The sequence below is a fragment of the Cellvibrio sp. PSBB023 genome, from assembly GCF_002007605.1.
In the GTDB taxonomy this organism is placed as follows: domain Bacteria; phylum Pseudomonadota; class Gammaproteobacteria; order Pseudomonadales; family Cellvibrionaceae; genus Cellvibrio.
In genome coordinates, this window is record NZ_CP019799.1 from 4,147,501 (window position 1) to 4,205,171 (window position 57,671).

General features: G+C 48.6%; 55 protein-coding genes, 5 tRNA genes and 2 rRNA genes (1 of these 62 running past the window's edge). 59 read left to right on the forward strand and 3 right to left on the reverse strand.

Annotated elements, in window-relative coordinates; all coding sequences use genetic code 11:
- The first annotated feature begins 223 nt into the window (after window positions 1-223).
- The 52 genes from B0D95_RS17850 (at window position 224) to rplQ (ending at window position 39,948) form a co-directional block, all read left to right on the forward strand.
- Window positions 224-3,111, forward strand: a 23S ribosomal RNA gene (locus B0D95_RS17850).
- Between the two features lie 164 nt (window positions 3,112-3,275).
- A 5S ribosomal RNA gene (gene rrf / locus B0D95_RS17855) occupies window positions 3,276-3,391 on the forward strand.
- A gap of 157 nt (window positions 3,392-3,548) precedes the next feature.
- Window positions 3,549-4,643 carry an alanine racemase gene (gene alr, locus B0D95_RS17860; RefSeq protein ID WP_168172478.1) on the forward strand — a complete coding sequence of 365 codons (1,095 nt, stop codon included), beginning with the start codon at window positions 3,549-3,551 and terminating at the stop codon, window positions 4,641-4,643.
- Window positions 4,640-5,632 carry a bifunctional biotin--[acetyl-CoA-carboxylase] ligase/biotin operon repressor BirA gene (birA, locus tag B0D95_RS17865; protein WP_078045151.1) on the forward strand — a complete coding sequence of 331 codons (993 nt, stop codon included), beginning with the start codon at window positions 4,640-4,642 and terminating at the stop codon, window positions 5,630-5,632. Before alr ends, birA begins: the two co-directional genes overlap by 4 nt.
- Window positions 5,622-6,383, forward strand: a complete 762-nt coding sequence (locus B0D95_RS17870; RefSeq protein ID WP_078045152.1) for a type III pantothenate kinase — start codon at window positions 5,622-5,624, stop codon at window positions 6,381-6,383. Before birA ends, B0D95_RS17870 begins: the two co-directional genes overlap by 11 nt.
- The gene (locus B0D95_RS17875; RefSeq protein WP_078045153.1) at window positions 6,380-7,102 is read left to right on the forward strand and encodes a hypothetical protein; all 723 of its coding nucleotides are present in this window, start codon (window positions 6,380-6,382) and stop codon (window positions 7,100-7,102) included. Before B0D95_RS17870 ends, B0D95_RS17875 begins: the two co-directional genes overlap by 4 nt.
- 46 nt (window positions 7,103-7,148) lie before the next feature.
- Window positions 7,149-7,224: transfer RNA gene (locus B0D95_RS17880), tRNA-Thr, on the forward strand.
- A gap of 94 nt (window positions 7,225-7,318) precedes the next feature.
- Window positions 7,319-7,402: transfer RNA gene (locus B0D95_RS17885), tRNA-Tyr, on the forward strand.
- Window positions 7,403-7,463: 61 nt separating this feature from the next.
- Window positions 7,464-7,537 (forward strand) — tRNA-Gly (locus tag B0D95_RS17890).
- Window positions 7,538-7,553: 16 nt separating this feature from the next.
- Window positions 7,554-7,629, forward strand: a tRNA-Thr gene (locus B0D95_RS17895).
- A 79-nt stretch (window positions 7,630-7,708) separates the two neighbouring features.
- On the forward strand, window positions 7,709-8,932 hold the full coding sequence (gene tuf / locus B0D95_RS17900; protein ID WP_007644455.1) for an elongation factor Tu: 1,224 nt from the start codon (window positions 7,709-7,711) through the stop codon (window positions 8,930-8,932).
- 46 nt (window positions 8,933-8,978) lie between these two features.
- Window positions 8,979-9,054: transfer RNA gene (locus tag B0D95_RS17905), tRNA-Trp, on the forward strand.
- Between the two features lie 25 nt (window positions 9,055-9,079).
- Window positions 9,080-9,448, forward strand: coding sequence for a preprotein translocase subunit SecE (gene secE, locus B0D95_RS17910; protein WP_078045154.1), 369 nt, complete (start codon window positions 9,080-9,082; stop codon window positions 9,446-9,448).
- Between the two features lie 6 nt (window positions 9,449-9,454).
- Complete coding sequence (nusG, locus tag B0D95_RS17915; RefSeq protein ID WP_040393155.1) at window positions 9,455-9,988, forward strand: transcription termination/antitermination protein NusG; 534 nt, start codon at window positions 9,455-9,457, stop codon at window positions 9,986-9,988.
- Window positions 9,989-10,130: 142 nt separating this feature from the next.
- Window positions 10,131-10,562, forward strand: coding sequence for a 50S ribosomal protein L11 (rplK, locus tag B0D95_RS17920; RefSeq protein WP_078045155.1), 432 nt, complete (start codon window positions 10,131-10,133; stop codon window positions 10,560-10,562).
- A 1-nt stretch (window position 10,563) separates the two neighbouring features.
- Entirely contained in the window at window positions 10,564-11,259 is a 696-nt protein-coding gene (gene rplA / locus B0D95_RS17925) for a 50S ribosomal protein L1 (protein WP_078045156.1), read from the forward strand.
- Between the two features lie 243 nt (window positions 11,260-11,502).
- Window positions 11,503-11,997, forward strand: a complete 495-nt coding sequence (gene rplJ / locus B0D95_RS17930) for a 50S ribosomal protein L10 (RefSeq protein ID WP_007644448.1) — start codon at window positions 11,503-11,505, stop codon at window positions 11,995-11,997.
- A 65-nt stretch (window positions 11,998-12,062) separates the two neighbouring features.
- Entirely contained in the window at window positions 12,063-12,431 is a 369-nt protein-coding gene (rplL, locus tag B0D95_RS17935) for a 50S ribosomal protein L7/L12 (protein ID WP_007644449.1), read from the forward strand.
- Window positions 12,432-12,692: 261 nt separating this feature from the next.
- Window positions 12,693-16,778, forward strand: coding sequence for a DNA-directed RNA polymerase subunit beta (gene rpoB, locus B0D95_RS17940; RefSeq protein ID WP_078045157.1), 4,086 nt, complete (start codon window positions 12,693-12,695; stop codon window positions 16,776-16,778).
- A 128-nt stretch (window positions 16,779-16,906) separates the two neighbouring features.
- Entirely contained in the window at window positions 16,907-21,130 is a 4,224-nt protein-coding gene (rpoC, locus tag B0D95_RS17945) for a DNA-directed RNA polymerase subunit beta' (protein ID WP_078045826.1), read from the forward strand.
- Window positions 21,131-21,397: 267 nt separating this feature from the next.
- Entirely contained in the window at window positions 21,398-21,769 is a 372-nt protein-coding gene (gene rpsL, locus B0D95_RS17950) for a 30S ribosomal protein S12 (protein WP_040393161.1), read from the forward strand.
- A gap of 137 nt (window positions 21,770-21,906) precedes the next feature.
- Window positions 21,907-22,377 carry a 30S ribosomal protein S7 gene (gene rpsG / locus B0D95_RS17955; RefSeq protein WP_007644453.1) on the forward strand — a complete coding sequence of 157 codons (471 nt, stop codon included), beginning with the start codon at window positions 21,907-21,909 and terminating at the stop codon, window positions 22,375-22,377.
- 90 nt (window positions 22,378-22,467) lie between these two features.
- Window positions 22,468-24,588 carry an elongation factor G gene (gene fusA, locus B0D95_RS17960; protein ID WP_078045158.1) on the forward strand — a complete coding sequence of 707 codons (2,121 nt, stop codon included), beginning with the start codon at window positions 22,468-22,470 and terminating at the stop codon, window positions 24,586-24,588.
- Window positions 24,589-24,622: 34 nt separating this feature from the next.
- Entirely contained in the window at window positions 24,623-25,846 is a 1,224-nt protein-coding gene (gene tuf, locus B0D95_RS17965) for an elongation factor Tu (protein WP_007644455.1), read from the forward strand.
- 209 nt (window positions 25,847-26,055) lie between these two features.
- On the forward strand, window positions 26,056-26,367 hold the full coding sequence (rpsJ, locus tag B0D95_RS17970) for a 30S ribosomal protein S10 (protein WP_007644456.1): 312 nt from the start codon (window positions 26,056-26,058) through the stop codon (window positions 26,365-26,367).
- A gap of 103 nt (window positions 26,368-26,470) precedes the next feature.
- Window positions 26,471-27,115, forward strand: a complete 645-nt coding sequence (gene rplC / locus B0D95_RS17975) for a 50S ribosomal protein L3 (protein WP_078045159.1) — start codon at window positions 26,471-26,473, stop codon at window positions 27,113-27,115.
- A gap of 20 nt (window positions 27,116-27,135) precedes the next feature.
- Complete coding sequence (gene rplD / locus B0D95_RS17980; protein ID WP_078045160.1) at window positions 27,136-27,750, forward strand: 50S ribosomal protein L4; 615 nt, start codon at window positions 27,136-27,138, stop codon at window positions 27,748-27,750.
- Window positions 27,747-28,043, forward strand: coding sequence for a 50S ribosomal protein L23 (gene rplW, locus B0D95_RS17985; protein WP_040393166.1), 297 nt, complete (start codon window positions 27,747-27,749; stop codon window positions 28,041-28,043). Before rplD ends, rplW begins: the two co-directional genes overlap by 4 nt.
- A 13-nt stretch (window positions 28,044-28,056) precedes the next feature.
- Window positions 28,057-28,884 carry a 50S ribosomal protein L2 gene (gene rplB, locus B0D95_RS17990; protein ID WP_007644461.1) on the forward strand — a complete coding sequence of 276 codons (828 nt, stop codon included), beginning with the start codon at window positions 28,057-28,059 and terminating at the stop codon, window positions 28,882-28,884.
- Between the two features lie 34 nt (window positions 28,885-28,918).
- Complete coding sequence (gene rpsS / locus B0D95_RS17995; protein WP_039912567.1) at window positions 28,919-29,197, forward strand: 30S ribosomal protein S19; 279 nt, start codon at window positions 28,919-28,921, stop codon at window positions 29,195-29,197.
- A gap of 12 nt (window positions 29,198-29,209) precedes the next feature.
- Window positions 29,210-29,542, forward strand: a complete 333-nt coding sequence (gene rplV / locus B0D95_RS18000) for a 50S ribosomal protein L22 (RefSeq protein ID WP_039912569.1) — start codon at window positions 29,210-29,212, stop codon at window positions 29,540-29,542.
- Between the two features lie 11 nt (window positions 29,543-29,553).
- On the forward strand, window positions 29,554-30,234 hold the full coding sequence (gene rpsC, locus B0D95_RS18005; RefSeq protein WP_078045161.1) for a 30S ribosomal protein S3: 681 nt from the start codon (window positions 29,554-29,556) through the stop codon (window positions 30,232-30,234).
- A 12-nt stretch (window positions 30,235-30,246) separates the two neighbouring features.
- Window positions 30,247-30,660, forward strand: coding sequence for a 50S ribosomal protein L16 (gene rplP / locus B0D95_RS18010; RefSeq protein ID WP_049630916.1), 414 nt, complete (start codon window positions 30,247-30,249; stop codon window positions 30,658-30,660).
- Complete coding sequence (gene rpmC / locus B0D95_RS18015) at window positions 30,660-30,851, forward strand: 50S ribosomal protein L29 (protein WP_039912572.1); 192 nt, start codon at window positions 30,660-30,662, stop codon at window positions 30,849-30,851. Before rplP ends, rpmC begins: the two co-directional genes overlap by 1 nt.
- A 2-nt stretch (window positions 30,852-30,853) precedes the next feature.
- Window positions 30,854-31,120, forward strand: a complete 267-nt coding sequence (rpsQ, locus tag B0D95_RS18020) for a 30S ribosomal protein S17 (RefSeq protein WP_078045162.1) — start codon at window positions 30,854-30,856, stop codon at window positions 31,118-31,120.
- Between the two features lie 39 nt (window positions 31,121-31,159).
- Window positions 31,160-31,528, forward strand: coding sequence for a 50S ribosomal protein L14 (gene rplN / locus B0D95_RS18025; protein ID WP_007644480.1), 369 nt, complete (start codon window positions 31,160-31,162; stop codon window positions 31,526-31,528).
- Window positions 31,529-31,562: 34 nt separating this feature from the next.
- On the forward strand, window positions 31,563-31,880 hold the full coding sequence (gene rplX / locus B0D95_RS18030; RefSeq protein WP_007644482.1) for a 50S ribosomal protein L24: 318 nt from the start codon (window positions 31,563-31,565) through the stop codon (window positions 31,878-31,880).
- A gap of 6 nt (window positions 31,881-31,886) precedes the next feature.
- On the forward strand, window positions 31,887-32,426 hold the full coding sequence (gene rplE, locus B0D95_RS18035) for a 50S ribosomal protein L5 (protein WP_078045163.1): 540 nt from the start codon (window positions 31,887-31,889) through the stop codon (window positions 32,424-32,426).
- Between the two features lie 9 nt (window positions 32,427-32,435).
- Window positions 32,436-32,741 carry a 30S ribosomal protein S14 gene (rpsN, locus tag B0D95_RS18040; RefSeq protein WP_049630912.1) on the forward strand — a complete coding sequence of 102 codons (306 nt, stop codon included), beginning with the start codon at window positions 32,436-32,438 and terminating at the stop codon, window positions 32,739-32,741.
- Window positions 32,742-32,771: 30 nt separating this feature from the next.
- Complete coding sequence (gene rpsH, locus B0D95_RS18045) at window positions 32,772-33,164, forward strand: 30S ribosomal protein S8 (protein ID WP_078045164.1); 393 nt, start codon at window positions 32,772-32,774, stop codon at window positions 33,162-33,164.
- 13 nt (window positions 33,165-33,177) lie between these two features.
- Window positions 33,178-33,711, forward strand: coding sequence for a 50S ribosomal protein L6 (gene rplF / locus B0D95_RS18050; RefSeq protein ID WP_078045165.1), 534 nt, complete (start codon window positions 33,178-33,180; stop codon window positions 33,709-33,711).
- Between the two features lie 9 nt (window positions 33,712-33,720).
- Window positions 33,721-34,071, forward strand: a complete 351-nt coding sequence (gene rplR / locus B0D95_RS18055; RefSeq protein ID WP_078045166.1) for a 50S ribosomal protein L18 — start codon at window positions 33,721-33,723, stop codon at window positions 34,069-34,071.
- Window positions 34,072-34,080: 9 nt separating this feature from the next.
- Window positions 34,081-34,590, forward strand: coding sequence for a 30S ribosomal protein S5 (gene rpsE / locus B0D95_RS18060; RefSeq protein ID WP_007644490.1), 510 nt, complete (start codon window positions 34,081-34,083; stop codon window positions 34,588-34,590).
- 34 nt (window positions 34,591-34,624) lie between these two features.
- Window positions 34,625-34,810, forward strand: coding sequence for a 50S ribosomal protein L30 (gene rpmD / locus B0D95_RS18065; protein ID WP_040393171.1), 186 nt, complete (start codon window positions 34,625-34,627; stop codon window positions 34,808-34,810).
- Window position 34,811: 1 nt separating this feature from the next.
- Complete coding sequence (gene rplO / locus B0D95_RS18070; RefSeq protein WP_078045167.1) at window positions 34,812-35,246, forward strand: 50S ribosomal protein L15; 435 nt, start codon at window positions 34,812-34,814, stop codon at window positions 35,244-35,246.
- A gap of 10 nt (window positions 35,247-35,256) precedes the next feature.
- Window positions 35,257-36,594, forward strand: a complete 1,338-nt coding sequence (gene secY, locus B0D95_RS18075) for a preprotein translocase subunit SecY (RefSeq protein WP_078045168.1) — start codon at window positions 35,257-35,259, stop codon at window positions 36,592-36,594.
- Between the two features lie 22 nt (window positions 36,595-36,616).
- The gene (gene rpmJ / locus B0D95_RS18080) at window positions 36,617-36,733 is read left to right on the forward strand and encodes a 50S ribosomal protein L36 (protein WP_012486383.1); all 117 of its coding nucleotides are present in this window, start codon (window positions 36,617-36,619) and stop codon (window positions 36,731-36,733) included.
- Window positions 36,734-36,963: 230 nt separating this feature from the next.
- Window positions 36,964-37,320, forward strand: a complete 357-nt coding sequence (rpsM, locus tag B0D95_RS18085) for a 30S ribosomal protein S13 (RefSeq protein ID WP_040393175.1) — start codon at window positions 36,964-36,966, stop codon at window positions 37,318-37,320.
- Window positions 37,321-37,376: 56 nt separating this feature from the next.
- Complete coding sequence (gene rpsK / locus B0D95_RS18090; protein WP_007644497.1) at window positions 37,377-37,772, forward strand: 30S ribosomal protein S11; 396 nt, start codon at window positions 37,377-37,379, stop codon at window positions 37,770-37,772.
- A gap of 12 nt (window positions 37,773-37,784) precedes the next feature.
- A complete protein-coding gene (gene rpsD / locus B0D95_RS18095) occupies window positions 37,785-38,405 on the forward strand; it encodes a 30S ribosomal protein S4 (RefSeq protein WP_007644498.1) in 621 nt (206 codons plus the stop codon).
- 26 nt (window positions 38,406-38,431) lie between these two features.
- A complete protein-coding gene (gene rpoA / locus B0D95_RS18100; protein ID WP_007644499.1) occupies window positions 38,432-39,418 on the forward strand; it encodes a DNA-directed RNA polymerase subunit alpha in 987 nt (328 codons plus the stop codon).
- 137 nt (window positions 39,419-39,555) lie between these two features.
- Entirely contained in the window at window positions 39,556-39,948 is a 393-nt protein-coding gene (gene rplQ, locus B0D95_RS18105; RefSeq protein WP_078045169.1) for a 50S ribosomal protein L17, read from the forward strand.
- A 145-nt stretch (window positions 39,949-40,093) separates the two neighbouring features.
- Here rplQ and uvrA read toward each other — a convergent pair whose 3' ends face one another.
- Window positions 40,094-42,943, reverse strand: a complete 2,850-nt coding sequence (uvrA, locus tag B0D95_RS18110) for an excinuclease ABC subunit UvrA (protein WP_078045170.1) — start codon at window positions 42,941-42,943, stop codon at window positions 40,094-40,096.
- Window positions 42,944-43,169: 226 nt separating this feature from the next.
- Here uvrA and B0D95_RS18115 point away from each other — a divergent pair, with 226 nt between their 5' ends.
- The 4 genes from B0D95_RS18115 to B0D95_RS18130 all read left to right on the forward strand — a co-directional run bounded on the left by B0D95_RS18115 (window position 43,170) and on the right by B0D95_RS18130 (window position 47,462).
- The gene (locus B0D95_RS18115) at window positions 43,170-44,564 is read left to right on the forward strand and encodes an MFS transporter (RefSeq protein ID WP_078045171.1); all 1,395 of its coding nucleotides are present in this window, start codon (window positions 43,170-43,172) and stop codon (window positions 44,562-44,564) included.
- A gap of 103 nt (window positions 44,565-44,667) precedes the next feature.
- Window positions 44,668-45,255 (forward strand): single-stranded DNA-binding protein, encoded by a 588-nt coding sequence (gene ssb / locus B0D95_RS18120; protein ID WP_078045172.1) that lies wholly within the window; start codon window positions 44,668-44,670, stop codon window positions 45,253-45,255.
- Window positions 45,256-45,382: 127 nt separating this feature from the next.
- Entirely contained in the window at window positions 45,383-46,309 is a 927-nt protein-coding gene (locus tag B0D95_RS18125; protein ID WP_210403646.1) for a transporter substrate-binding domain-containing protein, read from the forward strand.
- A gap of 112 nt (window positions 46,310-46,421) precedes the next feature.
- Window positions 46,422-47,462 (forward strand): LacI family DNA-binding transcriptional regulator, encoded by a 1,041-nt coding sequence (locus B0D95_RS18130; RefSeq protein ID WP_078045173.1) that lies wholly within the window; start codon window positions 46,422-46,424, stop codon window positions 47,460-47,462.
- A gap of 72 nt (window positions 47,463-47,534) precedes the next feature.
- Here the strand turns inward: B0D95_RS18130 and B0D95_RS18135 are convergent, their stop codons facing one another.
- Both B0D95_RS18135 and B0D95_RS18140 read right to left on the reverse strand, forming a co-directional pair.
- Window positions 47,535-49,007, reverse strand: coding sequence for an MFS transporter (locus tag B0D95_RS18135; protein ID WP_078045174.1), 1,473 nt, complete (start codon window positions 49,005-49,007; stop codon window positions 47,535-47,537).
- Between the two features lie 108 nt (window positions 49,008-49,115).
- On the reverse strand, window positions 49,116-51,521 hold the full coding sequence (locus B0D95_RS18140) for a glucan 1,4-alpha-glucosidase (RefSeq protein ID WP_078045175.1): 2,406 nt from the start codon (window positions 51,519-51,521) through the stop codon (window positions 49,116-49,118).
- A 384-nt stretch (window positions 51,522-51,905) separates the two neighbouring features.
- Here B0D95_RS18140 and B0D95_RS18145 point away from each other — a divergent pair, with 384 nt between their 5' ends.
- The 3 genes from B0D95_RS18145 to B0D95_RS18155 form a co-directional block, all read left to right on the forward strand.
- The gene (locus B0D95_RS18145) at window positions 51,906-53,528 is read left to right on the forward strand and encodes an alpha-glucosidase family protein (protein WP_078045176.1); all 1,623 of its coding nucleotides are present in this window, start codon (window positions 51,906-51,908) and stop codon (window positions 53,526-53,528) included.
- Window positions 53,529-53,852: 324 nt separating this feature from the next.
- The gene (locus B0D95_RS18150; protein ID WP_078045177.1) at window positions 53,853-56,639 is read left to right on the forward strand and encodes a TonB-dependent receptor; all 2,787 of its coding nucleotides are present in this window, start codon (window positions 53,853-53,855) and stop codon (window positions 56,637-56,639) included.
- A gap of 100 nt (window positions 56,640-56,739) precedes the next feature.
- On the forward strand, window positions 56,740-57,671 hold the 5' portion of the coding sequence (locus B0D95_RS18155; RefSeq protein ID WP_078045178.1) for a glycoside hydrolase family 13 protein. It continues 916 nt past the right edge of the window; only the first 932 of its 1,848 coding nucleotides appear in the window; its start codon is at window positions 56,740-56,742; its stop codon lies off the right edge, out of view.

A 57,671-nucleotide genomic window follows, 5' to 3' on the forward strand; every position in this document is an offset into this window, starting at 1 on the left:
CCGGCTTAAGGAATCGATAAGTGTCTAAAAGAAAAGAAGTTAACTGACTGGTTTTTACGCCAGAAGCTCTTTAACAAGGTGGAATGTAAAGTAATAAATTGCTGATTTATGGATGTCTTGTGTATCTCTACACAAAAGTCCGGCGAATCATACTCATGCGATGCGCTTATTATCGTGAGCGTATCAATGTTGTAAATCGTTAAAGCAGTCGCTTGTGTTATATGGTCAAGCGACTAAGCGCACACGGTGGATGCCTAGGCAGTTGGAGGCGATGAAAGACGTAGGAGCCTGCGATAAGCTCGGGGGAGCTGGCAAACAAGCTGTGATCCCGAGATCTCTGAATGGGGGAACCCACCTACTTTTAGTAGGTATCGTACAGTGAATACATAGCTGTACGAAGCGAACCCGGGGAACTGAAACATCTAAGTACCCGGAGGAAAAGAAATCAACCGAGATTCCCTCAGTAGCGGCGAGCGAAAGGGGACCAGCCCTTAAGTGGCTTTGGTATTAGTGGAAGGCTCTGGAAAGTGCCGCGATACAGGGTGATAGCCCCGTACACGAAAATGCCTTAGTCATGAAAACGAGTAGGACGGGACACGTGATATCCTGTTTGAATATGGGGGGACCATCCTCCAAGGCTAAATACTCCCAACTGACCGATAGTGAACCAGTACCGTGAGGGAAAGGCGAAAAGAACCCCTGTGAGGGGAGTGAAATAGATCCTGAAACCGTGTGCGTACAAGCAGTAGGAGCAGACTTGTTCTGTGACTGCGTACCTTTTGTATAATGGGTCAGCGACTTATTGTCAGTGGCAAGGTTAACCGTATAGGGGAGCCGTAGCGAAAGCGAGTCTTAATAGGGCGTCTAGTCGCTGGCAATAGACCCGAAACCCGGCGATCTATCCATGTGCAGGTTGAAGGTTGGGTAACACTAACTGGAGGACCGAACCCACAAATGTTGAAAAATTTGGGGATGACGTGTGGATAGGGGTGAAAGGCTAATCAAGCCGGGAGATATCTGGTTCTCCCCGAAAGCTATTTAGGTAGCGCGTCATGTCTCACCCAGGGGGGTAGAGCACTGTTTGGGCTAGGGGGTCATCCCGACTTACCAAACCCATGCAAACTACGAATACCCTGGAGTGCAATCATGGCAGACAGACAGCGGGTGCTAACGTCCGTTGTCAAGAGGGCAACAACCCAGACCGCCAGCTAAGGTCCCCAATGTTAGTTAAGTGGGAAACGATGTGGGAAGGCTTAGACAGCTAGGAGGTTGGCTTAGAAGCAGCCACCCTTTAAAGAAAGCGTAATAGCTCACTAGTCGAGTCGGCCTGCGCGGAAGATGTAACGGGGCTAAAACTAGCAACCGAAGCTGCGGCTGCATACTTTGTATGTGGGGTAGGGGAGCGTTCTGTAAGCCGTCGAAGGTGTGTTGAGAAGCATGCTGGAGGTATCAGAAGTGCGAATGCTGACATGAGTAACGATAAGGGGAGTGAAAAACTCCCCCGCCGGAAGATCAAGGGTTCCTGTCCAACGCTAATCGGGACAGGGTTAGTCGGCCCCTAAGGCGAGGCGGAAACGCGTAGTCGATGGGAAACAGGTTAATATTCCTGTACCTCTTTTTACTGCGATGGGGGGACGGAGAAGGCTAGAGCAGCACGGCGTTGGTTGTCCGTGTTTAAGGTCGTAGGCTGGTGTCTTAGGTAAATCCGGGATGCTAAGGCTGAGAACTGATGACGAGTGTTCCTCGGAACATGAAGTGCTTGATGCCATGCTTCCAAGAAAAGCCTCTAAGCTTCAGGTAAAAAGAGACCGTACTCCAAACCGACACAGGTGATCAGGTAGAGAATACCAAGGCGCTTGAGAGAACTCGGGTGAAGGAACTAGGCAAAATGGCACCGTAACTTCGGGAGAAGGTGCACTGCTGATGGTGAAGGGCTTGCCCCGTAAGCTATTGGCAGTCGAAGATACCAGGCCCCTGCAACTGTTTATTAAAAACACAGCACTCTGCAAACACGTAAGTGGACGTATAGGGTGTGACGCCTGCCCGGTGCCGGAAGGTTAATTGATGGGGTTAGCGCAAGCGAAGCTCTTGATCGAAGCCCCGGTAAACGGCGGCCGTAACTATAACGGTCCTAAGGTAGCGAAATTCCTTGTCGGGTAAGTTCCGACCTGCACGAATGGCGTAATGATGGGGGCGCTGTCTCCACCCGAGACTCAGTGAAATTGAAATCGCGGTTAAGATGCCGTGTTCCCGCGGCTAGACGGAAAGACCCCGTGAACCTTTACTATAGCTTTGCACTGAACTTTGAACCTATCTGTGTAGGATAGGTGGGAGGCTTTGAAGTCGAGACGCTAGTTTCGATGGAGCCGTCCTTGAAATACCACCCTGGTATGTTTGAGGTTCTAACGTCGGCCCCTTATCGGGGTTACGGACAGTGTATGGTGGGTAGTTTGACTGGGGCGGTCTCCTCCCAAAGAGTAACGGAGGAGCACGAAGGTGTGCTAATCATGGTCGGAAATCATGAGGTTAGTGTAAAGGCAAAAGCACGCTTGACTGCGAGACAGACATGTCGAGCAGGTACGAAAGTAGGTCTTAGTGATCCGGTGGTTCTGTATGGAAGGGCCATCGCTCAACGGATAAAAGGTACTCCGGGGATAACAGGCTGATACCGCCCAAGAGTTCACATCGACGGCGGTGTTTGGCACCTCGATGTCGGCTCATCACATCCTGGGGCTGAAGCCGGTCCCAAGGGTATGGCTGTTCGCCATTTAAAGTGGTACGCGAGCTGGGTTTAGAACGTCGTGAGACAGTTCGGTCCCTATCTGCCGTGGGCGTTGGAGATTTGAGAAGAGTTGTTCCTAGTACGAGAGGACCGGAATGAACGAACCTCTGGTGTTCGGGTTGTCATGCCAATGGCACTGCCCGGTAGCTATGTTCGGACGGGATAACCGCTGAAAGCATCTAAGCGGGAAGCCTCCTTCAAGACTAGATCTCCCTGGGGCTTTAAGCCCCCTAAAGAGCCGTTGAAGACTACGACGTTGATAGGTCAGGTGTGGAAGCGCTGCGAGGCGTTGAGCTAACTGATACTAATTGCTCGTGCGGCTTGACCATATAACAGAATCGACTGTTAGACGGTTTACGATTTATCCGGACTTGTACGATATGCAAGCATCCAAACAATACACACAGCAACACTTTACGTTCCACCGCCCTATTTGAGTCAATCAAGGCCGACATACTAGATGTCTTAAGACCTTCGAACTCATGCAGAATTGCTTGACGACCATAGCAAGTTGGAACCACCTGATCCCATTCCGAACTCAGAAGTGAAACGACTTAGCGCCGATGGTAGTGTGGGGTCTCCCCATGTGAGAGTAGGTCATCGTCAAGCTCTTAAATATAAACGCCCTGTAGATACTCTACAGGGCGTTTTTTTTGCCTGTGACTCTCCATTTGCTGAATTTGGCTTGTCAAAATGATTTTGCCAATGGCTTTTATCGCGCAGCTCTGATTATATGGGCAGTGATTTTTTGCCTGAGAGAGTTTACGTGTTAACTGTAGATCTAAATGCGATTCAGCAAAATTGGCTTACGTTGTCTGCCTCATCCTTGGCCAGTGTTGCCGGTGTAATTAAGGCTGATGCTTATGGCTTGGGCGCACGACAAGTTGGTTGCGCGCTTTACGCTGTTGGATGCAGAACCTTTTTTTTGGCCTCAGTAGAAGAGGCGGTAACTGCTCGAGATTTTTTGCCTGCTGATGCGACCATTTATGTCCTGGGCGGACTGCGCAATGTAGATATTTCCGAATTGTTCGCGCGCAATCTTATCCCTATGCTCTGCTCTGTTTATGATGTGGAGCAATGGTTGAAATTCAAATCGTCTGCTCAAGTTAATGCTGTAGCCGGATTAAAAATCAATACGGGAATGACTCGTTTTGGATTGGATGAGCGGGATTTTTCTCTGCTCTGCACTGATGAGTTTCGCCTAAAAGCAATTAATCCTGAGCTCCTTATCAGTCATCTTGCATGTGCTGACGAGGTTAATCATTTGCAAAACAATATTCAGCTTAATCGTTTTCTTAAATCCCTTGAGCAGATAAAAAGAGTATTGCCGCCTGTCCGTGCAAGCTTGGCCAATTCCTCTGGGATTTTTTTAGGAAAGGAATGGCATTTCGATTTGCTTCGCCCTGGTGCGGCGCTGTATGGCATTAATCCAACACCTTTAGATAAAAACCCAATGCTACCTGTTGTAAGACTGGCTTTGCCAATCTTGCAGGTTCGTAGTTTGAGTGCTTCTGAATTTATTGGCTATGGCGCCACGGCAAGTTTGCCGACAGGTGCAAGAGTTGCTGTTGTTGCAGGTGGTTATGCCGACGGTGTCCATAGAACACTTGGTGCGCACCCAGAAGGCATATTGCTTGGTCAGAGAGTAAAAGTGATTGGCAGGATATCAATGGATTCGATGATATTTGATATTTCTCACATTGCTGCTTCAGATGAGGAATTGATGCAAGCTTCTGTAGAGGTGATTGGTGATGATCGCTCTATTGATCGCCTTATGAAAACTCATAAGACATTAGGCTATGAAGTGCTTACCAGTTTGGGCTCAAGATATAAAAGACACTATTTGCCAGGGGCTTTATGAACCCTAATTTCGTTGAATCAAGTTCCTTGTATGCTGTGCTGAAATTATTGTCAGATGGCGAGTTTCACTCCGGCGAAGAACTGGGGCTCTTGCTTGGTGTGAGCCGAGCTGCTGTCTGGAAAACTTTAAAAAAGTTTGAGCCATTGGGTATTGATATTACCTCTGTTAAAGGTCGGGGTTATTGTATTAGCGGTGGTCTCGACTTATTAGACAAATCCAAAATTCATCCAAGTGCTGACGCTTCGTTAAGCATTAATGTATTTACCCAGTTGGATTCGACTAACTCATTTTTGTTGCGTCAAGAACAGCCTGAGCGCCAGGTTTGTTTAGCAGAAAATCAAACTGCGGGTCGAGGCAGGCGCGGCCGAGCTTGGGTTAGCCCATTTGCACAAAATCTCTATCTTTCTATAGGTTGGGGCTTTGAAGGAGGTGTTGCTGCGCTCGAGGGGCTGAGTTTGGCGATAGGTTTGGCAGTGGTGAGATGTTTGCAGAAATACAAGGTTAATGGTTTGCAATTAAAGTGGCCAAATGACCTCCTGTATAAAGATAAAAAGCTGGGCGGTATTTTAATAGAAATGAATGGTGATCCCGCAGGTTATTGCTCTTGTGTTGTGGGGATTGGCCTGAACGTATCCATGAAAGTAAGTGATTCGGAATCTATTGAGCAGCCCTGGATTAATCTTAACGACATTTTGGCTGAGCAGGGGCTTCCCTTTATTGGGCGTAACCAACTTGCTTCATCATTGATGGATGAGTTGGTAATCATACTGTCGAATTATCAGCACAGCGGTTTTTCTGCATACAGGAGCGAGTGGGAATCGGTAGCTGCCTATGTTGATCAGCCCATTAGTCTTCAAGCGGGTAATAGGGTGCAATTTGGTGTGTTCCGAGGGGTTGATTCAACTGGCGCATTGAGGCTCGAGATGAATGGCGAGGAGCATATTATTCATGGTGGTGAGGTATCCCTGAGGGCGGCCCATGTTTCTTGAAATTGACATGGGAAATTCACGTATTAAGTGGCGATTTCGGGATGCTAGCAATGTTCTCGATAAGGGATTCATTGAGACAACCGCAGAGTTTGATTTATTGGCGGCTTTCTGGCTTCCCTATGCTGGGCGAGTAACAGTAGTGTGGGTTGCTAGTGTGGTCAGCGATGACCTGGAGCAAAAACTTGCTGAGTGTGTTAAGCGTATTTTTGCTATTGATCCCATATTTGCCAGAAGTGGCCCTAATGTTGGTGTCGTACAAAATGGTTATGACTCGCCTGATTTATTGGGTGTTGATCGTTGGCTTTCGATTCTGGCTGCATATGGGTACACGCAAACTGCATGCATTGTTTTGTCATTAGGTACGGCCGCGACTATTGATGTTATCGATAAAAACGGGCGTCATTTGGGGGGATTTATTGCTCCAGGCTTATCGCTAATGATTCGCTCTCTATCTTCTAGTGCGCGACGTATATCGGCTAACTCTCACGAAATTGTCCTGACGGAGGAGCTTGGTCGAGCCACATCTTTGGCAATTTGTGGTGGCTGCACGTCAATGCTGGAAGGCTTGGTAGATAATGCGGTAAAACAATTACGTAAAGTGGCAGGCGACGAGCATTTTGAGTTGGTGTTTACGGGCGGCGATGCAATTCAGTTGATGCCATATTATCCATCTGCGCACTTGATAAATGATTTGGTAATGGATGGACTGGCGTACGCACTACAGGAATCAATACCGGGGTGTAATCAATGAGATCAATTTTTTTTCTGATCCTCGCTGCAAATGTGCTTTTTTTTCTGCAGCAGCATTTCTTTTCGGCCGAGGTTCATGCGCAGGGTAATGGAAGTACCGTTCAATCCGTACAAGGGGAGGTTTCACCTCAGGGGTTATTATTACTATCGGAGCGTTCTGCATCTGATGGCGCCATCAAAAAAAAGAGCAGCCAAAGTGCTCTGACGAGCCGTGAGCTGGGTGATGAATCAAAAAACGATACACCGCTGTGCACTATGATTGGCCCTTATGAGCAACTATTGCACGCCGAGTACGCTGTTGAGCGCCTTACTGCCTTAGGCGCTGATGTTCATGTGGTGCCAATAGAGATTAAGGAGGGTGAATCCTTCTGGGTTTATCTTGCTCCGGAAGTATCCGAACGAGAGGCGCTAAACAGGCTGTATGAATTGCAAAGAAAAAGCATAGAGAGTCATGTCATATCAAAAGGTGAATTAGCCAATGGAATATCTTTTGGGCGTCTCTCCAATTATGAAGACGCGGAAGCTCTGGCAAAAAAAATCAGAGATACTGGTTATGATGCGCAAATAAAAATAATGCCAAAGACAATTCAAGAGACTTGGGTTGTTGTAGCTGATGGTATTGCGGGAAAAATAGACAACTCAGTATGGGAGGAGCTAATCAAAAAGCAAAAAGGGCTCGAAAAGAGACAAAATTATTGTTTAGGTGTTGCTTCTCAATAGATCTTTCAATAGAATTCTGCCTCCACAAACAGCGGTGGTCAAAAAAGCTGGCGTAGCTCAGTAGGTAGAGCAGCTGACTTGTAATCAGCCGGTCGGGGGTTCGATTCCTCTCGCCAGCTCCAGTTTGGAGTTAGCTTTTTGACATAACTGTGTGAATTTATTGAAAAAATAGATTGACAGTTGCTGGTTTGGGCCGGAAAATGCCGGCGGTTTTCGGCAGGGGTTCCCGAGTGGCCAAAGGGATCAGACTGTAAATCTGACGCGCAAGCTTCGATGGTTCGAATCCATCCCCCTGCACCAATTTACCTTAAGTTTGTTTGAGGTTGGTAAAGCCTGGTGGCTAGTCCAGTATCTCGTTAAAGCGGGTATGGTTCAATGGTAGAACCTCAGCCTTCCAAGCTGATGGCGCGGGTTCGATTCCCGCTACCCGCTCCAACTAATTTAGGAATGCGCTCATATAGCTCAGTTGGTAGAGCACACCCTTGGTAAGGGTGAGGTCAGCAGTTCAAATCTGCTTATGAGCTCCAAAATAATGCTGCGAGAGAGTGCCTCTCGCAGCTTTTTTATCTGTGTGATTGTTATTTTACGTCTGAGGAGGCGCTCGCAATGGCGAAGGAAAAGTTTGAACGTAACAAGCCCCACGTCAACGTGGGCACCATTGGTCACGTTGACCACGGTAAAACCACTCTGACAGCAGCGCTGACTCGCGTTTGTGCAGAAAGCTGGGGTGGCGCGTTTGTTGGTTATGATGGTATCGATAACGCACCTGAAGAAAAGGCGCGCGGTATTACCATTAATACCTCTCACGTGGAATATGACTCACCAACTCGCCACTACGCGCACGTTGACTGCCCAGGCCACGCCGACTATGTGAAGAACATGATCACCGGTGCTGCCCAGATGGACGGTGCAATTCTGGTGTGTGGTGCAACTGATGGTCCAATGCCACAAACTCGTGAACACATCCTGCTGTCTCGTCAGGTAGGCGTTCCTTACATCGTAGTATTCCTGAACAAGGCTGACTTGTTGGCAGAAGACTGTGGTGGTGTGGGTACTGAAGAGTACAACGAAATGTTGGAATTGGTAGAAATGGAGCTGCGTGAGCTGCTGTCTACCTATGACTTCCCAGGCGATGATACCCCAATTATTGCTGGTTCTGCGCTGATGGCGTTGAATGGCGAAGATGAAAACGGTTTGGGTACCTCTGCGGTACGTAAGCTGGTTGAGTCTCTGGACAGCTACATCCCTGAGCCAGTACGTGCAATTGATCAGCCATTCCTGATGCCAGTAGAAGACGTATTCTCTATCTCTGGTCGCGGTACTGTAGTAACTGGCCGTGTAGAGCGTGGTGTTGTTAAAGTTGGTGAAGAGATCGCGATCGTTGGTCTGAAAGACACCGTTAAAACCACCTGTACTGGTGTTGAAATGTTCCGCAAGCTGCTTGACGAAGGTCGCGCCGGTGAGAACGTTGGTGTTCTGTTGCGTGGTACCAAGCGTGATGATGTTGAGCGTGGCCAAGTTCTATGTAAGCCAGGTTCAGTGACTCCACACACCAAGTTTGAATCAGAAGTGTACGTATTGTCTAAAGAAGAAGGCGGTCGTCATACTCCATTCTTCAAAGGCTATCGTCCACAGTTCTACTTCCGTACTACTGACGTAACTGGTGCAGTAGAATTGCCGGAAGGTGTAGAAATGGTAATGCCAGGCGACAACATCAAGATGGTTGTTACCTTGATTCACCCAATCGCGATGGAAGACGGTTTGCGTTTTGCTATCCGTGAAGGTGGTCGTACTGTTGGTGCTGGCGTAGTTGCCAAAATCATTCAGTAATTGAATGAGGGCGGCTTGTCCGCCCTTTATTTGCCTCTGTTATGTTAGGCCAGTAGTTCAATTGGTAGAGCACCGGTCTCCAAAACCGGGTGTTGGGGGTTCGAGTCCCTCCTGGCCTGCCAAATTTCATGAAGGTTTCCTGCGATAATGACTGCAAATACCGAAGAAAAAGTTTATCGACTTGACGCATTAAAATGGCTCTTGGTTTTTGCAGTGGTTGCTGCTGGCGTCGTTGGTAACTCTCATTTTTCTGCTGAATCAATTCTCTATCGTGCACTGGGTCTTATAGTGCTTGCAGCTATAGCTGTTGCTATTGCGTTGCAAACTGCAAAAGGTGCAGCGATATCAGATGTTGTGCGTGGTGCGCTTGTTGAGCTGCGCAAAGTTGTCTGGCCTACTCGTCAAGAAACCAATCAAACAACCCTTATTGTATTGGCAGTTGTTTTTGTAATGGCAATCATTCTTTGGTTGCTTGATACTCTATTTGGTTTTATTGCCTCAAGTATCATAGGATAGATTGGTATGGCTAAGCGCTGGTATGTCGTTCATGCATATTCCGGGTATGAAAAAAAAGTCGCTCTTTCTTTGCGTGAGCGTGTTGCACTGTACGGCATGGAAGAAAGTTTTGGCGAAATTTTAGTTCCCACTGAAGAAGTGGTTGAAATGCGTGGCGGCCAAAAACGTAAAAGCGAAAGAAAATTCTTCCCTGGCTACGTGTTGGTTCAAATGGAGCTGAATGATGATACTTGGCACTTGGTGAAAGATACCCCAAGAGTTATGGGTTTTATTGGTGGTAAAGCAGATCAGCCTGCGCCTATTACTGAAAAAGAGGCGGAAGCTATATTGCGTCGTGTAGACGACTCAATGGAGAAGCCGAAACCCAAAACAATTTTCGAACCAGGTGAAATGGTTCGCGTAATTGATGGTCCGTTCAATGACTTTAATGGCGTTGTTGAAGAAGTAAATTACGATAAAAACAAGCTTCGTGTTGCTGTATTAATATTTGGTAGATCTACTCCTGTTGAATTGGAGTTTGGTCAGGTAGAAAAGACTTAATATTCTGATTTTTTAACGCCCCTCTTCATCCAGTTATGAAGAGGGGTTTTCGTGTCTCAGGCTTAGACTGAGACGGGGAGCCTAAGACGCTAGTTTTGCCAAAAATTAGTCGAGGCGCTAATACCCATAGGGGAGTTATATCATGGCAAAGAAAGTAACCGCTTACGTTAAGCTGCAAGTTGCAGCTGGCAAAGCAAACCCAAGTCCTCCGGTTGGTCCAGCTCTTGGTCAGCACGGCGTAAATATCATGGAATTCTGTAAAGCATTTAATGCGCAGACCCAAGGTATGGAAGTTGGTGCTCCTGTTCCTGTCATTATCAGTGTGTATAGCGATCGTAGCTTCACATTCGTAATGAAAACACCACCAGCTTCTTTCTTGTTGAAAAAAGCTGCAGGTATTGCCAGTGGTAGTGGTCGTCCTAACACCAACAAAGTAGGCAAGGTAACTCGTGCCCAGCTCGAAGCTATTGCAACTACTAAGTTGGCTGATTTGACTGCTGCTGATATGGATGCTGCCGTGCGTACTATCGCAGGTTCTGCGCGTTCAATGGGCCTGGAAGTGGAGGGCGTATAAGATGGCAAAAATTACTAAGCGTCAACGTGCAATCAACGAGAAAGTTGATTCCAGCAAGCAGTATTCTATTGAAGATGCTGTTGCTTTGTTAAAAGAACTTTCTACTGTGAAGTTTGCTGAGACAGTAGATGTATCAATCAGCCTGGGTATTGACCCTCGTAAATCAGATCAATCTGTTCGTGGTGCAACTACACTGCCTCACGGTAATGGTAAGTCTGTACGCGTTGCTGTATTTACTCAAGGTGCAAATGCCGAAGCGGCAAAAGCAGCTGGAGCAGAATACGTAGGTATGGATGATCTGGCTGCAGAAATCAAAGCCGGTAAAATGGATTTTGATGTTGTTATTGCCAGTCCAGATGCAATGCGCGTTGTTGGTCAACTCGGTCAGGTTTTGGGTCCACGTGGTCTGATGCCTAACCCAAAAACTGGCACAGTAACTCCGGATGTATTGACTGCTGTTAAGAATGCTAAAGCCGGTCAAGTTCGCTACCGCGCCGAGAAAGGCGGTATCGTGCATGGCGGTTTGGGTAAAATCTCTTTTGATACTATCGCTATCAAAGAAAACCTTGAGGCGTTGGTTGCTGATTTGAAGAAAGCCAAACCAGCTACTTCTAAAGGTATTTACCTGAAGAAAATTTACTTGAGTACGACTATGGGCCCTGGCCTGGTAATCGACCAAGCATCACTCGCTGTTTAATTCGCAAGTGAAACGAACTTTGGGGTCCACTATTTTAGTGGGCCGTCAAAGACCGTAGGTGTCTGAGCAATAGGTTCATACTTAATACCCTACGCAGATGGTGAGACCCTATTTGCTGCATTAATTGCAATGAATGACATCACCGAATAGTGGTCCTGGTGTGTTTATCAGGACTGGTAGTTAACGATAATCAATGGCGCAGCATCCGTGTTGCAATTTGATTGTCCATGCAGGAGAAATCCCGTGGCATTAGGACTTGAAGGCAAAAAAGCGATTGTCGCTGAAGTCCAAGAAGCTGCAAAGAGCGCTCTGTCTGCTGTTATCGCTGATTCCCGTGGCGTAACTGTTGGCAAAATGACCGCTCTGCGCAAGCAGGCCCGTGAAGCTGGCGTCTGGGTAAAAGTCGTCCGTAACACATTGGCCCGTCGCGCTGTGCAAGGTACAGCTTACGAATGTCTTGCTGATAAATTCGTAGGACCAACTTTGATTGCTTTTTCTACCGAGCACCCAGGTGCTGGTGCGCGTATCCTTCAGGATTTCGCTAAAGAAAATGACAAGTTTGAGTTGAAAGCTGCTGCCTTTGAAGGTGAGCTAGTGAATATCGCAATGTTGGCGACACTGCCAACTTACGACGAAGCTATTGCTCGCTTGATGAGTGTGATGAAAGAGGCTTCCGCTGGCAAACTGGTTCGCACTATTGCGGCCGTTCGCGATCAAAAAGAACAGCAAGCTGCTTAATCTTCGGATTAGCACTTACTTTAGATTTAACGAGCAAAGTTGCTCCATTAATTAGGAATTGAGACATGTCTCTGACTAAAGACGATATCATCAATGCCATCGCAGAAATGTCTGTAAAAGACGTTGTTGAGCTGATCACTGCAATGGAAGAGAAATTCGGTGTTAGCGCTGCGGCTGCTACCGTTGCTGTAGCTGCTGGCCCAGCTGCTGCTGCTGAAGAGCAAACTGAATTTGACGTTATCCTTTCTTCTGCTGGTGATAAGAAAGTTAACGTAATTAAAGCAGTTCGTGAACTGACTGGTCTTGGTTTGAAAGAAGCTAAAGACTTGGTAGAAAGCGCACCTAAAGCAGTTAAAGAAGCTGTTTCTAAAGCTGATGCCGATGCAGCCAAGGCTAAATTGGAAGAAGCTGGCGCACTCGTAGAAGTTAAATAATTCTACGCTTGTGTCACAGCGTCCATTTACAGTGTGGACACAGGGCTGGTGAGCAATATGCTCGCCAGCCTTTTTCTGTTTTCAGAAATCCTATTGCACTGCTGTAAATTGAGACAGAAATGGCTAGCTTAAGCTGTGCCATTGGGTTACTCCTGAAGTAATCGTAAAGTTATCGAATTTAAGCAAGTTTTTACAAAGAAACGCACGTGCGTTTTCATGGCTGCGATCAAGCCCGATCCGCGAACAAGCTGGGGAATACAGATGGCTTACTCATATACTGAGAAAAAACGTATCCGTAAGGATTTTGGCAAACTGCCACATGTAATGGATGTACCTTACCTTTTGGCGATTCAGTTAGATTCCTACAGAAAGTTTACCCAGGCAGACACTTTGCCTACCAAGCGTGAAGATATGGGTTTACACGCCGCTTTCCGTTCCGTTTTTCCAATCGTCAGCTACTCAGGTAATGCAGCCCTCGAATACGTGAGCTACAACCTTGGTAAAGCCGCTTTTGATGTGAACGAATGTATCCTGCGTGGTGTTACCTATGCAGTTCCCCTGCGCGTAAAAGTCCGTTTGATTATTTACGATCGCGAATCCTCAAACAAAGCCATCAAAGACATTAAAGAACAAGAAGTGTACATGGGTGAGATTCCACTCATGACCGATAACGGTACCTTTGTTATCAACGGTACCGAGCGCGTTATCGTGTCGCAATTGCATCGCTCTCCCGGCGTGTTCTTCGACCACGATAAAGGTAAGACGCATTCCTCCGGTAAGCTGCTGTTTTCTGCGCGGATTATTCCTTACCGTGGTTCATGGTTGGACTTTGAGTTTGACCCTAAAGATTTGCTGTATGTTCGTATTGACCGTCGTCGTAAATTGCCTGCGACTATTCTGCTGCGTGCGCTTGGCTTCAGCTCTCAAGAAATGCTGGCGATGTTCTTTGAAACCAGCACCTTTATTCTTGGAAAAGACGGCCAGTTTAGCTATGAGGTGGTTCCATCCCGTCTGCGTGGTGATGTAGCTACCTTTGACATCAAAGATGACAAAGGCAATATCATTGTTGAAGAGGGTCGTCGTATTACGGCGCGCCACATTCGCCAATTGGAAAAAGCCAATGTTAATCAAATGGATGTACCAGCTGAATATTTGCTGGGCCGCTCATTGGCAAAAGATATTATCGATACTCGCACTGGTGAATTGTTGTTTGAATGCAACACTGAAATTACCGCCGATGTACTGTCGAAATTAAGCGCTGCAGGTGCAGAGCAAATTGAAACGCTCTATACCAACGAATTGGATTGCGGTGCGTTTATTTCCGATACCCTGCGTGTTGACCCTACTCGTACTGCATTGGAAGCGTTGGTGGAAATTTACCGCATGATGCGTCCTGGCGAGCCGCCAACCAAAGAATCTGCAGAAGCCTTGTTCCAAAATCTGTTCTTCTCGCAAGAGCGATATGACCTCTCTGCTGTAGGTCGTATGAAGTTCAACCGCCGTTTAGGGCGTGAAGCTGAGACTGGCGAAGGCACATTGTCTAACGATGATATCGTTGATGTGATGAAAACTCTCATCTCTATCCGCAATGGTAAAGGTGTTGTGGATGATATCGATCACTTGGGTAACCGTCGTGTTCGCTCTGTTGGTGAGATGGCTGAAAACCAATTCCGTGTTGGTTTGGTGCGTGTTGAGCGCGCGGTAAAAGAGCGTCTCTCTATGGCGGAAAGCGAAGGCTTGATGCCACAAGATTTGATCAACGCTAAACCCGTTGCCGCTGCAGTGAAAGAGTTCTTCGGCTCTTCACAGTTGTCGCAATTTATGGATCAAAACAACCCGCTGTCAGAGATCACGCATAAGCGTCGTGTCTCTGCGCTTGGCCCAGGCGGCTTGACTCGTGAGCGTGCGGGCTTCGAGGTTCGTGACGTGCACCCGACCCATTATGGTCGCGTATGTCCAATTGAAACACCTGAAGGTCCAAACATTGGTTTGATTAACTCCTTGGCTACCTACGCGCGCACTAACAATTACGGCTTCCTTGAAAGCCCGTATCGCAAAGTGATTAACGGCAAAGTAACCAATGAGATAGATTTCCTGTCAGCAATCAATGAGTCTGATTATGTGATTGCACAGGCATCAGCAACCTTGGATGACAATGGCAATTTAACTGAAGAGTTGGTGTCCGTTCGTCACTTGAACGAATTTACCCTGAAAGCGCCTGCCGATGTTCAATATATGGACGTGTCTGCGCGCCAGGTAGTTTCTGTTGCAGCTTCTCTGATTCCATTCCTCGAGCACGATGACGCCAACCGTGCATTGATGGGATCAAACATGCAGCGTCAAGCTGTACCAACCTTACGCTCACAAAAGCCGTTGGTGGGAACAGGCATGGAGCGTAATGTTGCTTCTGACTCTGGTGTGTGTGTGGTTGCGAAGCGGGGCGGCGTTATCGATAGCGTTGATGCTGGTCGTATCGTAGTTAAAGTGCATGATACAGAAGTTGAAGCTGGTGATGCAGGTGTGGATATCTACAACCTGATCAAATACACCCGCTCCAACCAAAATACTTGTATCAATCAGCGTCCTATCGTCAGCATGGGCGACTCAGTATCCCGTGGCGATATTCTGGCGGACGGTCCTTCCGTTGATATGGGTGAATTGGCGCTTGGCCAAAACATGCGTATCGCCTTTATGCCGTGGAATGGTTATAACTTCGAAGACTCGATTCTGGTTTCAGAGCGCGTTGTACAAGAAGATCGCTTCACTACCATTCATATCCAGGAATTAACCTGTATCGCACGTGATACCAAGTTGGGCAGTGAAGAAATCACCGCCGATATTCCAAACGTGGGTGAGAGTGCGCTGAGCAAACTCGACGAGTCCGGCATTGTGTATATCGGAGCGGAAGTGGGCGGCGGCGATATTCTGGTTGGTAAGGTTACACCTAAAGGTGAAACCCAACTGACGCCTGAAGAAAAACTGTTGCGTGCAATCTTTGGTGAAAAAGCTTCTGACGTTAAAGATACTTCTTTGCGTGTGCCCTCAAGCACCAAAGGTACTGTAATTGACGTTCAGGTTTTCACTCGCGATGGCCTTGAAAAAGATCAACGTAGTTTGGAAATTGAAAAGGCGCAATTGGATGAAGTGCGCAAAGATTTGAACGAAGAATACCGTATCGTTGAGTCTGCCACCTTCGAGCGTTTGCGTTCAGCATTGGTTGGCCAAACGGTAGCATCAGGAAAAAATGTGAAGAAAGGCGAAGCCTTGACACACGAAATTCTGGACGGCTTGGAAAAAGATCAGTGGTTCAAGTTGCGCATGTCTGAAGAGGCGCTCAACGAACAGATCGACCGTGCAGAAGAGCAGTTGGCAGAGCGTCGCAAGATTCTCGACGAACGTTTTGAAGACAAGAAGCGCAAGCTCTCTACCGGTGATGATCTGGCTCCTGGCGTTCTCAAAATTGTTAAGGTTTATTTGGCAATCAAGCGTCGTATCCAACCAGGCGACAAGATGGCTGGTCGTCACGGTAACAAGGGTGTTATCTCGGTCATTATGCCGATTGAAGATATGCCTTATGACGAAAATGGCGAGACTGTTGATATCGTCCTCAACCCGCTCGGTGTACCTTCACGTATGAACGTGGGTCAGGTGTTGGAAATGCACTTGGGTATGGCGGCTAAAGGCTTGGGTGTGAAGATCAACAAGATGTTGCAAGAGCAGAAAGCGATTGCTGACATTCGCGCATTCCTGGAAGAGATCTACAACAAAACCGGTGATGTTGCTGCCAAAGAAGATCTGGCGTCGTTTACCGACAAAGAAATTCTCGACCTGGCTAAAAACCTGGTGGACGGTGTGCCTATGGCAACACCTGTATTTGATGGTGCGAAAGAGCATGAAATCAAGGCATTGCTGCGTTTAGCTGGCCTGTCAGATACCGGTCAATCCGTACTTTATGATGGACGTACTGGCGATCAGTTCACTCGTCCAGTCACTGTTGGCTATATGTACATGCTGAAGTTGAACCACTTGGTCGACGACAAAATGCATGCTCGTTCAACCGGCTCTTACAGTCTTGTTACCCAGCAACCTTTGGGTGGTAAAGCACAATTCGGTGGACAGCGTTTCGGTGAGATGGAAGTGTGGGCGTTGGAAGCATACGGCGCGGCTTACACCTTGCAGGAAATGTTGACGGTTAAGTCGGATGACGTTGCGGGTCGTACCAAGATGTATAAGAACATCGTGGATGGCGATCATCGTATGGAGCCTGGCATGCCGGAATCTTTCAACGTATTGGTTAAAGAGATCCGCTCTCTGGGTATCAACATTGAGCTTGAACAAGACGATTAATCTGATCGTCTGCTCCGGCAATAGGCACTTTGTGCCTATTGCCTTGTTGTTTTCCCGGCAGCAGTGCCGACAAGAATTTGCCTAGAAGTTTAATGAAAGCTCCCTTGGAGCCAACAGGAGAAAGCGCCTTGAAAGACTTACTGAATTTACTCAAGTCCCAGGGACAGGTCGAAGAATTCGACTCTATTCGTATTAGCTTGGCATCACCTGAAATGATTCGTTCATGGTCGTTTGGCGAAGTGAAAAAGCCGGAGACTATCAACTACCGTACCTTCAAACCAGAGCGTGAAGGTTTGTTCTGCGCCAAGATTTTTGGACCAGTAAAAGATTACGAATGCTTGTGCGGTAAGTACAAGCGCATGAAACATCGCGGCATTATCTGTGAGAAGTGTGGCGTTGAAGTAACCTTGGCTAAAGTGCGCCGTGAGCGTATGGGCCACATTGAGTTGGCTAGCCCGGTTGCGCATATCTGGTTTTTGAAATCACTGCCGAGCCGTATTGGTTTGTTGCTGGATATGACGCTGCGTGATATCGAGCGCGTTCTGTATTTTGAATCCTACGTAGTGACCGAGCCAGGTATGACTACCTTGGAGCGTGGTCAATTGCTTTCTGACGAGCAATACTTTGAAGCCATGGAAGAATTCGGTGACGAATTCGAAGCGCAAATGGGTGCTGAAGCCATTCAAACCTTGATGCGTGCTATCGATTTGGAATCAGAAATCCAACGTCTGCGCGAAGAAATCCCGAACACCACCAGCGAAACCAAAATTAAGAAGTACTCCAAGCGCTTGAAGCTGTTGGAAGCATTCTTCTTCTCTGGCAACAAGCCCGAGTGGATGGTAATGGAAGTGTTGCCGGTATTGCCGCCGGATTTGCGTCCATTGGTTCCATTGGACGGCGGCCGTTTTGCGACTTCCGACCTGAACGATTTGTACCGTCGCGTAATCAACCGTAACAACCGTTTGAAGCGCCTGCTGGACTTGAATGCACCCGACATTATCGTGCGCAACGAAAAGCGTATGCTGCAAGAAGCGGTAGATGCGCTGCTCGATAACGGCCGTCGTGGTCGTGCGATTACTGGTTCGAACAAGCGTCCGCTGAAATCATTGGCAGACATGATCAAAGGTAAGCAAGGTCGTTTCCGTCAAAACCTGCTCGGTAAGCGTGTTGACTACTCAGGTCGTTCGGTGATCGTAGTAGGTCCAACCCTGCGTCTGCATCAGTGCGGTCTGCCGAAGAAAATGGCGTTGGAACTGTTCAAGCCGTTTATTTTCAGCAAGCTCGAGTTGCGTGGTTTGGCGACCACGATTAAAGCCGCCAAGAAAATGGTTGAGCGCGAAGAAGCTGTCGTGTGGGATATCCTCGACGAAGTGATCCGCGAGCATCCGGTTCTCCTGAACCGTGCACCAACTCTTCACCGTCTTGGTATCCAGGCGTTTGAGCCAGTGCTGATTGAAGGTAAAGCAATCCAACTGCACCCACTCGTATGTTCTGCGTACAACGCCGACTTCGATGGTGACCAGATGGCTGTTCACGTTCCACTGACCATTGAAGCTCAGTTGGAAGCTCGTGCATTGATGATGTCAACCAACAACATCCTTTCTCCCGCATCAGGTGAGCCAATCATCGTTCCTTCGCAGGACGTGGTATTGGGCTTGTATTGGATGACCCGTGATCGTGTTAATGCCAAAGGCGAGAACATGATTTTTGCAGATACTGCAGAAGTGTCACGTGCCTATTACTCCAAACAAGTTGACCTGCAAGCACGCATCAAAGTGCGTTTGGTTGAAACCCTCATTGGTGCTGAAGGCGAAAGAACTAGCGAGACCAAATTGGTAGAAACTACCGTGGGTCGCGTATTGCTGTGGGAAATCGTTCCGCCAGGTATTCCTCTGGAAATGATCAATCGCCCAATGGTTAAGAAAGCGATTTCTGCAGTTATTAACTATTGCTATCGCGTAGTCGGCTTGAAGGCTACGGTTATTTTTGCTGACCGTTTGATGTACATGGGCTATGACTTCTCTACCAAGTCAGGTTCTTCTATTGGCGTTAATGACTTCACTATTCCTGCTGCCAAGGCTGAAATCATCGGTCGTGCTGATGCAGAAGTAAAAGAAATCGAAACCCAATATGCTTCTGGTCTGGTAACTCAGGGCGAGAAATACAACAAGGTTATCGATATTTGGTCCCGTGCCAACGATTTGGTTGCCAAATCGATGATGGAAGGTATCTCCAAAGAAGCTGTTATTAACCGTGATGGCGTTGAAGAATTACAGCCTTCATTTAACTCCGTATTTATGTACGCCGACTCAGGTGCGCGTGGTTCGCCCGCACAGATTCGTCAGTTGGCCGGTATGCGTGGTTTGATGGCACGTCCTGATGGCTCGATCATCGAGACTCCTATTAAAGCAAACTTCCGTGAAGGCTTGAACGTACTCCAGTACTTCATTTCAACACACGGTGCGCGTAAAGGTTTGGCGGATACTGCATTGAAAACGGCAAACTCCGGTTACCTGACTCGTCGTTTGGTTGACGTTGCACAAGATCTGGTGGTTACCCTGCAAGATTGTGGTACCGATGAAGGCCTGACTATGTCACCGGTTATTGAAGGTGGTGATGTTATTGAGTCTTTGGGTGACCGTATCCTCGGTCGTATTATTGCGCGCGATGTGATTCGTCCGGGTACTGATGAGATTCTGGTTCCTGCCGGCACCATGATCGACGAAGCTTGGGTTGAGCGTGTTGAAGCCATGGGTATCGACGAAGTATTGGTGCGCTCACCAATTACTTGTGAAGCACGCAGTGGCATCTGCTCTATGTGTTACGGTCGTGACCTGGCTCGTGGTCATCGTGTTAACGTTGGCGAAGCAGTTGGTGTTATTGCTGCCCAGTCAATCGGTGAACCAGGTACCCAGCTGACCATGCGTACCTTCCACATTGGTGGTGCGGCATCGCGAGCGTCTGCGGCCGATAGCGTACAAGTTAAACAAGAAGGTACTGTGCGCCTGTTGAACGTGAAGGTTGTAAGCAACCCTGCGGGCAATCTGGTAGCTGTATCTCGTTCAGGCGAATTGGCGATTGCTGATAGCAGTGGCCGTGAGCGTGAGCGTTACAAGATTCCTTACGGTGCATTGATCACCGTTAAAGATGGAGAGGCAGTTAAAGGCGGTCAAATTATCGCTAAATGGGATCCGCATACTCACCCGATTGTATCGGAAGTGGCAGGTACTGTTGCTTTCTCTGGTATGGAAGACGGTCTTTCTATCCGTCGCCAGACCGACGAGTTGACTGGTTTGAGCTCTATTGAAGTATTGGATCCGGCCGAGCGTCCATCTGCCGGTAAAGATCTGCGCCCAGCGGTAACTCTGGTGGATGCAAAAGGCAAAGAGTTGTTCCTGGCTAACACCAATGTGCCTGCTCACTACATGCTGCCAGCCAAGGCGATTTTGAGTATCAACAACCACGACATCATCAATGTTGGTGACATTATTGCGCGTATTCCGCAAGAAGGTTCCAAGACTCGTGATATCACCGGTGGTCTGCCGCGCGTTGCTGACTTGTTTGAAGCGCGTCGTCCGAAAGAGCCGTCAATCCTGGCGGAAATCTCCGGTACTGTGAGCTTCGGTAAAGAGACCAAGGGCAAACGTCGTTTGATTATTACTCCTGTGGATGGTCAATTGTTACCAGACGGTTCGACCCATTACGAAGTGCTGATTCCGAAACATCGCCAATTGACCGTATTTGAAGGTGAGATGGTTGCCAAGGGTGAAGTTGTTTCTGATGGCCCAAGCAATCCGCACGATATCTTGCGCCTGCAAGGTGTTGAGGCGCTGGCGCGTTACATCACCAACGAAATTCAGGATGTTTATCGCTTGCAAGGTGTAAAAATCAACGATAAGCACATTGAGACCATCGTGCGTCAAATGTTGCGTAAAGTTGAAATCACCACCATGGGCGACTCTACCTTCGTGAAAGGTGAGCAAGTTGAGTACAACCAACTGCTGGAAGAAAACGAAAAGCTGCGTGCAGAAGCTCGCCAGCCTGCCAACTACGAGCGTCAGCTGCTGGGTATCACCAAGGCATCTCTGGCAACTGAATCGTTTATTTCGGCGGCATCCTTCCAGGAGACAACACGCGTTCTGACGGAAGCGGCGGTAACAGGCAAGAAAGATGCCTTGCGCGGCCTGAAAGAGAACGTAGTGGTTGGTCGATTGATTCCTGCCGGTACCGGTTTGGCATATCACTCCGACCGTAAGCGTCGCCGTGAAGCTGCACAAGTACAAGATGTGGGTGTGAGTGCTGAAGATGTTGAAGCAGCACTGACCGAAGCATTGAAATCAAGCATTGGTTAATGTTTGACTGAACGGGCGCACCCGATGTGCCCGCGGGCTCTATCCCAAGCAAGACTGGCTGCGCCAGTCTTGCTTTTTTATCGGCCAGATCTACCTGCTGGCTAGTAAATAAGCGGACTTTGCCTTGACGGTGGGGGAGTGCATCTTTACAATGCGCCACCCACTTTTTCCTAAGTGGGAAGCTGGGCTATGCCAATCTCTGGCCTGCTCGCTTTCTTAAACCTGCCTTCCGAATGAAGGCGTTTTTTATCTATGGAGTTAGTTTTCATGCCGACGATCAACCAGTTGGTTCGTAAGCCAAGAAAACGTATCGTAGACAAGAGCGATGTTCCTGCTCTGCAAGGCAATCCGCAAAGACGCGGTGTTTGCACTCGCGTTTATACGACTACACCTAAAAAGCCAAACTCAGCATTGCGTAAAGTATGCCGTGTTCGTTTGACCAATGGTTTTGAAGTGTCTTCCTATATCGGCGGTGAAGGCCATAACTTGCAAGAGCACAGCGTGGTGCTGATCCGTGGCGGTCGTGTAAAAGACTTGCCGGGTGTGCGTTACCACACTGTACGCGGTTCACTGGATACTTCTGGTGTTGCCAAGCGTAGACAAGGTCGCTCCAAATACGGTGCAAAACGTCCTAAGTAATGCTGATGGGCGGGTTTATATCCGCCATGTGCATCTGACGTTAATGTTTTCGGTTTACCACCGAGTAAGGCCAAGCAACCTAAAGCAATCTGGCTTTTTGTATTGTCTTGGAAAATCCCTGAAGAGAGGCTTTTGATATGCCAAGAAGACGAGTCGTCGCCAAACGCGACACGCTGCCGGATCCAAAATACGGCAACGTGACTCTGGCGAAATTTATGAACCACGTGATGATCAGTGGTAAGAAATCGGTAGCAGAGCGCATTATTTATGGCGCTATGGATATCGTTAAAACCAAATTGAATCGTGACCCTCTGGAGGTTTTCTCTGAGGCTCTCGAGAACATCGCTCCGCTGGTTGAAGTTAAATCTCGCCGTGTGGGTGGTGCAACTTACCAAGTTCCAGTTGAAGTTCGTGCTTCTCGCCGTACTGCACTGGCAATGCGTTGGTTGGTGGATTACTCCCGTAAGCGCGGTGAGAAATCCATGCCTGCGCGTTTGGCAGGTGAGTTGATGGATGCTGCACAAGGTAAAGGCGCTGCGGTTAAAAAGCGTGAAGACGTTCACCGCATGGCTGAAGCGAACAAAGCGTTCTCGCACTTCCGTTTCTAAGTGGAAGTTCGTTTCTAATCAGCAGTATGGGACAAAGGCAGCGTGGCTGCCTTTGTCTTTCTAGCGAAATCGTAATTGGGGAAGATCGCCGTGGCACGTAAAACACCTATCGCACGTTATCGAAACATTGGTATTTGTGCGCATGTTGATGCAGGCAAAACGACTACGACTGAGCGAATTCTGTTTTATACCGGTCTGTCTCACAAATTGGGTGAGGTGCATGACGGTGCGGCCACCACAGACTGGATGGTTCAAGAGCAAGAGCGCGGGATTACCATTACCTCGGCAGCTGTTACCACTTTTTGGAGCGGTATGGCCGGGCAATACGATGAGCATAGAATCAATGTAATTGATACTCCAGGGCACGTGGACTTTACCATTGAGGTGGAGCGTTCATTGCGTGTTTTGGATGGTGCCGTGGTGGTCCTGTGTGGATCATCGGGCGTACAGCCACAAACTGAAACAGTATGGCGTCAAGCTAACAAATACGAAGTGCCACGCATGGTGTTTGTTAACAAGATGGACCGTACTGGCGCTAACTTCATGCGTGTGGTTGAGCAGTTAAAGTCACGTCTAGGTGCCAATCCTGTTCCGTTGCAAATGACGATTGGTAGCGAAGATGAGTTCAAAGGTGTTGTTGATCTGGTAAAAATGCGCGCCATCATCTGGAATGAGGCCGATCAGGGGATGACATTTAGCTATGAGTCAATTCCTGCGGATATGCAGGCTACTTGCGAGAAAATGCGCGAGTTTTTGGTTGAATCAGCCGCTGAGTCCAGTGAAGAACTGATGGAAAAGTATCTGGGCGGTGAAGAGCTCACTGAGGATGAAATAAGAGCAGGTATTCGTGCTCGCACCCTGGCCAACGAAATTATTCCGGTACTGGGTGGTTCTGCTTTCAAAAATAAGGGTGTTCAGGCGATGCTTGATGCCGTTATTGAATACTTGCCAGCCCCAACTGAAGTTAAGGCTATCGAGGGGGTGCTCGAAGATGGCGAGACAGTAGCTACGCGAGTGGCGAGTGATGATGAACCCTTTGCGGCGCTCGCATTCAAGATTGCAACAGACCCATTTGTGGGTACATTGACCTTTTTCCGTGTGTATTCCGGCACCCTGGAGTCGGGTGACACTGTTCTGAACTCAGTGAAAGGCAAGAAAGAGCGCGTAGGCCGCATGGTGCAAATGCATGCCAACCAGCGTAACGAAATTAAAGAAGTATTGGCGGGTGACATTGCGGCGGGTATAGGTTTCAAGGATTGCACTACGGGCGATACCTTGTGTGATATCAACAATGTCATCGTGCTGGAGCGCATGGATTTCCCTGAACCGGTAATTCATGTTGCGGTGGAGCCAAAAACCAAAGTTGATCAGGAAAAAATGGGTGTTGCCTTGAGTAAGCTTGCTCAGGAGGATCCTTCGTTCCGCGTGCGTACCGATGAAGAGACTGGGCAGACCATTATTGGCGGTATGGGTGAGTTGCATCTCGACATCATTGTTGATCGTATGCGTCGTGAGTTTGGTGTTGAGGCGAATATCGGTAAACCTCAAGTTGCATATCGCGAAGCAATTCGTAACACCTGTGAGATTGAAGGTAAGTTTGTTCGTCAATCGGGTGGGCGCGGTCAATTTGGGCACTGCTGGATTCGCTTTTCACCGGGTGCAGATGAAAGTGCTGAAGGGCTTGAGTTCGTGAATGAGGTTGTGGGAGGTGTTGTTCCCAAAGAGTTCATTCCAGCAATCCAAAAAGGTATTGCTGAGCAAATGCAAAATGGTGTTTTGGCCGGCTATCCATTGCTTGGCCTTAAAGCTGTAGTGTTTGATGGTTCCTATCATGATGTTGACTCATCCGAGATGGCGTTTAAAATTGCGGCGTCTATGGCGACCAAAAAGCTCGCGCAGAAAGGTGGTGCTGTTCTGCTTGAGCCAATCATGAAGGTTGAGGTTGTTACCCCGGAAGTTAACATGGGTGACGTAGTGGGTGACTTGAATCGCCGTCGTGGTCTCATTCTCGGTATGGATGAGGGTGTGATGGGCAAGGTGGTTGATGCTGAGGTTCCGCTGTCGGAAATGTTCGGCTACGCAACGGCGTTGCGTTCGGCTACTCAGGGGCGTGCTACCTACACCATGGAATTCTTGAAGTACCAAGAAGCTCCTCGCAATGTTGCTGATGAAGTGATTGCGAAGGGTAAAATGCAAAGAGACGAAGAATAGTTTCGATATTTCATCTAGTTAGAGGAATTGAAAAGTGGCTAAAGAGAAGTTTGAACGTAACAAGCCCCACGTCAACGTGGGCACCATTGGTCACGTTGACCACGGTAAAACCACTCTGACAGCAGCGCTGACTCGCGTTTGTGCAGAAAGCTGGGGTGGCGCGTTTGTTGGTTATGATGGTATCGATAACGCACCTGAAGAAAAGGCGCGCGGTATTACCATTAATACCTCTCACGTGGAATATGACTCACCAACTCGCCACTACGCGCACGTTGACTGCCCAGGCCACGCCGACTATGTGAAGAACATGATCACCGGTGCTGCCCAGATGGACGGTGCAATTCTGGTGTGTGGTGCAACTGATGGTCCAATGCCACAAACTCGTGAACACATCCTGCTGTCTCGTCAGGTAGGCGTTCCTTACATCGTAGTATTCCTGAACAAGGCTGACTTGTTGGCAGAAGACTGTGGTGGTGTGGGTACTGAAGAGTACAACGAAATGTTGGAATTGGTAGAAATGGAGCTGCGTGAGCTGCTGTCTACCTATGACTTCCCAGGCGATGATACCCCAATTATTGCTGGTTCTGCGCTGATGGCGTTGAATGGCGAAGATGAAAACGGTTTGGGTACCTCTGCGGTACGTAAGCTGGTTGAGTCTCTGGACAGCTACATCCCTGAGCCAGTACGTGCAATTGATCAGCCATTCCTGATGCCAGTAGAAGACGTATTCTCTATCTCTGGTCGCGGTACTGTAGTAACTGGCCGTGTAGAGCGTGGTGTTGTTAAAGTTGGTGAAGAGATCGCGATCGTTGGTCTGAAAGACACCGTTAAAACCACCTGTACTGGTGTTGAAATGTTCCGCAAGCTGCTTGACGAAGGTCGCGCCGGTGAGAACGTTGGTGTTCTGTTGCGTGGTACCAAGCGTGATGATGTTGAGCGTGGCCAAGTTCTATGTAAGCCAGGTTCAGTGACTCCACACACCAAGTTTGAATCAGAAGTGTACGTATTGTCTAAAGAAGAAGGCGGTCGTCATACTCCATTCTTCAAAGGCTATCGTCCACAGTTCTACTTCCGTACTACTGACGTAACTGGTGCAGTAGAATTGCCGGAAGGTGTAGAAATGGTAATGCCAGGCGACAACATCAAGATGGTTGTTACCTTGATTCACCCAATCGCGATGGAAGACGGTTTGCGTTTTGCTATCCGTGAAGGTGGTCGTACTGTTGGTGCTGGCGTAGTTGCCAAGATCATTCAGTAATTGAAGGTCAATAAAAAGCGGGCCCTTGTGGCCCGCTTTTTATTTTGGTGGGTGGCTTTTTTGGTTGGTTGATCAATAAACAATGCTTTTATTGTTTATTTGTTGACAGGTCATAAAACCGCCCTTAGAATTGCGCCTCCTTTTGCCGGGGTACTTTTACTCTTGCGCATTGGAAGTTCTTTAAAACAAACAATTGGAGTTTGGTTCACATGCAGAATCAACGCATTAGAATTCGCCTGAAGGCTTTTGATCACAAGCTTATTGACGCCTCTACACAAGAGATCGTTGAGACAGCAAAGCGTACAGGTGCTCAAGTGCGCGGTCCGATTCCGCTGCCGACTCGTAAAGAGCGCTTCACTGTATTGATTTCTCCGCACGTTAATAAAGACGCGCGTGATCAATACGAGATCCGTACACATAAGCGTTTGCTGGATATTGTTGAGCCTACTGAAAAAACCGTTGATGCACTTATGAAGCTGGATCTGGCTGCTGGTGTTGAGGTTCAAATTAGTCTCGGCTAAGTAAATGTTTAAGGTTCGGACGCACTGGGTGTCCGAACTGTGTAACGCTCTGAAATGGGCGGCCATAGCGGGTAAAAGCCCCGTACACTAAGAGGTTAGTAAAATGACGATTGGTATTGTCGGCCGCAAAAGCGGTATGACTCGTGTATTTACCGATGATGGTGTTTCCATTCCTGTTTCTGTGATTGAGGTTGAACCTAATCGCATCACTCAGGTTAAAAGCGTAGATACTGATGGCTATTCTGCTGTGCAGGTTACCATTGGTACTCGTCGCGCCTCCCGTGTTACCAAATCCGAAGCCGGTCACTTCGCCAAAGCTAATGTTGAGGCGGGTCGTGGTGTTTGGGAATTGCGTAACGAAGCTCAAGAAGCTTTCGAAGTTGGTGCAACAATCACTGTGGATGTTTTCTCTGCAGGTCAAATGATTGATGTTACCGGCACATCTAAAGGTAAAGGTTTTGCTGGCGGTATTAAGCGCTGGAATTTCGGTATGCAAGATGCGACTCACGGTAACTCCCGTTCGCACCGTGTACTGGGTTCTATTGGCCAGTGTCAATCTCCAGGTCGCGTATTCAAAGGCAAGAAAATGGCTGGTCACTTGGGTGCTGAGCGTGTAACCGTTCAAAACCTCGAGATAGTCCGTGTCGATGCTGAACGCAATCTGCTTCTTGTTAAGGGTGCTATTCCTGGTGCTCCAGGTGGCGACGTTATTGTGCGTCCTGCTGTTAAAGCGCGCACTAACGGTTAAGTATCCGAGGGGAATCGACCATGGAATTAAATATTGTTAGTCCCGGTGGTGCCCAAGGTACAGTTTCTGTATCTGAGGTTGCCTTCGGTAGAGAGTTTAATCAAGATCTGGTTCATCAAGCTGTTGTTGCCTATATGGCTGGTGCTCGCCAAGGCACTAAAGCACAGAAAACTCGTGCAGAAGTTTCTGGCGGCGGCAAGAAGCCATGGCGTCAAAAGGGTACCGGTCGCGCTCGTGCTGGTACCATCCGCAGCCCAATTTGGCGTGGTGGTGGTGCAACTTTTGCGGCTAAGCCTCGCAATTTTGAACAAAAACTTAACAAGAAAATGTATCGTGCTGCACTGCAGTGCATTCTGTCTGAGTTAAATCGTCAGAATCGTTTGATTGTTGTAGAAAGTTTTGATGTTGATGCACCTAAGACCAAAGCACTTGTGCAAAAGTTGGCTCAATTTGACTTGACTGATGCGCTGATCGTGACTGAAGAGATGAGCGAGAATCTGTTCCTTGCATCGCGCAACTTGTACAAAGTTGGCGTTATCGATGTTCAGGGTGTGGATCCCGTAAGTCTGATCGGTTTCGACAAAGTAGTTGTAACTGTGCCTGCTCTGAAAAAATTTGAGGAGATCCTGGGATGAACCAAGAACGCATTTATAAAGTGTTGCTAGGTCCTGTGGTGTCTGAGAAGTCAGCTGCAGCTGGTGAAACTGGTAATCAAGTCGTTTTCAAAGTATTGGCTGATGCCAATAAAGTGGAAATTAAAGCCGCAGTTCAGGCGCTGTTCAATGCAAAAGTTGAATCAGTTCGCGTACTGAATGTTAAGGGCAAAACCAAGCGTACACGCTACGGAATCGGCAAGAGAAGCGATTGGAAAAAAGCGTATGTACGTCTTGAGCAAGGTCAAGAAATCGACTTTGCGGTAGCTGAGTAAGGGGATTGTTGCAATGCCAATTGTAAAATGTAAACCAACCTCTCCAGGTCGCCGCTTTGTAGTAAAAGTTGTCAATCCGGATTTGTACAAAGGTGACCCCTTTGCGCCATTGTTGGACAAAAAGTCCAAGTCAGGTGGTCGTAACAATACCGGTCGCATTACTACTCGCCATGTTGGTGGCGGCCATAAACAACATTACCGTGTAGTTGATTTCCGTCGTAACAAAGACGGCATCCCTGCAACTGTTGAGCGCATTGAGTACGATCCAAATCGTACTGCTTATATTGCACTCGTATGTTATGCAGATGGTGAGCGTCGCTACATCATTGCGCCCAAAGGCTTGAGCGCTGGTGACAAAATTGAGTCGGGTAATGCCGCTGCTATTAAAGTCGGTAATGCTCTTCCAATCCGTAACATCCCGTTGGGTAGTGTAATTCACTGCGTCGAATTGAAGCCTGGTAAAGGTGCTCAAGTTGCTCGCTCTGCGGGTGCTTCTGCCCAGTTGGTAGCGCGTGATGGTGCATATGCAACATTGCGTTTGCGCAGTGGTGAAATGCGTAAGGTGTTGAGCGATTGTCGCGCAACGCTCGGCGAAGTCTCTAACAGTGAGCACAACCTGCGCTCATTGGGCAAGGCAGGCGCTAAACGCTGGCTCGGTATTCGTCCTACTGTTCGCGGTGTTGCGATGAACCCTGTAGATCACCCAATGGGTGGTGGTGAGGGTCGTACCTCTGGTGGTCGTCATCCAGTTTCACCATGGGGCGTTCCAACCAAGGGTTACAAAACGCGCAGCAACAAGCGCACCGATAACATGATTGTTCGTCGTCGCGATAAGAAATAAGCGCCGACTTAACAGCTGAATAGAGGAAGAGACAGTGCCACGTTCACTGAAAAAAGGTCCTTTTATCGATCTTCACCTGATTAAGAAGGTCGAAGCTGCGATCGCGAGTAATGATCGTCGTCCAATTAAGACTTGGTCGCGCCGTTCCATGATTATGCCGGAAATGGTGGGTTTGACCTTGGCTGTGCACAATGGGCGTCAGCATGTTCCGGTCCTGGTTAACGAAGAAATGGTTGGCCATAAGCTTGGCGAATTTGCAGCAACCCGCACTTATCGTGGCCATGCCGCTGATAAGAAAGCGAAAAAACGCTAATCGAGGTATACGATGGAAGTAGCAGCAAAATTAAGCGGTGCTCGTCTGTCGGCGCAAAAAGCGCGTTTGGTTGCCGATCAAATTCGCGGTAAAGGCGTTGAAGACGCGCTTGATATCCTTGCATTTAGTACCAAAAAAGGTGCAGCGATTATCAAGAAAGTACTCGAATCTGCAATTGCAAATGCCGAGCACAACGAAGGCGCTGATGTTGACGAGTTGAAAGTAAAAACGATTTTTGTAGACGAAGGTGTGAGCCTCAAGCGCATTAAGCCGCGTGCGAAGGGTCGTGCTGACCGTATTACAAAGCGTACTTGTCATATCACCGTTAAAGTAGCCGATAAGTAAGAGAGCGCGTTATGGGTCAGAAAGTACATCCAAACGGTATTCGTCTGGGGATCATCAAAAAGCATACTTCTATTTGGTATGCCGATGGCACCGATTACGCAGACAAACTCAACATTGACTTGAAAGTGCGTGCGTACATTCAAGACAAACTCGCTAGTGCGTCAGTTAGCCGCGTTGATATTGAGCGCCCCGCTAATACTGCGCGCATTACTATTCACACTGCCCGTCCAGGTATTGTGATTGGTAAGAAAGGTGAGGATGTTGATAAGTTGCGCGCTGAAGTAAGCAAGCAAATGGGCGTGCCTGTTCATATTAATATTGAAGAGATTCGCAAGCCCGATTTGGATGCAGCTTTAGTGGCACAAGGCGTGGCTCAGCAACTTGAGCGTCGTGTAATGTTCCGTCGTGCGATGAAGCGCGCGGTACAAAATGCAATGCGTCAAGGCGCTGAAGGTATCAAAATCCAAGTGGGTGGCCGCTTGGGTGGTGCCGAAATCGCTCGTAGTGAGTGGTATCGCGAAGGTCGTGTACCTCTGCACACTTTGCGTGCAGATATCGATTATGCAACAGCAGAAGCGAGCACTACCTACGGTATCATTGGTGTGAAAGTGTGGATTTTCAAAGGCGAAGTTATCGGTGATGTTACTGAAACCGAAGCAGCGTCCAAGAAAAAAGCCGCTAAATCCAAGTAAGGGGTACGCATCATGTTACAACCTAAGCGTACAAAGTTTCGCAAGCAGATGAAAGGCCGCAACCGCGGTCTGGCCCAGCGTGGTTCCAAAGTTAGCTTTGGTGATTTCGGCTTGAAAGCAACTGGTCGCGGTCGCATTACTGCGCGTCAAATTGAAGCAGCACGTCGTGCGATGACTCGTCACGTTAAGCGTGGCGGTAAAATCTGGATCCGTGTGTTCCCTGATAAGCCGATTACAGCTAAACCACTCGAAGTTCGTATGGGTAGCGGTAAAGGTGGTGTGGAATACTGGGTAGCGCAAATTCGCCCAGGCAAGGTTCTCTATGAGATGGACGGTGTTAGTGAGCAATTAGCTCGTGAAGCCTTCGCACTTGCTGCAGCTAAATTGCCAATTACAACAACATTTGTTAAACGTTCGGTGATGTGATGAAAGCTTCAGAACTCCGCGAAAAATCCGTCGAAGAGCTGAATGGCGTCTTGTTGGAACAATTGAAAGAGCAGTTCAAGTTGCGTATGCAAGCTTCTACTGGCCAATTGAACCAATCGCACTTGCTGTCGCAAGTTCGTAAAGACATCGCACGCATCAAGACGGCGCTTAGTCAAAAGGCAGGTAAGTAACGATGACTCAAGAAACTAAAGTGGCTCGTACACTGACTGGCAAAGTTGTCAGCGACAAGATGGATAAAACCATCACCGTGTTGATTGAGCGTCGTGTTAAACACGAGCTTTATGGCAAATACACCACTAAATCATCCAAGCTTCACGCTCACGATGAAAAGAATGAGTGCAAGACGGGTGACATAGTGACTGTATCTGAGTCGCGTCCCCTGTCGAAAACCAAGACCTGGTCTTTAGTGAAAATTGAAGAGCGCGCCTCAGAAGTCTAAGACTTCCGCGCTTTTGTAAGTCAGTTTCGGAGACGGACGATGATTCAAACAGAAAGCTACTTAGATGTTGCTGACAACAGCGGTGCTCGCCGAGTCATGTGCATCAAGGTTCTTGGCGGCTCTCACCGTCGCTATGCGGCGGTTGGTGACATCATCAAAGTGACCGTTAAGGAAGCAATTCCTCGCGGCAAGGTGAAGAAAGGCCAAGTAATGAAGGCAGTTGTTGTGCGCACCAAAAAAGGCGTGCGTCGTCAAGACGGTTCATTAATCAAGTTTGACGATAATGCTGCCGTACTGCTGAATAACCAAGATGCTCCGATTGGTACCCGTATTTTCGGACCTGTAACTCGTGAGTTGCGTGGCGAGAAATTTATGAAAATCATTTCTTTGGCGCCTGAAGTGCTGTAAGCACTTCACGCTGAAGAGTCGAGGGCAGAAATAAATGCGTAAAATTAAACGTGATGACGAAGTGATTGTTATCGCCGGACGTGACAAAGGCAAGCGCGGTAAAGTGGTTCGCGTATTGGCTGAAGATCGTTTGATTGTAAGCGGCATTAACATGATCAAGAAGCACCAAAAACCAAACCCTCAATTGGGTGTGGCTGGTGGAATCGTTGAAAAAGAAGCTGCGATTCATGCTTCAAATGTTGCTATCTACAATCCAGCAACAAAGAAAGCTGACCGCGTAGGTTTCAAAGTGCTTGAAAATGGCGACAAAGTTCGTGTTTTCAAATCCAATGGCGAAACCCTAGGGGCGTAATGAAACATGGCTAGGCTAAAAGAACTTTACGTTAAAGAACTCGCCCCTAAACTCAAAGAAGAGTTGGGTTTGGCGAACGTGATGGAAGTGCCGCGCATTACTAAAATCACTCTTAATATGGGTGTTGGTGAAGCGACTGGCGACAAGAAGATCCTTGATAACGCCGTTAACGATCTGGTAAAAATTGCTGGTCAGAAAGTGGTTGTAACTAACTCTCGTAAATCTATCGCGGGTTTTAAAATTCGTGATGGTTGGCCGATTGGTTGCAAAGTAACTCTGCGCTCGGATCGTATGTACGAATTCTTGGATCGTTTGATCACTATTGCTATTCCTCGTATTCGCGATTTCCGCGGTATTAGTCCAAAGCAATTTGATGGTCGCGGCAACTTTTCAATGGGTGTTACTGAACAAATTATTTTCCCCGAAATCGACTACGACAAAGTAGATCGCTTGCGTGGTCTTGATATTTGTATCACTACCACTGCTCGTACCGATGATGAAGGTCGCGCATTGTTGAAAGCATTTAACTTCCCTTTCAAAGGTTAAGGTGACGTCATGGCTAAAAAATCTATGATTGCACGCGAAGTTAAACGTGCAGAAACCGTGAAAAAATTTGCCGCCAAGCGTGCAGAATTGAAAGCAATTATCGTCAGCCCTTCATCATCTGAAGAGCAAGTATGGGAAGCGCAAATCAAACTGCAAAAAATGCCTCGCGATGCTAGTGCTTCACGTCAGCGTAACCGCTGCCGCGTAACTGGTCGTCCACATGGTGTTTACCGCAAATTCGGCCTGTGCCGTCACAAGTTGCGCGAAGCAGCCATGCGTGGTGATGTCCCCGGCTTGGTTAAGGCCAGCTGGTAAGCCTCGGCTTAATTTTAGGAGCAGAATCTGATGAGCATGCAAGATCCGATGGCAGATATGCTGACACGTATTCGCAACGCGCAAAACGTGGGTAAAGCATCTGTAACCATGCCTTCTTCAAAATTGAAAGTAAGCGTGGCAAAAGTACTCTCTGACGAGGGTTACATTAATGGTTTTTCTGTAAGTGAAGGCGCCAAGCAAGAACTTACCGTTGACCTGAAATACTTTGAAGGCAAGCCAGTTATTGTTGAGCTTGACCGTGTAAGCCGTCCAGGCTTGCGTAATTATGCTGGTAAAGCTGCTCTGCCAACCGTTCGCGGTGGTTTGGGTATCGCAATTGTATCAACCAGTAAAGGTGTAATGACTGATCGTGCTGCACGCGCCGCTGGCGTGGGTGGCGAAGTCCTCTGCACAGTATTCTAATTGGGAAATCGTCATGTCACGAGTTGCAAAAAGTCCGGTTGAAGTACCTGCTGCAGTGACTGTCACTCTTAACGGACAGTCACTGTCCGTTAAAGGCAGCAAAGGTACATTGGCGCTGCAAGTTCATGCAAGCGTAGAAGTTAAACACGAAAATAACGTGCTTACTTTTGCCCCGCGTGATGGTGCCAAGCAGTCTGATGCACTAGCAGGCACTACCCGTGCGCTAGTAAATAATATGGTTTTCGGTGTTAGCCAGGGTTTCGAAAGAAAGCTGTCATTGGTTGGCGTTGGTTATCGTGTTAAAGCTGAAGGCAATACTGTAAACCTGTCTTTGGGATATTCTCATCCGGTTAACTACGTTCTTCCTCAGGGCGTATCGGTAGAAACCCCAAGCCAGACCGAAATTGTACTGAAAGCAGCTGACAAGCAATTGCTGGGTCAAGTTGCTGCAGAAATCCGTGCTTTCCGCGAACCTGAGCCATACAAAGGCAAAGGCGTTCGTTACTCGGATGAAGCAGTACTGCGTAAAGAAGCTAAGAAGAAGTAGGGCTAGGATATGAGCGATAAGAAGCAAACTCGTCTTCGCCGTGCACGCCGTGCCCGCGCCAAGATCCGTGAATTAGGTGTTACTCGTTTAACGATTCACCGTTCTCCACGCCATATTTACGCACAACTGATTTCTGGTGACGGTGCTCGCGTTCTCGCGAGTGCCTCTACTCTGGATAAAGAGTTGCGCAGTGGTAAAACTGGTAACGCTGAAGCAGCTAAAGCTGTAGGTGCTCTGATTGCTGAGCGCGCTAAAGCTGCTGGTGTCACCCAGGTAGCTTTTGACCGCAGTGGTTTTAAATACCACGGTCGTGTGAAAGCTCTGGCTGACGCAGCGCGTGAAGGCGGATTGGAATTCTAAAGGTGAGATATGGCATACGCTAAGAAAGAAGAAGACAACAACGAAGGCTTGCAAGAAAAACTAGTTCAAGTTAATCGTGTTGCTAAAACTGTTAAGGGTGGTCGTATCTTTCAATTTACCGCACTGACAGTAGTTGGTGATGGTAATGGTAAAGTGGGTTTCGGTCGCGGCAAAGCGCGTGAAGTCCCGATTGCTATTCAAAAGGCGATGGAAGCAGCTCGTCGCAATATGATCACTGTTGAATTGAATGGCGATACCATTCAATACCCAACCAAAGGTGTTCATGGCGCGTCTAAAGTTTATATGCAGCCAGCGTCACAAGGTACTGGTGTAATCGCTGGCGGTGCAATGCGCGCTGTGCTCGAAATCGCCGGTATTCAGAACGTTCTTTCCAAGTGCTACGGCTCTACCAACCCGGTAAACGTAGTTCGCGCTACTTTTAACGCGTTAAAAGAAATGACTTCTCCTGAAGCCGTTGCTGCAAAACGTGGTAAGAGTGTTGAAGATATTCTGAACTAATCGATTTTTCGATTACTAGATGGCGGAATTCACCATGTCAAAGAAAATGATTAAAGTGACCCAGGTTAAGAGCACAGCTCACCGCCTGGAGAGCCACAAGGCTTGCGTAAGAGGCCTTGGGTTGCGTCGCATTCGTCACACTGTTGAAGTAGAAGATACTCCATCAGTGCGTGGAATGATTAATGTAGTTAACTATCTGGTTAAGGTAGAGGGAGAATAAGATGCGTCTGAATACCCTTAGCCCGGCACCGGGCAGTACACATGCGAAAAAGCGTGTGGGTCGTGGTATCGGTAGTGGTTTGGGTAAAACTGCTGGCCGTGGTCACAAAGGTTTGAAATCTCGCTCTGGTGGTTCTGTAAGACCAGGATTTGAAGGCGGTCAAATGCCCCTGCAAATTCGTCTGCCTAAATACGGTTTTACCTCACGTATTAGCTTGGTTTCTGCAGAAATCCGTTTGTCAGAATTGAATGCTGTAGAGGGTTCAATTGTTGATATCGAGACTCTGAAACAAGCAGGTTTGATTAGTTCTGTTATCAAACGTGTAAAGATTTTCGCTTCAGGCGAAGTCAAAAAAGCTGTCACTGTTAAAGGCCTGTCTGTATCAAAAGGTGCTAAAGCAGCGATTGAAGCCGCTGGCGGAACAGTAGAAGAGTAACGAGGCGCGAATGGCAACTCCAGGTAATCTGCCATTAGCAAATCAAAGAGGCTTAGGCGAGCTATGGGCTCGCCTGCGCTTTTTGTTTCTGGCAATAGTGATTTATCGTATAGGTACTCATATACCTGTACCGGGTTTGGATCCAGAAAGAATTGCGAATCTGTTTAACCAGAATCAAGGCACTATTTTGGGCATGTTCAACATGTTCTCGGGTGGTGCGCTGGAGCGGATGAGTATTCTGGCTTTAGGTATCATGCCCTATATCTCTGCATCGATTATTATGCAGTTGCTTACGGCAGTTACTCCTTCGCTGGAACAGTTGAAAAAAGAAGGTGATGCTGGTCGTCGCAAGATTAATCAGTACACTCGCTACTTTACAGTGGTGCTTGCTACAGTTCAGGCGCTTGCCATGGCGGTAAGTTTTTCATCTTACGCATTCGGTGGTGAACCTGGATTTTCTTACTACTTCATAGCTGTAGTGTCTTTGGTTACAGGCGCTGTGTTCATGATGTGGCTAGGTGAGCAAGTAACTGAACGCGGTATTGGTAACGGTATATCCATGCTGATTTTTGCAGGTATTGTTGCCGGAATGCCAAGTGCCATTGGTCAAGCGTTTGAAAGTGCCCGCCAGGGTGACTTACACATTATCGCATTACTGATTATTAGTATCCTTGCTATTGCAGTAATTTGGTTTGTGGTTCGTATTGAGCGTGGTCAGCGTCGCATTACTGTAAATTATGCGAAACGCCAACAAGGTCGCCAAGGGTATGCAGCACAAAGTAGTCATTTGCCTTTGAAGATTAATATGGCTGGTGTTATTCCTGCAATTTTTGCCAGTAGTATTTTGTTGTTCCCGGCATCTATCGCCCAATGGTTTGGTCAGGGTGGCGAGGGTGTAGTAAATGAAATGCTGCAAGAATTGGCATTGGCTATTGGCCCAGGTCAACCGTTATATATTCTGTTCTTTGCTGGATTAATAACGTTTTTCTGTTTCTTCTACACGGCATTGATGTTCAACCCGAAAGAAGTCGCAGATAACTTGAAAAAGTCGGGTGCATATATTCCAGGTATTCGTCCTGGTGAGCATTCCGCTAAGTATATTGATAGTGTTCTTACTCGTTTAACCGTAGTTGGCGCTATCTATATGTCGGCAGTTTGTTTGCTTCCTGAGTTCCTTGTAGTTGCCACTGGTGTGCCATTCTACTTGGGCGGTACCTCACTGCTTATCGTAGTGGTTGTGGTAATGGACTTTATGTCTCAGGTGCAGGCTCACTTGATGTCTCATCAATATGAATCATTGATGAAGAAGTCAAATTTGAAAGGATATGGCAGCGGTAACGCTCGCTAATCCGCGATATTGAGGTTGAATCATGAAAGTTCGTGCTTCTGTTAAAAAGATTTGTCGCAATTGCAAAATGGTGCGTCGCAACGGTGTTTTGCGTGTTATCTGCAGTGTTGAGCCGCGTCATAAGCAGCGTCAAGGCTAATATTTAAGTATTCGCCTAATGTCGGGCTGGTATCCGGTTGGATTCCAGCCTGATTCTTTATGTGGGTATTAAATAAAAGCATCAGGGGGCGCTGACTGTCGTCGGGCGAGAAATTGCCCGGCTATTGATTTATGGTGTATTAGCAGCTATCCTGCGCGCCTTTTGTTCAGGGGCGAGGGTGGCGCATATGCTGTCAGCGCTGCAATTTAAGTGTTACTGGAGTAATTTGAATGGCTCGTATTGCTGGTGTAAACATACCAGATAACAAACACGCCGTTATCTCGTTGACTTATGTTTATGGGATTGGTCGTACCTCGGCTAAGCAAATCTGTGCTGCCACTGGCATTGCTGAAGATGTAAAAATCGGCACTTTGTCAGAAGAGCAAATGGATGCTATCCGTGCTGAGGTTGCTAAGCGCACCGTAGAGGGTGACTTGCGTCGTGTAATATCTATGAATATTAAGCGTCTGATGGATCTGGGTTGCTACCGTGGCTTGCGCCACCGTCGTGGTTTACCGCTCCGTGGTCAGCGCACAAAAACGAACGCTCGTACCCGTAAAGGCCCACGTAAGCCTATTAAGAAGTAATTCTTGCTTACGTCTTTCATTCACTTACGGTAACAAATTAGTAGGAAGAAGTTGCTATGGCGAAGCCAAGTAATAAAACCACAACCAAGAAAAAAGTTAAAAAGACCGTGATCGATGGCGTTGCCCACATTCACGCATCTTTTAACAATACCATCGTGACTATCACTGATCGTCAAGGTAATGCGCTTGCATGGGCTACCTCCGGTGGATCTGGTTTCCGTGGTTCACGTAAAAGTACACCTTTTGCTGCACAGGTTGCTGCAGAGCGCGCTGGTGAAGCGGCAAAAGAGTATGGTTTAAAAAATCTCGACGTCGAAGTTAAGGGCCCAGGCCCAGGTCGCGAATCAGCTGTTCGCGCACTTAACAATGTTGGTTACAAGATCACTAACATTACTGACGTAACGCCGATTCCTCACAACGGCTGTCGTCCGCCGAAGAAACGTCGCGTGTAAGGGGATTAGAGAATGGCACGTTATATTGGACCTACCTGTAAGCTGTCTCGCCGTGAAGGCACTGATCTTTTTCTGAAGAGTGGTGCTCGTGCGTTAGACTCTAAATGTAAAATTGAAACTGCACCTGGTCAACACGGCCAACGCCGTGGTCGTTTGTCTGATTACGGTGTACAGCTGCGTGAAAAGCAAAAAGTGCGTCGTATCTACGGCATCCTTGAAAAGCAATTCCGTGGTTACTACAAAGAAGCTGCTCGTCGTAAAGGCGCCAGCGGTGAAAACTTGCTGAAGTTGCTGGAATGCCGCTTGGATAACGTTGTTTATCGCATGGGCTTTGGTTCAACTCGCGCAGAATCACGTCAACTCGTTTCTCACAAAGCAATCAGTGTAAATGGCAAAACTGTCAATGTTGCGTCTTTCCAGGTTGCTGCTGGTGATGTTGTTGCTGTTCGCGAAAAAGCCAAGAAGCAATTGCGTGTTCAAAACGCACTGAACTTGGCTGGCCAACGTAGTAATGTTGAGTGGGTGGATGTTAACAGCGAGAAAAAAGAAGGCGTATTCAAGCGCATTCCTGATCGCATTGATTTGCCTGCTGACATCAACGAGAACCTCATCGTCGAGCTTTACTCTAAGTAAGGGACGAACCGCTAACAGGTATTGCTATGCAGACTGCAGTAAACGAATTTTTAACTCCGCGTCATATCGATGTTTCAGAAAGTGGGCCAACCCGCGCACGCGTGGTTTTGGAACCATTGGAGCGTGGCTTCGGGCATACTTTAGGCAATGCATTGCGTCGTATTTTGCTCTCTTCTATGGCTGGTTGCGCCATAACTGAAGTGGAAATCGAAGGCGTGTTGCATGAGTACAGCGCTATTGAAGGTGTTCGTGAGGATGTTATTGAAATCCTTCTGAACCTCAAAGGTGTTGCTGTAATTATGCATGGTAAGGATCACGCAGTTCTTACCTTGACCAAAAAAGGCCCCGGCGTTGTGACTGCTGCTGATATTCAGTTAGATCATGATGTGGAAATTAAAAATCCAGATCATGTGATTGCTAACATTACTGGCAATACTGAATTGAAAATGCGCTTAACCATCGCACGTGGTCGTGGCTACCAGCCAGCTGACAGCCGTCGTCGTGATGATGATGAAAGCCGTGCAATTGGTCGCTTGCAGTTAGATGCCTCTTTTAGCCCTGTTAAGCGCTTGGCTTACAGCGTTGAAAGCGCTCGTGTTGAACAGCGCACTGATTTGGATAAGTTGATTTTGGATTTGGAGACCAACGGTACCATTGATCCGGAAGAAGCTATTCGTCGCGCAGCAACTATTCTGCAGCAGCAACTTGCTGTGTTTGTTGATTTGGAAGGTGAGAAACAATCAGCTCCAGAGCAAAAAGAAGAGGCTATTGACCCAATTCTGTTGCGCCCTGTTGATGACTTGGAGCTTACCGTTCGTTCAGCAAACTGCTTGAAAGCGGAAAATATTTACTACATTGGTGATTTGATTCAGCGCACAGAAGTTGAGCTGTTGAAAACGCCAAACTTGGGTAAAAAATCTCTTACCGAAATTAAGGACGTTCTGGCTTCACGCGGATTGTCCCTCGGTATGCGTTTGGAAAACTGGCCACCAGCCAGTTTGAGAAACGACTAAAAACCTGAAACCAGCGACAAATATCACCCAAGTGATGTTTGTCGCTGGTTTTTATTATTAGTTCGCCCGTTAACTCACTTCGGTGCGGGTGATTAACGAGATTGCTACTAGCAATCCATTTTTGAAGGATATTTGTTATGCGTCATAAATTAAGTGGTCGTCAATTAGGCCGTAATGCTTCTCACCGTAAAGCTATGTTCCGTAACATGGTTACTTCTTTGGTTGAGCATGAATTAATTAAAACTACTTTGCCAAAAGCAAAAGAGCTGCGTCGTTTTGCAGAGCCTTTGATCACTTTGGCCAAGGTAGATAGCGTTGCTAACCGTCGTTTGGCATTCGCCCGTTTGAACAACAAAGAAGCTGTAGGTAAGTTGTTCAGCCAATTAGGCCCACGTTACAACACTCGTCCAGGCGGTTACGTTCGTATTTTGAAATGTGGCTTCCGTGCTGGTGATAAAGCGCCAATGGCTTATGTTGAGCTGGTTGATCGCCCTGCTAAAGCACTTGATTCTGCAGTAGAAGCTGAATAAGTTCTCACTGTGCATAAAAAAACCGGACCTAGCGTCCGGTTTTTTTATGCCTGTTTTTTTGTAGGCGAACGCGCTTATAAATACGAGTTGGAAGGTGCCCATTAAAAAAGCCGGGTTAGTTGCCCGGCTTTTTTATCGCAGCAGTTTATTTTTTTGCCGCTTTGGTCTTTTTCACTTTTAGCATGGGTTTCAAAAAGCGCCCGGTGTGGGAATGTTCAAGTTGTGCAATTTCTTCCGGTGTTCCGGTGGCGATGATTTGGCCTCCGCCACTGCCGCCCTCCGGGCCTAAATCGACTATCCAGTCTGCTGTTTTGATGACATCGAGGTTATGTTCGATCACAACAACGGTATTGCCGTGGTCGCGCAGGCGATGCAATACATTCAGCAATTGTTGGATGTCATAAAAATGCAGGCCTGTCGTCGGTTCGTCGAGTATGTAGAGTGTTTTGCCTGTGTCGCGCTTTGATAACTCTTTCGCGAGTTTTACCCGCTGTGCCTCGCCGCCCGAGAGCGTTGTGGCTGATTGCCCAAGGCGGATATAGGAAAGGCCTACATCGATCAGGGTTTGCAGCTTGTTGGCAATAGAGGGGATGGCATCAAAGAAGGCGCGCGAGTCTTCTACCGTCATTTCCAGCACTTCGTGGATGTTCTTGCCTTTGTATTTCACATCCAGTGTTTCGCGGTTGTAACGTTTGCCTTTACACACATCGCAGGGGACATAAACGTCGGGCAGGAAGTGCATTTCCACTTTGGTGACGCCGTCGCCCTGACAGGCTTCACAGCGGCCGCCTTTGACGTTGAAACTGAAGCGTCCGGGTTGGTAGCCGCGTGAGCGGGATTCCTGGGTGCCTGCAAAGAGCTCGCGAATAGGTGTGAATATACCGGTGTAGGTCGCCGGGTTGGAGCGGGGCGTGCGGCCGATTGGGCTTTGGTCTATGTCGACGCATTTATCGAACAGTTCCAGGCCTTCGATGCTGTCGTAAGCCGCAGGGTCGAGGGTGGTGGCGCCGTTCAGTGCTGTGGCCGCGAGTGGGTGCAGTGTGGCGTTGATCAGCGTGGACTTGCCGGAGCCCGAGACACCGGTGACGCATGTCATCAGGCCTACAGGAATTTCCAGGGTGACGTTTTGCAGGTTGTTACCTTTGGCGCCAATCAACCGCAGTTTGTTTTTTGCATCAAATGGATGGCGTTTGGCGGGTATGGCAATTTCACGGGTACCGCTTAAATACTGGCCGGTGATGGATTCCTTGTTAGCCATGATCGCTTTAACGTTGCCTTGGGCGATTACCTGGCCGCCGTGCACACCTGCGCCCGGGCCTATGTCGATCACATGGTCGGCAAGGCGGATGGCATCTTCATCGTGTTCTACGACAATGACGGTATTGCCTATGTCGCGTAAGTGGGTGAGGGTTTTTAGCAGGCGTTCATTGTCCCGCTGATGGAGGCCGATGGAGGGTTCATCGAGGATGTACATCACGCCCACCAGTCCGGCGCCGATTTGGCTGGCGAGGCGGATACGCTGCGCCTCACCGCCCGAGAGGGTTTCGGCGCTGCGGTTGAGGGTGAGGTAGTTCAGGCCTACATCGACCAGGAAGCGGAAACGATCGCGCAATTCTTTGAGGATCTTGTCGGCGATGCCTGCTTTGCGGCCGCTAAACTCCAGCTGCATATAGTAATTGTAGGCATCGGCAACGGGCATTTCGGTGATTCTGGGCAGTGGGCGCTCGTCGATAAAGACGTTGCGCGCTTCTATGCGCAGGCGCGTGCCTTCACAGTCCGGACAGGGCTGGCTGGAGAGGAATTTGGTCAGGTCCTCACGCACCGAGTTGGATTCGGTATCGCGATAGCGGCGTTCCATATTTGGCAGTACGCCTTCAAAGCTGTGGCTGCGTTTGTAGACATCGCCGCGATCATTGATGTAATTGAATTCGATAACCTCGTCGCCAGAGCCGTAAAGAACCGCTTCGCGCTGTTTTGCTTTGAGTTTGGCCCAGGGGGTATCGACGTTAAAGCCGTAGTGTTTGGCGAGCGATGCCAGCATGTGAAAGTAGTAGACATTGCGTTTATCCCAGCCGCGGATGGCGCCGTCGGACAGGCTCAGGCTGGTGTCCTGAATCACTTTGTCTTCATCAAAGAATTGGTGCACACCCAAGCCATCGCAGGTGGGGCAGGCGCCGGCAGGGTTATTAAACGAGAACAGGCGTGGTTCCAGTTCGGTCAGGCTGTAATCGCAAATCGGGCAGGCATGTTTGGAGGAAAACAGGCGGTCCGGTGCTTCGCCATCCATATAGCTGATGCAGGCGATACCTTCTGACAGGTTGAGCGCGGTTTCAAAGGATTCTGACAGACGCAGTTTCAGGTCTTCACGTACTTTAAAACGATCAATAACCACTTCGACCGTGTGTTTCTTTTTCTTGTCGAGCTTGGGTGTGTCGTCCAGGTCGCACAATATGCCGTCGATACGCGCGCGAATAAAACCGTCGCGCTTGAGTTGCTCGAACACATGCAGGTGTTCGCCTTTGCGGTCGCGGATTACCGGCGCCAACAGCATGAGCTTGGTGCCTTCGGGCAGGGCGAGGGTGGTATCGACCATTTCACTGATAGTTTGCGCGGCGAGCGGTACATTGTGCTCCGGGCAGCGCGCTTCACCGACGCGGGCATAGAGCAGGCGCAGGTAGTCGTAAATTTCAGTGATGGTTCCCACTGTGGAGCGAGGGTTATGCGAAGTGGATTTTTGCTCGATGGAGATGGCCGGACTCAGACCCTCCACATGATCCACGTCGGGCTTTTCCATCATCGACAGGAATTGGCGCGCATAGGTCGATAGCGACTCCACGTAGCGGCGCTGGCCTTCGGCGTAGAGGGTGTCAAATGCGAGCGAGGATTTGCCCGAGCCCGAGGGGCCGGTAATAACGACGAGTTTGTCGCGCGGGATATCCAGGTCAATATTTTTCAGGTTGTGGGTGCGGGCACCCCTCACAATAATTTTGTCCATCTACTGCAATCCACCCAGGCTACTGACAAAAGAAGAGGCGACGGCAATCGCCCAAAAGGGCAGATTATACGCCAATGCCCTGCTGACAGATGTCACTGATGTGGATTATTCGGTAAGTGTTGGTAAAGCCCGGCGGTGAGATTCTTTTGGGGATTGGTGGTTTGTGCTTGGTGCTAGTTGGTACACTGTCGCCCTTTTGTAAAACCTCTCACTCGATACATCTCCCATGCAAGAACCGGCTAGTTCAATTCAATTCGCCACTCCCGCGCCTTTCGAGAAGAAAGTCGTCTGGTCATTGGCGGCGCTCTATACCTTCCGCATGTTTGGTTTGTTTATGTTGCTGCCGGTGATGGCGCTCTATGGCACTGAATATGCGCATCACAGTCCGTTTCTGTTGGGCTTGGCACTGGGCGCTTACGGCTTTAGCCAGGCGCTGTTGCAGATTCCTTTTGGCGTTTTGTCGGATCGCATTGGTCGCAAGCCACTGATTCTGGTGGGGTTGATTGTATTTGTGCTGGGCAGTGTAGTGGCGGCGCTGGCGGAATCGGTGTACGGGTTGATTCTCGGGCGCTTCCTGCAGGGCGGTGGTGCTATTTCTGCGGTGGTGATGGCGTTGCTCACGGATCTCACGTCGGAAGAGAATCGCACCAAGGCCATGGCCACTATCGGTGCGTCTATTGGTGTGTCCTTTTCGTTGGCCATGACTGCCGGGCCCTTGTTGGCGGCCTGGGGCGGTGTATCGGCAATTTTCTGGCTGACGGCCGTGTTGGGTGTGGTGGGTGTGTATATCCTGCTGAAGTTGGTACCCAATGTGGCAGACACTGTTCGCTCCAAGCGGGAGGCGGTGGCGGTGCCTGCATTATTGGGTAAAACCCTGTTGCACCCGCAGTTGCTGCGCCTGAATGTCGGTATTTTTGTGCTGCATTTTGTCTTGATGTCGAGCTTTGTGGTGCTGCCGCTTATGTTGCAGGATCAACTGCTCATCCCGCGTGATTATCACGGGCTAATTTACTTCCCGCTGTTGGCTTTCGCTTTTGTGCTGATGCTGCCATTTGTGATTATCGCGGAAAAACGCCGCAAGATTAAAAGCGTATTCCTGCTGGCGGTAGGGCTGTTATTGATTGCCGAGCTGGCCCTGATGATAGTGGGCGGCAATCGATTTTTTGCCTTGTTCGTGCTGTTTATTTTTTTCATCGCCTTTAACGTACTGGAGGCGACCCAGCCATCGATGGTGAGTAAAATTGCACCGGCAGGTGCCAAGGGAACGGCCACGGGGATTTACTCAACCTGTCAGGTATTAGGTGTATTTGGCGGTGGTGCATTGGGTGGTTGGCTGTTGCAAACGCAGGGCGCTAACGCCGTGTTTTTACTCAATGCCCTGTTGGTAGCCATATGGCTCGCGGTTGCCTGGTCGATGAAGCCGCCGCACTTTTTGGCCAGTGTGTTGATTCCATTTAATGGGCAGGATCAACAGGCGTTGGCCGATAAACTGCGCGCCGTTGACGGTGTCGCCGAGGTGGTGATTGTCGCTTCGGAAAACACGATTTACCTCAAGGTAGATCAGCGTCGTGTGGATCGTAAAATGCTCGCGGCGATTGTGGATAAGCAACCGTCCCTATAGTAGAGTGTCGCAACCCCTGTGGGGGCACTTAAACAGAAACTTGAAAGCTGCCGAAGTACAAAAAACAGAAGGCAGATACCCGGTAAACAAAGAGGAATCGATTATGGCTCGTGGTATTAACAAAGTAATTTTAATTGGCAATATCGGGCAAGACCCGGAAGTAAAATACATGCCTTCCGGCGGTGCCGTGACCAATGTCAGCGTAGCCACCTCGGAAACCTGGAAAGACAAAAACACTGGCCAACCACAAGAGCGCACTGAGTGGCATCGTGTGGTATTTTTTAATCGCCTGGGTGAAATCGCCGGTGAATACCTGAAGAAAGGTTCCAAAGTGTATATCGAAGGTTCCTTGCGCACCCGTAAATGGCAAGCGCAAGACGGTAGCGATCGCTACACCACCGAGATTGTCGCCAGCGAAATGCAAATGCTGGATGGCCGTGGTGATGGCTCAGGCATGGGCAATGCGATGGGTGGTGCGGCCGCCATGGCGGGTGGGTTCGATCAAACGCCCCAGTACAATAATGGCCCGGCACAAAACGCCTACAATCAAGCGGCTCCTAAACCCGCAGGCAATAATCAGGGCGGCAATCAAGGTGGTTTCGGCCAGCCAGCAAATCGCCCTGCACCGCAACAAAATGTACCGCCGCAACCTGCCGGTTTTGATTCATTTGATGACGATATTCCCTTCTGATCGCGCAGCAATGCGTTAATAGGATTAAACAGGGCGCACTTGCTACCAAGTGCGCCCTGTTTTGCATCTGGCCATTGGGTTTTAGCTGTGCCGATTTGATTATTAACAATAAAAAGAGGTTTGTATCATGACGCTATTTCGATTTTCCCGAGCATGCTTGGGGGTGGTCGCGGGTGAATTACATCGCCTTGGATATCTACTGCTTGCCTGTTGTGCGATGTTTTCATTGGCTGGTAATGCCAGTGAGGCGTTGCCCGCACAGCAAGCGGTAATCAAGATGTGGAATGGCAATAAAACTGCCTCGCGCCAGCAGTATGAGCGCGAGGTGTTGGTGTTGGCATTAAAGGCGAGTAGCAAGGTGGCGGGCGATTGGATGCTGGAGGAGGACGTGACTGATTTTCCTCGCGCAGAAGACGAGGCCAGTGTATTTCGCACCAAAGGGTTTGATATTTTTGGCACAGTGGCTGGCAATAGCAAGCTGGCAAATGAAGCGAAAATGATAATTCCCCAGCCGTTGATGAAAGGGCTATTGGGGCACCGCATTTTAATTATTCGCGCGGCAGACAAAAACAAGTTTGCAGCAATTAAAACACCGGCACAGTTGCAGCAATTTACCATGGGAATTCCTGCTACCTGGGCCGATGCAGCGCTGTTTCGCCACAACGGTTATCCGGTGATAGAGAAGGGCAGTTTTGACGATTTATTTGTGCGTTTGCAAAATAAAGAATTCGATTATGTAACCTTTGGGGCAAATGAAGTTGATGGTGTGTTCAAGGAGCGCGCTGCGGCGTCGGGACAATTAATCGTGGAGCCATCGCTGTTGGTGTATTACCCCTTTCCGCTGGTGTTTTATGTGAATCCGGCCAATCCGGCACTGGCCGAGCGCGTTAGCCGCGGTTTGAATAAGATTGCAACAAACGGTGAACTGGATGCGTTGTTTGAACGTTATTTTGGTACGCAATTGCAGGCAATCGGACTGAAGTCGCGCACAAAAATCACGCTGGAGAATCCGATATTACCGGCTGACATGAAAGACTTTACGCCGTCGCTTTAAGTTTAAGTTGCTATACCTATAAGGGATGCTGATGTAGTATCCCTGACTGACATCACCCAAAAAATAATAGATCCACTACAACAACAATAGCATTATAGCGAGGGTCGCACAGTTGAAAGACGATAAACCTACATCCTTTGATATTGCCTATCGCGCGGGCGTATCACAATCAACCGTATCGCGCGCGCTGCGTAACAGTCCGCTGGTCAATGAAGAAACGCGTCTGAAAGTGCAACAAATTGCGCGCGAACTCAATTACAAAGTGGATAAAAATGCGAGCAGTTTGCGCTCCCAGCAAACGAAAACAATTGCACTGTTATTGTGCGAACATCACGGTACAGGTAATTCCCTGATCAATCCTTTTTTCTTGTCGATGGTGGGCAGTATTACGCGCGCCTCAGCCAATCGCGGATTTGATTTGCTGATTTCTTTCCAGCAATTCAGCGAGGATTGGCACGCGGATTATGAAGATGCCAACCGCGCTGACGGTATTATCTTTTTAGGCTATGGCGATTACGAAACCTTTGTGAAAAAGCTGACCTATCTCACCGAAGTGGGAGCCCATTTTATTACCTGGGGCCCGGTGTTGGAGGGGCAGCCCGGTGTATCCATTGGCTGCGATAATTTCAACAGCGCTTATCATGCGGCGCAGCATTTGATTGGCCTTGGCCATAAAAATATTGCTTTTTTAGGTGATGTCTCCGAGCACAGCCCCGAGTTTGCCGATCGCTATCACGGCTTTTGTAAGGCTTTGCAGGAGGCGGGTATTGCGGTAGACCCGCAGTTGCAAGTAGCTGCCGAAACCTCCGAGGCAGAGGGCTACAAAGCGACCATGAGTTTGCTGCAGCGCCGTGTGCCTTTTGATGCGGTTTTTGGTGCGAGTGATTTAATTGCGATTGGTGCCATGACGGCATTGGAAGAGGCTGGTTTGCATGTGCCTAGGGATGTGGCGCTCATGGGGTTTGATGATATTCCAATGGCCGCCTATACCCACCCGCCACTCACCACGGTGCAACAGGACACGCAGTTGGCGGGCGAATTATTGGTGGAGAATTTATTAAAACTGGTGAGCGGTGAACGGCCGGAATCCCTGTTGTTGCCAGCAAAATTAATGGTGCGTGGTTCGTGTGGTGCCAAACCACTTAAAGCCTGACATCGGTTAGTAAAAAAAGCCCGCTGCAATGGAATGTGCAGCGGGCTTTTTTATGGCGGCCAGTGCGAAATATTAATGTCCTTGCGGAACTGGGGCTGCATCGCTGGTGGCGTTGTTGTCTTGCACAAAATACACGGACAGCGCCCCGAGAATCATAAATACACCCGCCAGCATGACGATATAAATCGCTTCATTGTGGAAGACATATTTCAAAATTTGCCCCGCAACCAAGCCCGACACAATTTGTGGTGCAGCAATGGTGAAATTAAAAATGCCCATGTAAACGCCGGTTTTATCGGCAGGCAGGGAACCCGCCAATATCGCGTAGGGCATGGCGAGAATGGCTGCCCAGGCAATGCCGATACCGATCATGGGAATTAATAAATCCAGCGCGCCCTGGGGCACATCCACTTGGGTTATCAATAAATCCACATGCACTATATCGGCGTTTTGAAACAGGATAAAACTCATATAGCCCAAGCCACCGGCGAGCAGTGACAGTGAGTAGGTAAGCTTGCGCCCCAAGCGGTTGGCGATGCGTGTGAGCACAATGGAGAAGAGCGCTGCAAATAATGAATAGGCGGCAAAGATAATCCCCACCCAGTCGCCTGCGGCGCCCTTGGCGGCGGCAATTTCGGACGGAATCGTTTCCAGCGAGTGCAGGTAATCTGAGTCAAACCATTTGGCTTCTATACCCCAAATATATTGAGTGATGGCCGGGGTGGTGTAGACCCACATAATGAATAACGAGAACCAGGAGAAGAACTGCACTATCGCCAGTTGGCGCATGGTTTTCGGCATGTTGACAAACAGTCGCCAGAAATCGCCCAGGCGTTTGAGCAGGGAGGGCTTCACGGCGGGCGCTACGGCGGCGGTCAAGCCTTTGTAGCGGTTGTACTCTGCCGGGGCATATTCTTTGGTGCGAATAACGGTCCAGAGCACGGTGAGGAACAGGGCGCTGGCGCCTATGTAAAACGCCCAGGTGACGGTAGGTGCCACTTCGCCTTTGGGGGCGGTATTTTCCAGCCCTATGACATTGGTCAGCACAAACGGCAGGATGGAACCAATAACCGCGCCAATATTAATCAGCAGCGCTTGAATAGAGTAGCCGAGGGTGCGTTGCTCATTGGGGACCATGTCTGCCACTAACGCGCGGAAGGGCTGCATAGTGACATTGAAGGCGCCATCCATTAAGGCCAGCATCAGGCCGCCAAATAACATGGGGGTGATGAAGGCAACAAAGAGTGAGGCATTGGGCATGAGCAGCATGCCGAGGGCAGCGGCAATTGCCCCGCCCAGAATGTAGGGGCGGCGACGGCCAACACGGTTCCAGGTGCGATCAGAGGCGGCGCCGACAATCGGCTGCACCAACAGTCCCATAATGGGCGCGGCGAGCCAGAAGAGGGAGAGAGAGTGCAAATCGGCACCCAGATCGGAGAGCACACGGCTGACGTTGGCGTTTTGTAGCGCAAAACCGAGTTGAACCCCCAGAAATCCGAAACTGACGTTCCAGACCTGCCAAAAGGGAAGGGTGGGTTGCTTCATTGTGGACTGCCTTTGTTATTGGTTTAGTTGAGTGTAGTTGTCGATTCTTATTAACCAAAACCCGCGTACCGATCCTCTCGGTACGCGGGCTTGGTGGCACCAGGCTCGTTACTTCACATAGCGCGCTTCAGTGCTGTCGTTTCTGTCCCACACCTTGCCGTCGCTATAGCTGCGCAGCAGTTTAATGTATTCCGCGTGGGTCCAGGCTAAGGGGGTGGCGCCGTTGGTGCCTTGGCCCAGGCGATAGTTGTAAGTGTCGTTGTTGCCTACACCATCCCATACTTGCTCTGGCAGCATCATGCCCTCGTTGGCAAACAGCTCCATGGCTTTGACATAGGTATTGCGCAGGGCGTTGATATCGACACTGGCATTGGCTTTTGCCAGTTCGAGTTCATAGTGCCCGCGCTCGCCGGTAAAGAAGGGCCAGACGCGGCCGCGGCCATCGGTAGAGTTGTTGGCTTCCACATAGCCTTTGCCAGCGGTGATTTCTTCACCGTAACCGTCTATACCGTAACGGCGCCAGCCGGGGAATGTGCCCTCTACACCGGGGAAGGTGAATTCATATTTGGTGCGCAGCAAGTCGGGCAGTTTGAGGTTGTCGTACTCGGGGATGGTTTCCAGTACATGCTTGTCGGTTGCCGCGCGTACACCGTAGCGCACCAGTTCCAGAAAGCCGCCATCAATAACCTGGGATTCATCGTTGATCACCTGCGCGTTGCTGGTGCCCAGTGCCGAGCGATCATTGGGGTCTTCGTTGGCGTTGATGCGCAAATAGTACTGGCCGTTACCCAAATCGCCAGTGAGTGAGCCATTGGTGGTAAATGTTTTGGCTTCCAGCTCGCTGGAATATTTATCGGCGGCTGCAAGGTATTTGGCTGCGCCTTCAGTGTCGCCCGCTTGGGTGGCGATATCCGCCGCCGATACCAGCCCGGCGATAATCGCCGCAGTAGTTGAGGGCGAATAGCCTTGCTGCTCTTCCCAACGCTCTTGCTGGGTATAGGGCGGTTTGATGGTGGTGTCGTTCCAGAGGATTTTCACCTGACCGCCGTTCACGAGGAAGTCGGCTGCAGGCTTGAGCATTGTGTTGTACCACTGGGTGATTTCGGCATCGCTGAAAATGCCTTCCTTCCACAGGCGCCAGCCGAGCATGAGTGGCATACCGGTTTGATCCAGTTGTACGCCTACCCATTCCACTTCGCCATCCACATGGGTTTTTTGCAAGAACCAGCCGGGTGTGCCGCTGTAGCCTGCGATTTTGTCACTCGCCTGAATTTTTTCCAGATATTCAAAGGCGATACGCGGTGACTCACGATCACCCAACGCGAGCATCGCCATGGCGACTTGATAGAAATCGCGCGGCCAAACCGCTTTATAGCCGGTAGCGGATTTCTCGGCAGATTTGGTATCGCCCCAAGGGTTGGATAGGGAGGCGATAAAGGCGCCGGCGTGGGTTTTGTCTTCTTGCGCTTTTAACACCATGGCGCTGGTGTAGGCCAGCTTGCCGCCGTCAGTCGCCGTGGCAGAGAGTTTTTCCAGTGCGGGCAGGGTTTGTAAAAAGTCACGCCAGCCGATGGCATCGCCGTCACCGTTGTAATGCGCCAGTACCTTGTCATAGCCCTTCGCCAGGGTTTGCTCGGCAGCAGCGGTACTGTCGGTTGGTGTTTTCCCAAAACCTAACACCAGATCCCATTGCGTACTCGCACCGGATTTCACCTCAGCAAGCTGCAAGGTCATGGCGACGTTGCCCTTGCTGTCGCCGGTAGTGTTGTAGGCTTGTGTGAGTGCGCCATGCTGTTTAAGGTCGGCGATACCGTCGGATACGCCTTCAAATCCTACTGTACTTTGCGTTACCTGAGCGGTGGTTTTGACGGTCATACTGGTGTCGCCATCGGTCGCGATCCACACGCCATCCACAGAGCGGGCGCTGTCATTACTGCCGGTGTTGGCAATAGACGGATTAACATAAACGTAAGGTGTTACATCGGCGGTCAGTGCACGGAATTGCACGCGCATCATCAAGGTTTGTGAATCCGGATCGGTAAAAATGTGTTTTTCAATTTCGTATTTTCCCTCTTTATCGCGATTCACAATTTTGTACGCGAGGGATTGTGGGCGACCTTGATCGTCAGTAATTAAGTATTCGACAGTGGAAATCGTGTCTTTCTTTTCTTCGTCGAGGAAACCATCACCTTTCACAAAAAACTGCAATTCTTGCAATTGGGCTTCGTGGATCAGGCCATACATGGTTTCTGTTAACACGCCCTGCGCGATGGAAAACCACACTTTGGAGATGGTGCCGGTTGCGCCAGTATCTTTGTAAGCGCCATCGGTGTATTGCTCGTAAGACGTACCTATACCGGTTTTGCCCGCGTAAGACCAAACAGCGGCATTGCCGGGCGCGCCAGGTGCTACAGCAGAAGGTGCAGTGGAGGTTGATGTTGTGGATGAGTTATCGGAGCAGGCGCCGAGCAAAAGGCTGCTGCTCACCAAAATGGCGAGTAGTTTTTTTTTCATCACAGAATCCTCGTGTCGATATCACTATTAATTATTGGTGTTCTGCTACAGCCTGCTCTTCGCTATATAAGCTCGATCATTCATTGCAGAAATGACTATTGAGTCACATTAGGTGTTGGGGGGATTCAACTCAAGCAAGTGCATACGTATTCACCTTGCATACGTATGCAGTCGTGCCATGTGGCTGTTTATTGGCGCAATTCAAAACGCCACCGCATTTATGAATACGTATTCTATGGCTTTTGTAACGATAAATAACATCACAGCGATCTGCATACGTATGTAGTCACTTGGCGAAAAAAGGGCGCTGGCGTATGTTGGTATTACGCAATACAAACGCACTGTGCGCGTTTGTGACATTAATAAAAAACAGAGATTTCCCCAATGACAACAACTCCCTGGTGGCGCGGTGCCGTGGTATATCAGGTATACCCACGTAGTTTGATGGATGCTAACAACGATGGCATCGGCGATATTCCCGGTATTATCAGCAAGCTCGACTATATCGCGAGCTTGGGGGTGGATGCGATTTGGGTGTCACCTTTTTTCAAGTCGCCCATGAAGGACTTTGGCTACGACATTTCCGACTACCGCGATATAGACCCGATTTTTGGCACCCTCGCTGACTTTGATGAATTGATTGCCAAAGCCCATGCGCGCGGCATTAAAATTATTATCGACCAGGTGCTCAGTCACACCTCGGATCAGCACGCCTGGTTCTCTGAGAGTCGAGAATCGCGCGACAACCCCAAAGCCGATTGGTATGTGTGGGCCGACCCCCTGCCGGACGGTACGCCGCCCAACAATTGGCTCGCTATTTTTGGCGGTTCAGCCTGGGAGTGGGAGCCGCGTCGCTGCCAATATTATTTGCACAACTTTTTAAAATCCCAGCCGGATTTAAATTATCACTGCCCGCAAGTGCGCGAACAAATTTTGCAAGAAGTGGAATTTTGGTTGCAACGCGGAGTGGATGGTTTGCGTCTGGATGCGATCATCTTTTGCTTCCACGACAAACTGCTGCGCAGCAATCCGGCCAAACCGGAAGCAGAGCGCAGAGGGCGCGGTTTCCGCGAAGATAATCCCTACGCCTTCCAGCGCCATGTTTATGACTGCGATCGCCCGGAAAACCTGGAATTTTTGGAATCGCTGCGCACCTTAATGGATCGCTACCCTGGCACAGTGACCCTGGGTGAAATCGCCTCGGAAGATTCACTGAAAACCATGGCGGAATACACCGCCGGCAACTCGCGCTTGCACATGGCTTACAGTTTTGAATTGTTGGTGGATACCTTATCCGGCACCTACATTCGTGAAACAGTAGAGACCCTGGAGAAAAATTTATTGGAAGGTTGGCCCTGCTGGGCGATTGGCAATCACGACGTGGTTCGCTTTATGTCGCGCTGGGGCGGCAAAGACCAATCGCCACAATTAGCCAAAACACTCAATGCGCTGTTATTTTCATTGCGCGGAAGTGTGTGCAGTTATCAGGGCGAAGAATTGGGTTTGATTGAAGCGCAAATTCAACAACACGAATTGCAAGATCCTTACGGCATTACTTTCTGGCCACGCTTTAAAGGCCGCGATGGTTGTCGCACGCCTATGCCATGGAATCACACCGAAACCTACGCCGGTTTCTCACAAGTTAAAACCTGGTTGCCGGTGCCCTCGGCACACAAAGAGCAAGCGGTGAGTTTGCAGGATAATGATCCCTCATCCATCCTCAATGCCTATCGCCAATTTATGCACTGGCGTAAAGACCAGCCTGCACTGCGTTTGGGTGATATTGCCTTTGTGGCTGATGCAGACAATTATTTGGTATTCAAACGTCACTATGGCAACGACACATTGCTCTGTGCATTTAATTTTTCTGCGCAAGAAAATACAGTCACTCTGGATACAACATACCAACTGCAAGCGGCGGAGGGCCATGGTTGTGCAACCACCTCAGGTTCGTATGAGCGACTCACTATTCCTGCGCACGGCACCGTCATTGCACGGGTGATGTAATCAAGTCAACAACAATGGGTATCGGTCAATATTAAAGAGGGCATAGACCCTCTTTTTTTATGCCTGTCATTATTCAGTGCTGTTAATGAAGAGCTGAATTGCTAATTCGGTCATCGCTACAAAAACAAAGTTCACCTTATTCATGTGACTGCATACGTATGCGGAGGTTTGAATACGTATGCATTCTATTGTGAGTGTCATCCTCCAACGCCTACTATCCCCGCAACGACAGAACTGTGCAATTTGACAAGCATTACAAAAAACGGACTGTTGTCATTACACAATGTTAAAAATAAAAGTAGATTTCCTGGAGAGAATAAGACCATGAAGAAGCAAACCTTTAATCACATGCTGGCATTAGCAACCACTATGGCGCTTGTGTCAGGTTCACAAGCGGTTTACGCACAAAAATCAGCAGATGCTATTGAAGAAGTACTGGTAACCGGATTTCGTGCCAGTTTACAAAATTCTATTTCTGCAAAACAAAATGCAGATACTGTTGTTGAAGCCATTTATGCGGAAGACATAGGTAAATTGCCTGATACCAGTATTGCAGAATCTTTAGCGCGTTTGCCCGGTCTTGCCGGTGAACGTCGCGATGGTCGTACCAGTGGTATTTCTGTGCGTGGTTTTAATGAAAACTACGTAGCAACTACCATGAATGGCCGCGAAATTTTAGGTATTGGCGATAACCGTGGCGTTGAATACGATTTGTATCCATCAGAAATTATTGCCGGTGCAATGGTGTATAAAACACCAAGTGCAAATCATGTGAATCAAGGCTTGGGTGGTATTGTTGATTTGCAAACCCTGCGCCCGCTGGAAAAAGATCGTATTGTCAGCATCACCGGCAGCTATGAAATGAATGACCTGGAATCTGCTAACCCGGATTTCGATGATAAAGGCCATCGTGTTGCGTTTACCTATTCCGATAAATTTGCAGATGACACTGTCGGTGTTGCTGTCTCTATTGCCACTATGGAATCTCCCAGTCAGGAACAACAATTCCGTGCATGGGGTTATGCGGATGTGAACGCATCAACCGTTGGTCTGGGTGGCCATGATTCTTATGTGCGCTCTTCATTGATGGATCGCGATACCTATTCAGCTGTTGTGCAATTTGAACCCAATGATCAATTGAGTTTGACTTTTGATGCGCTCTATATTGATTTTACTGACAGCAAAGTATTCCGTGGTGTTGAAGAAGGCACTATTTGGGGCGGTGATGCAGTAACCAATGTGCACGCCACTGTCGATAATGGTTTGGTAACTTCCGGTGAATGGAGTGGTTTCCACAGCGTTATTCGCAACGATGGCGAAGTGAAAGACGGTGAACTCACCACCTTTGGTTTTAATGCTGAATATCAATTAAATGATAATTGGGCGTTAACTCTGGATGCAGCAAGAGGTGAATCCTCAAAAGACCTGATCAACATGGAGAGCTATTCCGGTGTTGGTCGTGCAGGCACTGATACACAGGGTGCACCCGCTGCGCGTTCTTATGTGCTGAATTCAAAAGGCGTGATGTTCGGTCCGCATTCAACCATTGCAATGCCTGATTATTCCGATGCATCCATTATTCGTTTGGCTGGCCCGCAAGCTTGGGGCGGTGCAATTGCCCCGATCGTTGGCGGCAACAATAATGCGCAAGACGGTTTTGTAAATAACCCGCTGTTTGAAGAAGATTTGAATACCTTGCGTTTACAAGCAGAAGGTGATGTCAGTTTTTCTATTGTTAACGGCGTAGAGTTTGGTGTGAATTATTCAGACCGTACCAAATCCAAAGTTAACTACGGTGCCTTCCTGATTGCTCCCGGTTTTTATGACACAAACGGCGTGACGATTGTCGGTGGCGATATTGCTGTTCCGGAAGAATATATTGTTGGCTCTGCCGATTTAAGTTTCCTCGGATTAGGTAGCATCTTGGCCTATGATGGTATCGGCCTCTATAAAGATGGCGTGTACAAAGAAATTGACGCAGGCCAATATGAAACGGCACGTAAAGGCGACAGCTACGAAATCTCTGAAAAAATTACTACGGCTTACGGTTTGGCAAAATTTGAAACCGGTATTCTGAGCGGTAATGTTGGTTTGCAAATTGTGTCTTCGGATCAAAGCGCATCCGGCTTTGACACCTATACCGGCAACGACGGCACTGTGGTGACAACAGCGACTACCGATGGGGACAAATACACTAAGTTGTTGCCAAGCCTGAACATGAACTTCCAATTGACCGACGATCAGGTTGTTCGTTTTGCTGCATCCAAAACCGCATCGCGTGCGCGTATGGATTCGATGAAACCAAACAACACCATCGCCTTCTCCTTTGACCAGGCTCGCCGTCAAAGTAGTGACCCGGAGTTTAGTGCATGGAGCGGTTCTTCTGGCAATGCGACTTTAAAGCCAATAGAAGCGATACAAACGGATATTTCTTATGAATATTATTTTGCCGCCGATGGTTTTGTATCGGTCGCCTATTTCTATAAGGATTTGCAAAACTGGCATTTGACCAGTAGCGTAATCACGGATTTCACCGATTATATTATTCCCGGATACCACGACGCTGGCATTCCTACACTGGTTTCAACCAGTGGCGTTACCACCGCAATTGTTGAAGCCGGTGCTGGTTACGTGGCGGGTAATGAAGTACAAGTCAGCTTGCCTTTCCATATTTTTAGCGATGCATTGGATGGCTTTGGTGTAACTGCAAGCGGTACTTTCCTGGATGGCGAAATTGATTACAACGGCGTTACACAGCAGATTCCTGGCTTGTCAAAAGAGTCCTATCAACTGACGGTGTACTTTGAGCGCGGTGGTTTTGAGTTCCGTGTGAGTGGTCGTAAGCGTGATTCCTTCCTGACAGAAGAGCGCGGTGTCAGCTTGTCGTTGGTGCCCATTGTTGACCAAGGCGCCGAGCTGTGGGATGCCCAAATTGGTTATGACTTCAGTGAATCCGGTGTGCGTGGGTTGGAAGGCTTGACAATCACATTGCAAGCGCAAAACTTTACCGATGAAGACACAGTTACCGCTGCCGCTGATGATGCCCGTCAGGTCAGTAAATACCAATACTTTGGTGCTAACTATCTGTTAGGTTTCAACTACAAGTTCTAAGCTGCCTCGGCTTGTGATGTGATCAATAAAAAACCCTGCTGGCAGTTTGTCAGTAGGGTTTTTTTTCAGATATCAATTAAGGGGTATGGGAGGAGATTTTATGAAAAAAATAATAGTGTTTCTGGCGTTATGGACAATCTCGGCCGCGAGTATTGCTGAGCCCTATTCAGTTCAGCGTGTGGAGCCCGCCAATTGGTGGGTTGGTATGAAATACCATCAGGTAGAATTGTTGGTTTATGGCGATAATATTAGTGCAACAACGCCAGCTATTGATTACCCAGGCGTTGCTATCCTTCATGTAAAAAATGCCGATAGCCCCAATTATTTATTTGTCACTATCGATATAGCAGAAAATACAAAACCCGGAACATTTCCAATCAATTTTGTGCTTGATGGAACAGTACAAAGCCGTTTTGATTATCAATTGTTAGCGCGCGAAAAAAATTCTGCCCAGCGTCAGGGCTTTTCCCCCAAAGATGCTATTTACCTGATTACACCGGATCGCTTCGCTAACGGCGATAGCAAAAATGATGCAGTGCCCGGTATGTTGGAGCAACCCAATCGCGCTTACAAAGGTGGGCGCCATGGGGGTGATATTGCAGGTATGGAACAACAGTTGAATTACATTGCGGCGATGGGCTTTACCCAAATTTGGCCCAACCCATTAACCGAAAACAATATGGAAAAATATTCCTATCACGGTTATGCCGCAACAGATCTGTACAAAATAGATGCGCGCTATGGAACCAACGAGGATTTTAAACGGTTTGTACAAAAGGCCCATAAAAAAAGCATAGGTGTTATTCAGGATATAGTGCTCAATCACATAGGTTCCAATCACTGGTGGATGAAAGATTTGCCCGCAAAAGATTGGTTAAATTTCCCCAGTGAATATCAGGAGACCAATCATCGTCGCACCACTGTGCAAGACCCTTATGCGGCACCTGCCGACAAAGAGTTATTTGTCAGTGGATGGTTTGTGCCCACCATGCCTGATTTAAATCAACGCAATCCGCATTTGGCCAATTATTT

Bases quoted from the DNA above. Each gene is read 5' to 3' on its own strand.
- birA (WP_078045151.1), top strand. From the start codon at position 4,640: ATGAACCCTAATTTCGTTGAATCAAGTTCCTTGTATGCTGTGCTGAAA.
- B0D95_RS17870 (WP_078045152.1), top strand. From the start codon at position 5,622: ATGTTTCTTGAAATTGACATGGGAAATTCACGTATTAAGTGGCGATTT.
- B0D95_RS17875 (WP_078045153.1), top strand. From the start codon at position 6,380: ATGAGATCAATTTTTTTTCTGATCCTCGCTGCAAATGTGCTTTTTTTT.
- tuf (WP_007644455.1), top strand. From the start codon at position 7,709: ATGGCGAAGGAAAAGTTTGAACGTAACAAGCCCCACGTCAACGTGGGC.
- secE (WP_078045154.1), top strand. From the start codon at position 9,080: ATGACTGCAAATACCGAAGAAAAAGTTTATCGACTTGACGCATTAAAA.
- nusG (WP_040393155.1), top strand. From the start codon at position 9,455: ATGGCTAAGCGCTGGTATGTCGTTCATGCATATTCCGGGTATGAAAAA.
- rplK (WP_078045155.1), top strand. From the start codon at position 10,131: ATGGCAAAGAAAGTAACCGCTTACGTTAAGCTGCAAGTTGCAGCTGGC.
- rplA (WP_078045156.1), top strand. From the start codon at position 10,564: ATGGCAAAAATTACTAAGCGTCAACGTGCAATCAACGAGAAAGTTGAT.
- rplL (WP_007644449.1), top strand. From the start codon at position 12,063: ATGTCTCTGACTAAAGACGATATCATCAATGCCATCGCAGAAATGTCT.
- rpoB (WP_078045157.1), top strand. From the start codon at position 12,693: ATGGCTTACTCATATACTGAGAAAAAACGTATCCGTAAGGATTTTGGC.
- rpsL (WP_040393161.1), top strand. From the start codon at position 21,398: ATGCCGACGATCAACCAGTTGGTTCGTAAGCCAAGAAAACGTATCGTA.
- rpsG (WP_007644453.1), top strand. From the start codon at position 21,907: ATGCCAAGAAGACGAGTCGTCGCCAAACGCGACACGCTGCCGGATCCA.
- rpsJ (WP_007644456.1), top strand. From the start codon at position 26,056: ATGCAGAATCAACGCATTAGAATTCGCCTGAAGGCTTTTGATCACAAG.
- rplC (WP_078045159.1), top strand. From the start codon at position 26,471: ATGACGATTGGTATTGTCGGCCGCAAAAGCGGTATGACTCGTGTATTT.
- rplD (WP_078045160.1), top strand. From the start codon at position 27,136: ATGGAATTAAATATTGTTAGTCCCGGTGGTGCCCAAGGTACAGTTTCT.
- rplW (WP_040393166.1), top strand. From the start codon at position 27,747: ATGAACCAAGAACGCATTTATAAAGTGTTGCTAGGTCCTGTGGTGTCT.
- rplB (WP_007644461.1), top strand. From the start codon at position 28,057: ATGCCAATTGTAAAATGTAAACCAACCTCTCCAGGTCGCCGCTTTGTA.
- rplV (WP_039912569.1), top strand. From the start codon at position 29,210: ATGGAAGTAGCAGCAAAATTAAGCGGTGCTCGTCTGTCGGCGCAAAAA.
- rpsC (WP_078045161.1), top strand. From the start codon at position 29,554: ATGGGTCAGAAAGTACATCCAAACGGTATTCGTCTGGGGATCATCAAA.
- rplP (WP_049630916.1), top strand. From the start codon at position 30,247: ATGTTACAACCTAAGCGTACAAAGTTTCGCAAGCAGATGAAAGGCCGC.
- rpmC (WP_039912572.1), top strand. From the start codon at position 30,660: ATGAAAGCTTCAGAACTCCGCGAAAAATCCGTCGAAGAGCTGAATGGC.
- rpsQ (WP_078045162.1), top strand. From the start codon at position 30,854: ATGACTCAAGAAACTAAAGTGGCTCGTACACTGACTGGCAAAGTTGTC.
- rplN (WP_007644480.1), top strand. From the start codon at position 31,160: ATGATTCAAACAGAAAGCTACTTAGATGTTGCTGACAACAGCGGTGCT.
- rplX (WP_007644482.1), top strand. From the start codon at position 31,563: ATGCGTAAAATTAAACGTGATGACGAAGTGATTGTTATCGCCGGACGT.
- rplE (WP_078045163.1), top strand. From the start codon at position 31,887: ATGGCTAGGCTAAAAGAACTTTACGTTAAAGAACTCGCCCCTAAACTC.
- rpsN (WP_049630912.1), top strand. From the start codon at position 32,436: ATGGCTAAAAAATCTATGATTGCACGCGAAGTTAAACGTGCAGAAACC.
- rpsH (WP_078045164.1), top strand. From the start codon at position 32,772: ATGAGCATGCAAGATCCGATGGCAGATATGCTGACACGTATTCGCAAC.
- rplF (WP_078045165.1), top strand. From the start codon at position 33,178: ATGTCACGAGTTGCAAAAAGTCCGGTTGAAGTACCTGCTGCAGTGACT.
- rplR (WP_078045166.1), top strand. From the start codon at position 33,721: ATGAGCGATAAGAAGCAAACTCGTCTTCGCCGTGCACGCCGTGCCCGC.
- rpsE (WP_007644490.1), top strand. From the start codon at position 34,081: ATGGCATACGCTAAGAAAGAAGAAGACAACAACGAAGGCTTGCAAGAA.
- rpmD (WP_040393171.1), top strand. From the start codon at position 34,625: ATGTCAAAGAAAATGATTAAAGTGACCCAGGTTAAGAGCACAGCTCAC.
- rplO (WP_078045167.1), top strand. From the start codon at position 34,812: ATGCGTCTGAATACCCTTAGCCCGGCACCGGGCAGTACACATGCGAAA.
- secY (WP_078045168.1), top strand. From the start codon at position 35,257: ATGGCAACTCCAGGTAATCTGCCATTAGCAAATCAAAGAGGCTTAGGC.
- rpmJ (WP_012486383.1), top strand. From the start codon at position 36,617: ATGAAAGTTCGTGCTTCTGTTAAAAAGATTTGTCGCAATTGCAAAATG.
- rpsM (WP_040393175.1), top strand. From the start codon at position 36,964: ATGGCTCGTATTGCTGGTGTAAACATACCAGATAACAAACACGCCGTT.
- rpsK (WP_007644497.1), top strand. From the start codon at position 37,377: ATGGCGAAGCCAAGTAATAAAACCACAACCAAGAAAAAAGTTAAAAAG.
- rpsD (WP_007644498.1), top strand. From the start codon at position 37,785: ATGGCACGTTATATTGGACCTACCTGTAAGCTGTCTCGCCGTGAAGGC.
- rpoA (WP_007644499.1), top strand. From the start codon at position 38,432: ATGCAGACTGCAGTAAACGAATTTTTAACTCCGCGTCATATCGATGTT.
- rplQ (WP_078045169.1), top strand. From the start codon at position 39,556: ATGCGTCATAAATTAAGTGGTCGTCAATTAGGCCGTAATGCTTCTCAC.
- uvrA (WP_078045170.1), bottom strand. From the start codon at position 42,943: ATGGACAAAATTATTGTGAGGGGTGCCCGCACCCACAACCTGAAAAAT.
- B0D95_RS18115 (WP_078045171.1), top strand. From the start codon at position 43,170: ATGCAAGAACCGGCTAGTTCAATTCAATTCGCCACTCCCGCGCCTTTC.
- ssb (WP_078045172.1), top strand. From the start codon at position 44,668: ATGGCTCGTGGTATTAACAAAGTAATTTTAATTGGCAATATCGGGCAA.
- B0D95_RS18125 (WP_210403646.1), top strand. From the start codon at position 45,383: ATGACGCTATTTCGATTTTCCCGAGCATGCTTGGGGGTGGTCGCGGGT.
- B0D95_RS18135 (WP_078045174.1), bottom strand. From the start codon at position 49,007: ATGAAGCAACCCACCCTTCCCTTTTGGCAGGTCTGGAACGTCAGTTTC.
- B0D95_RS18140 (WP_078045175.1), bottom strand. From the start codon at position 51,521: ATGAAAAAAAAACTACTCGCCATTTTGGTGAGCAGCAGCCTTTTGCTC.
- B0D95_RS18145 (WP_078045176.1), top strand. From the start codon at position 51,906: ATGACAACAACTCCCTGGTGGCGCGGTGCCGTGGTATATCAGGTATAC.
- B0D95_RS18150 (WP_078045177.1), top strand. From the start codon at position 53,853: ATGAAGAAGCAAACCTTTAATCACATGCTGGCATTAGCAACCACTATG.